The organism is Alkalihalobacterium sp. APHAB7, assembly GCF_048323755.1.
Lineage (GTDB): Bacteria > Bacillota > Bacilli > Bacillales > Bacillaceae_F > Alkalihalobacterium.
The window spans coordinates 230,686-288,356 of the sequence record NZ_JBLWFS010000003.1 but is presented as its reverse complement, the minus strand read 5'-3'; the positions used below and the strand labels follow the sequence as shown (position 1 = coordinate 288,356).

Genomic DNA, 57,671 nt, shown 5'->3' with positions numbered 1-57,671 from the left:
CGCATGTAACCCATGCTTACGAGCAATTGTTTTTACAACAAGCTTAAATGTTTGGATATCATCACACGCTTTAATTGCATCAGCATATTTGAAATCAATTTCGTGTTGTCCTGGAGCTACTTCATGGTGAGATGCTTCAATTTCAAAGCCCATTTCTTCTAACTCAAGTACGATATCGCGACGGCAATTCTCTCCTAAGTCTGTAGGAGCTAAATCGAAATATCCACCTTTATCATTTAATTCTAATGTTGGCTCACCTTTTTCATCATTTTTGAAAAGGAAGAACTCTGGTTCAGGTCCGATGTTAAATGATGTATAACCTAACTCTTCTGCTTCTTTTAATACACGTTTTAAAATACCACGAGGGTCTCCTGCAAATGGAGTTGGTGCCTCACCTGGCTTACCTGGTTGATAAACATCACAAATTAAACGTGCTACTTTACCTTTTTCTGAAGTCCAAGGGAAGATTACCCAAGTATCAAGATCAGGATATAAATACATATCAGACTCTTCAATACGAACAAACCCCTCGATTGATGATCCATCAAACATCATTTGGTTGCTTAACGCTTTTGGAAGTTGATTTACAGGAATTTCTACGTTTTTAATAATCCCCATTAAATCAGTAAATTGTAAACGAATAAAGCGTACATTTTCTTCTTTTGCTGCTTTTAGAATATCTTCTTTAGTATACTTAGCCATATTATGTATTCCCCTTTCAAGAATATATTAAAAGAATTGATCTTAGTGGAAGAAGCGAGATAACTGCCCTTGTATAATAGAAGCCTTCCCGTTTCGACCTGCCATTATCAGTTCATTCTTCAAATGTTTACGCAGTTCTTTATCAGAGATTTCAGCTGGTTCTCCTTGAGCTAATGTCGTCATTTCAGTCGCTTTTTCATTTAACTCAAGGATTCTCTTAATTCCCGAAATGTTAATACCCTGTTCGATTAATGTCTTAATTTCTAAGAGCTTATCCACATCATTGAATGAAAATAAACGTTGATTACCATTTGTTCTCACTGGATGAATTAGTTCATGTTCTTCATAATAACGAATCTGTCTTGCTGATAAGTCTGTTAACTGTTTTACAATACTTATTGGAAACAGTGGCATATTACGACGAATTTGATCGCTCATAACCCAACCTCCTTCTCTAGAACTTATTATTAGAATAATAGATGTTAGCTATCGTGTCAATAGATGTAAGGAAAGTTAACATCGATTTTTTTCAAATTATTACTCTATTCGATCTTTTTCTAACTTTAGCATCTTTTCACGATGAGCTTTAAATCAACGGAGATCAACAGTATAGTTAACACTGCTTTTTTTATATTCCAGAAAAAAAAGCACTCCTCTGAGTGCTTTACCTTTAAAGTATCAAATGTTTTTTTTCTATAAGATGATTTACTGCCTTTACAACTGCAATTTTTACATGCGAATAGGTTAATCCCCCTTGTACATAAGCAACATAAGGTGGACGCAAAGGACCATCTGCTGACAGCTCGATACTTGCTCCCTGGATAAAGGTCCCAGCTGCCATAATGACGTCATCCTCATAACCTGGCATTGGACTTGGGTGTGGAACAACATGAGAATTAATGGGTGATGCCTGTTGGATCGCCTGACAGAATGCAACCATTATATCACGGTCATCAAATTGTACAGATTGTATGAGGTCCGTTCTTTTTTGGTGCCACGCCGGCTGTGTATTCATTCCTAATTCTTCAAGAAATGCAGCTGTAAAGTGAGCACCCTTCAACGCCTGTGCCACGGTATGAGGCGCTAAAAAGAAACCTTGGTACATTTCAAGCAAGCTGTATAAAGAGGCTCCGCCTTCCGCCCCAATACCCGGTGCTGCTAATCGATAGGAAGCTAACTCTACTAACTCTTTTTTCCCTACTAAATAGCCGCCTGTTTTTACTATACCGCCACCTGGATTTTTGATGAGAGAACCAGCTATTAAGTCGGCTCCGACATGGCACGGTTCTTTCAATTCTACAAACTCACCGTAACAATTATCCACGAAAACAATAACATCACTTTTTATTTCTTTTACAAATCGTATCATTTCTTCAATTTGATCAATTGTGAAAGAAGGACGGTTATCATAACCTTTAGAACGTTGGATTCCAATCACTTTCGTTTTTTCTGTAATGGCTAGTTGTACAGCTGTAAAATCGACTGTTCCTTCAGCTGTTAATGGTATCGCAGTATATGACACTTGAAAGTCTCTTAAAGAACCGTTTCCGTTTCCTCGAATACCTACCACTTCTTCTAATGTATCATATGGTTTACCTGTAATATAAACTAATTCATCTCCAGGACGAAGGACACCAAATAATGCCGTTGCGATCGCATGCGTACCTGAAATAATTTGCGGGCGGACTAACCCAGCTTCAGCCCCAAATACATCAGCATAAATCGCCTCTAATGTATCTCTTCCTGAATCGTCATAACCATAACCAGTCGAAGGTGTAAAATGAAAATCTCCGACCTGAAATTTTTGAAAGGCTTGTAAAACTCGAAGCTGGTTTGTTTCTGTTACTCGTTCAATTTCACGAAATTGTTCTGTTAGTTTCTGCTCTGTTCGTTCCACTATTGGTTGTAATTGTTGTCCATATAAAAACTGTTCGTACATACTATTCTCCCTACTATTTAACGCTCTGTTTGGTTTAATTGATGGGCCAGTGAGTGATTTGGATGAACAAACCCCTCACAATCATACGTTTCTGTTTCTTCATCCCAACTTTGATTTAAAAGAATTGTTTCCGTTTTAATTCTAGCTAGCAATTTCCCTTGATCGGAATGAACCTTTGCTTTATAAAAGACCATTTCTTGTTTGAGCATTTCTTCAATCTTATCTTGTAGCTTTCTTAGGTGCTTTTCATCTTTTGCTGAGATTAACAGTTCTGATGAATGAACAAAAATATCATCTTTATCCAGAATTAGATCCGCTTTATTATAGACGGTTAACATGGGTATTTCATTTACATCAAGATCCTCTAATAACTTTAAAACTGTCTTCTCGTGTTCACTAAAATTCTCATGTGAGGCATCAATAATATGTAAAATCAGATCTGCCTCTTGAACTTCCTCTAACGTCGAACGGAAGGCAGCAATTAATGTCGTTGGAAGGTCTTGAATAAACCCTACCGTATCGGACAATAAAACGTTCATTCCACTTGGTAACTTTAATTTTCTCGTCGTCGGATCTAAAGTCGCAAACAATAAATTTTGTTCAAATGTGTCTGCCGCAGTTAAACGATTAAGAATCGTAGATTTCCCTGCATTCGTATAACCTACTAAGGCGATTTGTAACACTTGGTTTTCTTTTCGGCGCTCTCGATACTGTTTTCGATGTTGAACAATCGTTGATAATTGCTGTTTTATTTCGTCCATACGTCGGCGGATATGCCTTCGATCGGTTTCCAACTGGGTTTCCCCGGGACCACGCGTTCCTATTCCACCACCTAAACGAGATAAAGCTAAACCTCGTCCCATAAGACGGGGTAGAAGATAATTCAATTGGGCAAGCTCTACTTGGAGCTTACCCTCCCTTGATTGCGCTCGTTGCGCGAATATATCTAAGATGAGTTGCGTACGATCTATTACACGTACACTATCTCCAAAAACAGAAGATATATTTCGAATTTGACCAGCAGATAACTCATCATTAAAAATCACTATATCTGGTTCTTTCTCTTCTATTAGTAAGGAAAGCTCTTCTATTTTTCCACGCCCTAAATAGGTCGCCGAATCAATTGAAACTTTCTTTTGATCAATCGTAGCAACAACTTCACCATTAGCCGTTGCCGTTAATGATTTAAGCTCTTCCATAGAATATAAGAAGTGGTCGTCAGTTCTATCTTTCGTTTGACAACCTGCTAAAATAACGCGTTCTTTTGATTCATTTCTAACTTCTTGCACTATGAACTCACAACCTTTGATTATCTAATTCCGTCTTGAAGATATTACACATACGTCCACTAAATGTCAAGAAAACGGTTGAACTCTAGACTTCTCAAAGTCGAAGTCCTCTGCTTGAAGAGTAGATAGAGATTGCCTGTCGTACTTTTCCTCAACAAGAAGACGAACAGCTTGAGTACGAATTGCTTGCTCAATTAAGTTTCTCACAAACCGGCCATTACTAAACGTTTTTCCTTGTTCTCCTTTAATTTTTCGTAAATACTCTCGAATTTTTTGTTCGCCTTGCCTCGATAGCTGATACTCTCTTTCTGCTAGCATGATTTCGCTAATTTCCATTAATTCATTGGTTGTATAATCTTCAAAAGGAATCGTTATTGGGAAACGCGATGGCAATCCAGGATTTAGGGATAGGAAATAATCCATTTCTCTACCGTATCCTGCTAAAATTAAAATAAAGTCATGTTGCTGATCTTCCATTGCTTTAACCAACGTATCAATGGCCTCTTTTCCAAAATCTTTTTCTCCACCGCGAGCCAATGAATATGCTTCATCTATAAACAGGACCCCGCCTAGCGCTTTCTTTAGTACTTCTCTCGTCTTCTGCGCGGTATGTCCAATATATTCACCTACTAAATCAGCTCTCTCAACTTCAATCAGATGCCCCTTTGAAAGTACTTCCATTTCATGAAACAATTTGGCGAGCAGGCGAGCTACTGTCGTCTTTCCCGTTCCCGGATTTCCTTTAAAAATCATGTGCAAGGACTGTTTTGAACTTTTTAATCCATTTTCTTTCCGACAATTATTGATGTAAAGCCATGCATATACTTCTTTTAACAATCGTTTTACATCGTTTAATCCAACTAATGAAGACAGTTCTTTTTCCATACGCTCTAGTACTTCATGTTTTTGGGCCAATGTATTTCCAAAAGGTTGTTCTATTCGATATAAACTATCCTTATCTCGCTTATTTTCACGGTTCAGGACAACATTAATTTGTCCTTTCGAGCGGGTAACTGTTGTATTTTTCATTGTTTCACCCCTCTGTTTACAATCGGTTACAATACTATACGCAAATGCCTAATTTTTGTGACAAATGCCTATTAAGATTTTTTAACAAATGAAATTAGAAAAGAGGAAGACAAGAAAAAGAGGGTCACTCCGAAGTGCGCAATACCTTTACTAAGATATGCATCTTAGTATCCCAAGGTCTTAACACTCACGAGTAACCCTCACCAATTCCAATCGTTACGATTGTTGTTCTGGATCAATATTCACTTGAACATTACGCTGTGGAGCAAAAGTAGAAATTGCATGTTTATAAACAAGTTGCTGTTTTCCTTCACTCTCTAGGATAATTGTGAAATTATCAAACGCTTTAATTAATCCACGTAACTGGAAACCATTTAACAAGAAAACAGTAACTGCGATATTATCCTTGCGTAGTTGATTTAGGAATTGGTCTTGAATGTTAACGGATTGCTTCATTTATAAGTCCCCCTTCTATGTACTGTTATTTTATTTCGCTATGATTATAAAGCTTTCCTTCTATAAAATGTTTAATTTCTATAATCTTTTTATTAAAGTTTGCATTTGTCATGTCAAACCAGTGAACATCTGCTTTATTTCGAAACCATGTGTATTGTCTTTTCGCATAACGTCTTGAGTTTCGTTTAAGGATTTCGATCGCTTCTTCCTTACTCACTCTTCCTTCTATGTATTCATAAATTTCTTTATACCCAATCGCTTGTACAGATTGACATTCTCGAACCCCAAGATCATACAATCGTTTCGCCTCTTCAATTAGACCATATTCAATCATCAGATCGACACGATCGTTTATACGCTCATATAATACATCCCGGTCCATCGTTAAGCCAATAAAGACATAGTCATATGGCGACTCTTGCGTTTGAGATTGTTGATATTCAGATAATGTTTTCCCTGTAAGCTTCAACACTTCTAACGCTCGAATAACTCTTCTATAATTATTCGGGTGAATGGAAGTATAACTGACAGAATCCACATCCTTTAATTGCTGATGAAGTTGTTCAACACCATGCTCTTCTACAAACTTCTCCATTTCTTCTCGAAACTGCAAATCAGTAGATGTATCAGCAAAATTAAAATCCTGTATGACTGAGTTTATATATAAACCGGTTCCACCAACGATAAATGGTAATTTCCCTTGCGCATTTAACGATTTTATCAGTGGCTGAACGAGATCTTTAAATTCAGCAACAGAAAAAGGTTCTGTCGGCTCCTTGATGTCTAGCAAGTGATGGGGTATTCCATCCATTTCTTCTATCTTTACTTTTGCTGTACCAATATCCATCTCTTTATAAATTTGCATGGAGTCACCACTAATAATCTCCCCATTGAAACGTTTGGCTAACTCTATGCCCATCTTGGTTTTACCAACCGCTGTAGGGCCAACTATAACAACAAGTTTCTCCTTCATGACAACACCCTTTTGTATCCTTATCAACTTTTCATTTGGTTGTTTAACTCGTAGTAACCGAAATGAAATCTTGAAGTTCGTCTTTTTATCACGTCAAAATCAAATTTAGCAAACCGATCACTTTTCCAATGATCTTTAAAAACAATCCGCTGTCTCGCTACCCGCTTCGCCTCTTCAATCGTTTCAATAGTTATTGGATGATACCAGGCTAAAGACTTTAACGGCGTTAACCCTTGCGATGTTTCTAGATCAGCTTCAAACATTGGATCAAAATAAATGACATCGTAGCTATTATCTTCCAAACTACGGAGATGATCCAAGTGATTTCCATGAATAACTTTTATCGACCGCATCGCTTGATTAAATAAGTTATTACCAGAATCCCAAAACTTCAAACCTTCATTAACAATATAAGCGATCGGACGACTTTCTTCAATCCCTACTACTTTTCCCGACGAACCAACAACAGATTGAGCAATAATCGCGTCCGAACCAAGACCTAACGTACAATCTAATAAAGTCATCCCTTCTTTTAACTGGGAAACTTCTATAAATGGATCATACCCATCTTTTTGCAATCTTTTAAAACGGAACATTGCCGAGTTCGGGTGAAAAAAGAAAGGTTCGGTTGAATGAATGGAGTAATAGAAGAGCTTTTCCTTTCCAACAACTAAAATGTCATCTCCAAGCTCTTCTACCAAAGCCTCTATGGGTTTGTCTTCTCGGTTAATAAATGAAGCATTCATGTCTATACTTATTTTTTTAGCTTTTTCTACTAATTTTTCATTATGCTTTAAGGCTGTTGTTATATACACATTATCTCTCCACATCACTATAGTGCTTCCATATTATAGACCCTTTCACACCTGACTCGCAACTTATTAGTAGATAAGCCATCTATCATTATATCCACATTGAAAGAGTGATAATCATTCCATAATTACTTTTTACATTATCCTTTTAAACATTTTTTCCATTTCATATGTCGAATAATGAATAAGGATTGGACGCCCATGCGGACAAGTGAAGGGATCCATACACTTTCGTAAACTTTCTAATAGGGCAAACTGTTCATCTGTTCTTAAATGACGATTAGCTTTGATCGCTGCCTTACAAGACATTAGAATCGCAGCTTCTTCACGAAGTTTTTTTATGTCTATTTTTTTCTTGGACACGACTTGATCAATCATTTCTCGTAATGTTTCATCTTCAAGGCCTTTAGGTAGCCAAGTAGGATATGAACGGATGATATAGGTTTGATTACCGAATGGTTCTAAAAATAAGCCGACTTGTTTTAACTCTTCTGAGTAGTCCTTTAAGGTTATAAACTCACTTTGAGTGCATTCAAGTGTAATTGGCACAAGAAGGTCTTGAAGTTCTGAAGTAACTTGTCCAACTTTTTCTTTAAAATACTCATATTTAATTCTCTCTTGTGCCGCGTGTTGGTCAATAATATAGAGACCTTGTTCATTCTGGGCAAGTATATACGTTCCGTGCATTTGACCGATCGGGTAAAGGGTCGGTACACGATCATTTTGTGCAAACTCGTAGAATGATTGTTCCTTAACTGTATTTTCTACTGAAGTATCTTCTTCCACTTCAGCTTTCTCTACTTTTTCAGTAGAGATGCTTTTTTCTTCTTTAAAAACATCGTCAAGTTCAATTGGTTGTTCTTCATCGCTTTTAGTTGGTTTAGGTGCATTATATGTTGCAAATGTAGAATTAGTCGGTTGATATTCGACCGTCCTTACCTGTCGTTCTTCATGATTGAGTTGAAAAGCGATTTGTTCTGATTTCGGTTTTTCCTTTTTTTCCCGAACCACTTCAGGAATGAGCTGTGTTTTTTTAAAGACACTTTGAATTCCCTCTTTTATGAGCGTCGTTAGTTCCTCTTCTTTACTTAATCGAACTTCCAATTTAGAAGGATGAACATTTACGTCAATCAATAAAGGATCCATCTTTATATTTAGTACAACAATCGGATATCGACCAATCGGAAGAAGCGTATGATAACCTTCTTGGATCGCTCTCGCTAATGAATAATTTTTAATATACCTTCCATTTACAAAGGTAGACATGTATTGCCGGGATGCTCTAGTTATTTCAGGCTTCACAATAAAACCGGTAACTTGAAAGTCTATCGTTTCTAACTCGATTGGCAACATTTGTTTTGCAACAGCCGCACCATAGATCGAATGCAAGACCTGCAGTTGACTCCCATTCCCATTTGTCTGCAGCATCTGCTTTCCGTTATGGTAGAGTTCAAATGCAATCTCAGGATGTGCTAATGCAATACGGTTCACAATATCACTTATATTACCTAATTCCGTATGAACCGTCTTCAAATACTTTAACCTGGCCGGAGTGTTATAAAAAAGGTTCGTTATTGTAACTTCAGTTCCTTTTCTACTGTTAGCCGACTGTTTTGCAGTAATTTTTCCACCTTCTAATTGTATACATGTTCCTGCACCATCGCCGGTACTCGTATTCAATTCAAGATATGAAACTGAAGCAATACTTGGCAGGGCTTCACCACGGAATCCTAAAGTAATGATATGGAAAAGGTCTTTATCCGTTTTAATCTTACTTGTTGCATGACGATAAAAAGCCGTCTCAACATCATCAGGTAAAATACCATCACCATTATCTAGTATTCTAATTTTGGAGAGTCCGCCTTCTTCAACTTCAATAACGATTTGTGTGCTATTTGCATCAATTGCATTCTCGACTAACTCTTTAACGATTGAAGCGGGGCGTTCCACCACTTCCCCAGCTGCAATTTTATTTGATAACTGTTCATCTAACTTTACAATCTTCCCCATGGCTTCACGCACCTCCTTAGCTTTTTCTTAATTTTCGCTGAATGTCATTTAACATTTGTAACGCTTCAAACGGTGTCATATTTAGAATATCTAACATTTTAAGGTCTTTAATAATTCCTGTTTCTGCAGAACTGATTTGAGTTTTTTTTGGTTGATGTTCATTTTCACCAAATAAAGATAATTGAATAGGTTGTCCCTCTTTTACTTCACGTCCTTCGATTTCCACTTTTGGGTTAAAAGGAAGTACCGCTTGTTTGTCCACACCCTCTAATTGGTGTAAAATTTCATCCGCTCGAACGATAACATGTTCTGGAAGTTCTGCTAGTTGCGCAACATAAATCCCATAGCTTCTGTCAGCTTGTCCGTCAACAACTTTGTGTAAAAATACAACTTTACCATTCTCCTCTATAGCTGAAACATGAACGTTCTTGAGTCGTTCTAATTGTTGTTCTAACGCGGTAAGTTCATGATAGTGAGTAGAGAATAAAGTCTTGGCTCCAATTTGCTCATGAATATATTCAACAATTGCTTGGGCGAGTGCCATCCCATCATAGGTGGATGTTCCTCTACCGATCTCATCTAATAAAATTAAACTATTTTCCGTTGCATTTGTTAACGCATGTTTTGTCTCTAACATCTCTACCATAAATGTACTTTGTCCACTTGCCAAATCATCTGCCGCACCAATTCTCGTAAAGATCTGATCAAAAATTGGAAGAACTGCAGTTGTTGCAGGAACAAAACACCCGACTTGTGCCATAATAGACGTTAATGCTAACTGTCTCATATACGTACTTTTACCGGCCATATTTGGTCCCGTAATTAATAATATTTCACGTTCGCGATCCATGACAACATCATTTGAAACATATTGCCCGCGGTCGATCATTTTTTCAACAACCGGGTGCCGTCCATTTTCAATATGAATTTGCCGATCTTCTGTAAACTTTGGTCTCACAAAGTGTTGCTCATTACTGATTGTCGCAAAGCTCTGTAACACATCCAATGTACTTATGGTTTTAGCCAGCTCTTGAAGTTGGCGTATATAACTTTTTACTTGTTCACGGATCAGTTGAAATAAATCATATTCAAGCAACTCAATTTTTTCTTCTGCTTCTAGAATAAGCGTTTCTTTTTCTTTAAGTTCTGGCGTTATATAACGTTCAGCATTAGCTAACGTTTGCTTTCGTTCGTAACGTCCTTCTGGAAGGTTTGGGATATTGGACTTAGTTACCTCAATATAGTAGCCAAATACTTTGTTATAACCGATCTTAAGCGACTTGATCCCTGTTTCTTGCCGTTCTCTTTGTTCAAGTGCAGCAATCCACGTTTTCCCATTCAAACTTGCATCTCTATAAGTATCTAGTTCACTATTAAAACCAGTTTTAATCATCCCACCATCCTTAACAGATAATGGAGGATCATCAACAATACTCGTTTCTAATAAGTCTAATAATTCATCACAATGGTCGATCGTCGTAATTAATCGATCTGATAAAGGAACATGAAGCTGTTCTACGATCTGAACGATCTTCGGAACTTGTTGGAGGGATCTGCGTAGTTGAACAAGCTCTCGTGCATTCACATTACCGTAGGCTACTTTCCCCGCAAGGCGTTCTAGGTCATATACTTCAGTCAGAGCTTCTCGTAACTCTTCCCTGGTAAAGAATTGCTCCATAAACGTCTCAACAACCGTTAGACGCTCTTCAATTTCTCCTTGATTAATTAATGGACGTTCTAACCACTTTTTTAATAAGCGGGCACCCATAGCCGTTACAGTTGCATCAACAATCCATAGTAATGAGCCTTTTTTCTTTTTCTCTCGAATCGTTTCAATTAATTCTAAGTTTCGCTTTGAATGATAATCAATTTTCATATATTGATTAGCCGTATAATATTGAACTTGCTGTAAATGATCAAGCGAACGCCTTTGTGTTCGAACTAAATAATTACATAACCTTCCGATCGTTCCCACAAGATTGTCATGTTGAATCCCCTCACAAATCGATTGGAAGAACTCCGGTACACCCTCATCGGCTTCAAATGAAATAGTAATTGATAATCTTTGCTTTACCAACTTAAGATACGACTCGTTAAAGTTTGGTGAAACTATTACTTCTTTAGCCGCAATCGAAGCAAGCTCATAAACGACATCATCTATTCCACCTGTTAATACAGTGATAGAACTTTCACCAGTCGTTAAATCCGTACGAACAAAACCGAAACGCCCTTCATCTAAATCGGACACCGATGTTATAAAATTATTTTCTTTATCGGCAATGGTTTTACCATCCATTACTGTTCCAGGGGTGATTAACTTAACAACCTCTCGCTTAACGACCCCTTTCGCTTCTCTCGGATCCTCTACTTGCTCACAAAGAGCAACCTTATATCCCTTTTCTATTAATTGAGTAATGTATTGTTCAGCTGAGTGATAAGGGACTCCACACATTGGAATGCGATCCTCACCACCACCTCTTCCAGTTAACGTAATTTCTAATTCTTTTGCTGCGAGCTTCGCATCTTCAAAGAATAATTCATAAAAGTCTCCTAAACGAAAAAATAAAAAGGCATCTTTATATTGTGCCTTAATTCCTAAATATTGCTGTATCATAGGCGTATGCTGTGCCATTGTAATCCCCCAAAATTCTACATTTTACGCCTATTATTATATCATATTCAAGGATGAGGTGTCAGGCACCTTTAGTAGGTTAAAGGTGCCTGACACCTCAATATAAAAAAACTAGGAAGTAATTTCCTTCCTAGCTCATTTATCAACTATTCTTCTGTGTCCCCCATCATGAAGTTAGGGTCTAGGTCTTCGAACTCTTCATCCGTTACGTCTTCTTCAAACATGGAAGGATCTAGCTCAGCAATCGTTCCGTCAGGATGAACCGCGACATGAATTTTCGTTTCACCGATTACTTCAGTCAAGAATTCACGTTCTACTTGAACGACAACACTTGAGCCATTTGGTGAAATTGTTGCTTCAAGTGTGTTAGGCTGCTGAATTGCTTTTGCCATGACTTGAACGTCCTCAGATAAAATGTTGTCGTCCTTTACTTGTAATGGTACTACGTCTGTGTAAGTTACCGTTTCAGTAGCTACTTCTGTCTTCGTGTTGTTTTGGTGAGAATACCAACAGTTAATATCATAACTACCTTGTACTTCCACCGCATCACCTTTTTTAGCTGCTTCGTATCTATGGTTGATAATCCAGCAACCAAGGATACTCGTTGGCTTGTGGGAAGGGCTTACTGTATGACTAGCTTGAGTAAACTTTCTTCCCTTACCACAAACCGCCTTCGTAATAATTTCACGATAATTTAAGTTATCTGTTTGTGACATGAGTGAACCCTCCTCGATCAAATCGTTAGAAAAACTCGGCATGTCGCCGTAAGTACTTCGCTTCAACATCATGTCTAGGTGTCGAAGTTAAGTCATAGGAGAAAGCCTGACTTTGTAGCCCGATAAATTAGACCGGCGTCCATCTAATTCAAAATACGATGTCTTAGTCTTAGGTCAAACTAGCGTCGCCAATTCTTCACTTCCATCCTATGCAGGGCGAATAACCATTGTGCCAAAAAAATAAATTTCTTGTAAAAAGAGACGATAATTCCAATACATAATCTATAAAACGATATGAGGCAAACCTTGCAATTATGTTCCTTTTTCTAGATTTCATTAAATTATTTTTTGGGCAGTTTTTCATTGATTAATAATTAGTATTCACATGTACCAGAATACATGAAAGAATTATTTAACTTTCTTTTTAACTCTTTGAAGATAGTGTGACTGCTTTAAGGCCTAAAAAAAGAAACCTCTCTTAATCAGAGAAGGCTTCTATGTGTACTTAACTTTTGCATCCACCTGAACTAAATGGACTTTTCGTTGTTGTCCCTTTTAATAGATCCCCATCCATCGACTTAATAATTTCATCTGTCACAGTGTTAGAAATCGTTGATGAGACAAGTTGAAGAATATCATTAACTTCCATTTGACTACTTTTAAATTCTTGTACTAATGGAATTTGGTCTATCTCCTCTTGGTAAGCATCAATTTTAGCTTCTGCTTTTTTAAGAGCTTCTATTTTACCATAATGTTGTAGGTTAACAGCCTCTTTTTGCGTACGCTTAATTTTAGCCATCAATTCTTGAACTTTTACATTTTCGTTAATTTGCTTTTCTGCTTTCTTAAAGAAATCAACTTCTTCTGTTTCAGCAATCATTTTTGCTAGTTCTGTTGCTTTCTCAACAATCTCACGTTTTGTGTACACTTTTTCCATTATTCCTTCACCCCTGCTAATTCAACCATTTCTCCATCTAACGACCACGTTTTAGCATCTGTTACTTTAACATAGACAATGTTGCCGATAACTGACTTAGATGCTTTAAAGTTCACAAGACGATTTGTACGTGTGCGCCCTGATAAGATTTCCGGATTTTTTTTACTTTCGCCTTCAACCAAAACTTCGACAACTTTATCTTGATAGTCCAAGTTTTTCTTAGCCGACACTTCATTAATTAATACATTTAAGCGAGCTAGTCTTTCTTTTTTAACTTCCATGGGCACATTATCAACCATTTTAGCTGCAGGTGTCCCTTCACGTGGAGAGTAAATGTACGTAAAAGCACTGTCAAACTCAATCTCACGTACTAATGAAAGTGTATCTTCAAACTGCTCTTCGGTTTCATTAGGGAAACCAACAATTAAATCAGTCGTAAATGATGCATTTGGTATAGCTTCTTTTATTTTACCAGCTAATTTTAAATATTGCTCACGCGAATACTTACGTGCCATTAATTTTAGAATTTCAGAATTTCCATGCTGTACTGGTAAATGGATGTGCTCTACTAAGTTCCCGCCTTTAGCAAGAACTTCGATTAGATGATCATCAAAGTCTCTTGGGTGACTTGTCGTGAAACGAATTCTTGGAATGTTAATTTTACGAAGTTCGTCCATTAAATCTCCAAGACCATAATCAATTCCTTCAATATCCTTACCATATGCATTTACGTTCTGACCAAGTAGAGTCACTTCTTTATAGCCTAGGCGAGCTAAGTCACGTACTTCTGCAATAATATCTTCAGGAAGGCGGCTACGTTCCTTTCCGCGCGTATAAGGGACGATACAATACGTACAGAACTTATCACAACCATACATAATATTTACCCACGCTTGAGTATTCCCTTGACGCTTACGTGGCATATTTTCAACAATATCACCTTCTTTAGACCAAACTTCAACAACCATTTCTTTACCAAAGATTGCATCTTTTAATAAGTGTGGTAAGCGGTGAATATTGTGAGTTCCAAAAATTAAGTCAATGTGCTGATGCTTCTGCATAATACGGTTTACTACGCCTTCTTCTTGAGACATACAGCCACATACTGCTAAGATCAGTTCTGGTCTTTCCCTTTTTAGAGGCTTTAAATTTCCAATCTCACCAAACACTTTGTTTTCTGCATTTTCACGGATTGCACAAGTGTTAAGAATAATGATATCTGCTATGTTCGTATCTTCTGTTTCAGTGAATCCTAGCTCTACTAGCATCCCTGCCATGTTTTCTGTGTCATGGTAGTTCATTTGACAACCGTACGTGCGAATTAAGAAAGATTTCCCTTTACCGATTTCTTTCATATCTTCAGGAATGTTAAAGTCATAATGAACTTGAACATCTTCCTTACCGCGACGCTTACCTTTTGAATAGTCAGGTTGGTCGTTAATTAAAATATTACGACCACTAATTCTCATTACTTTTTTACCATCTTCTCGCTCTGTCACTTTCGCATTAGAGAAGTCAAAATATTTGCTATAGTCTTTAGTACTATTCCCACTAGAGGATTTTACGTCCTGTGTGGAAACCTCTTTGCTTTTGTTGTTAATGTTTTCATTCATGATTTATAAGCTCCTTTCTCGTATTTTAGAGAAATATAATGAGACGTACAAAATAATATTATATACGCTTCTATCATTCTACACAACATTCCATATGAATAACCATTGAAGAACTAATGAAACTTTTAATCTTATGATAGAATCTTAAAGTATCTACCTTCTTTCATCATATTTGAAAGCACTATGGTAAGATTGATACTTTACGGGAATAATAAAAAGATGCATCATAGTGATTCGACGCATCTTTTAAGATCCTATTTATTTAGCAACAAGTACTGGACAATGTGCATGTTGCACAACATTGTGACTTACACTTCCTAAAACAATTTCTTTGATAGTACTAAGCCCTCTGCTTCCAATAACAATTAGGTCAACATCTTTCTTTTTCGAATACTCAATGATCATTTCTGCAGGATTACCATTTAATACAACATAATCTTTAGGGTTTTTTAAGTCTTCCATTACTATTTTCGCATCGTCCAATGTTTTTTTAATCTTTTCCTTCTGGTTTTCTAAAAGCATTTCATAAACGCCAAACTCACTTCCTAAGTATTTTGGATTCAGTACATAAAGAACGTTAACTTCAATTCTGTCATCTTGTTTTGCTAATGCTTTTGCCATTTCTAATGCTTTTTTACCTAAAGTAGAACCATCATATGCAACAACTATTCGGGAATAAAAACTAAACATCTAACTCTCCCCCCAATACGTTTATTCTGTTACAATCCTAATTTTAACACTAAAGGAAGAAAATTCACCTAAAAGTTTTTACATTTTTCTGAAAATTATTTAATTCTTTTCACTCATATGATATATTAAAAAGACGCCCAATTCCATTGGACGTCTTTTCTTCTTCACAATTATATTACATGAATTCAGCCATTAACTGATTGAACTTCTCTTCATCAAGTTTTAAATCTTGTTTAGAAAGGCCGTTTTCGTCGTAACCAGCAACTAGTTCTTGGTACGATTTCTTTTCTTTATCTTGGTAGATAAGCCCTGTAACTAAACCTTTGTTTTCCATTAATGTTTGCATCGCTTGCATACGATTAGATGAATCGTAATCTTCAATTGCCGATAGGCTAGTTAGGTTATCTTTAAACCAGTCATACGTGTTTACTTTATTAAATGTAACACAAGGACTGAATACATTAATTAATGAGAAACCTTTATGGTTAATCCCTTGCTCAATTAAAGATGTCAGTTCTTTAAGGTCACTTGAGAAGCTTTGTGCAACAAATGTTGCTCCTGCAGTTAGAGCTGTTTCCATTACGTTTAAAGCAGACTCTATTGAACCACCTGGAGTACTCTTTGTTTTAAAGCCCATTTCACTACGAGGTGATGTTTGACCTTTTGTTAAACCGTAAATTTGGTTATCCATTACGATATACGTAATGTCGATGTTACGACGGATAGCATGAACTGTGTGACCCATTCCGATCGCAAATCCATCACCGTCACCACCTGAAGCGATAACTGTTAAATCACGATTTGCCATTTTTACACCTTGTGCAATTGGTAAAGCACGTCCATGAACACCATGGAAACCATATGAGTTAATGTAACCTGAGATACGACCAGAACATCCAATACCTGAAACAACAGCAAGATTATCTGGCTCTAATCCAGCATTCGCAGAGGCACGTTGAATAGCTGCTTGTACCGAGAAGTCACCACATCCTGGACACCAGTTAGGCTTTACTTTATTACGAAAGTCTTTAAATGTTGCCATTTAGACCAACTCCTTGCATTGTTTGTAGATGTCTGATGGCAGGAATGGGTTACCGTCATATTTAAGCATGCTTTCAACATTTGTTCCGCCAACATTCATTTTGATAATACTTGCTAATTGTGCAGTTGCATTATTCTCAACAACTACAACTTTCTTAGCACGATCCATTAATGGCTTTAACTGTTCTGTCGGGAATGGGTGCAGTAAACGAACATGTGCATGGTTCACTTTAATTCCGTCAGCTTCTAATCGTGGCATTGCTTCGTTAATTGTACCACGAGTCGAGTTAATACCAATGACTAATAGATCTGCTTCTTCGTGTGGGGCATTCGAATATATCGGTGTATCGAAACGGTCCGCTAGCGAGTTTAATTTACGTAATCGCTTGTCCATTTGTGCTACACGATTTTCAGGGCTCTCAGATGGTTTCCCTGTCTCATCATGCTCAACACCAGTTACGTGGTGAACCCCATTTTTCATTCCAGGAGCTACACGAGGTGACACTCCGTCTTCAGTTACTAGGAAGCGTTTGAAGTACTCTCCATCTAGACGCTCTGGTAACTCTTCATTTATATCAAACTTCCCTCGACGAATTTCAATTTTGTTGAAATCTAAAGGCTCAACTGTTTGCTTACCTAATGATAATGCAAGATCAGTTACAATAATTACAGGGCATTGATACTCTTCAGCAATATTAAATGCTTCAATTGTATCGTAGAATGCCTCTTCTACTGTACTTGGCGTAATAACAACTTTCGGGATATCACCGTGAGTGTTATATACCATTGCCATTAAGTCTGATTGCTCTTGCTTTGTTGGTAATCCAGTACTTGGACCACCACGTTGTGTGTCAACGAGTACTAGTGGTACTTCTGTAATACCTGAAAGACCAATTGCTTCAGCCATTAGTGATAAGCCAGGACCAGCTGAGGCAGTTAGCGTACGTACACCCGCATAGTTAGCACCAATAGCCATCGTAACAGCAGCAATCTCATCTTCTGTTTGAATAACTGTTCCACCGAATTCAGGAAGTTTTTTAATTAAGTACTCCATAATTTCTGATGCAGGAGTAATTGGGTATGCAGGCATGAAACGGCATCCACCAGCAACTGCACCCATCGCGATCGCATCGTTCCCAATCAAGAACATACGCTTTTTACCATCAGCTTTTTCTAATTGGAGAGATTCAATTTGACCACCAGCTTCTTTGTTGAAGAAGTCAGCACCAGCTTGAATAGCCTCCATGTTTTTTTCAACAACTGACATACCTTTTTTCTTGAAGATTTCTTCAACAACTTCACGGTATGACTCTACAGGTAAACCAAGGATAGCACTTGATGCACCAACTGCAACCATGTTCTTCATAAGTGAAGTTCCAAGATCGTTAGCAATTTCAGTAAATGGAACCGCATACAATGTCGCTTTGGATTCCTCTGCTAAAGTAGGTTTGAATTTTGCATCAGCAACAACTACTCCACCTTCACGAAGTTCATGGTAGTTAACATCGATTGTTTCTTGGTCAAATGCTACTAAAATATCTAGGTCATCTGAAATTGCATTAAGTTGCTTTGTGCTTACTCTGATTTTATTGTTCGTATGTCCACCTTTGATACGAGAAGAAAAGTGTCGATACCCGTACAAATAGTACCCTAAACGATTAAGTGCAATAGCAAAGATTTCTCCGGTACTTTCAATACCTTCCCCTTGCTGTCCTCCAACTTTCCAAGAAAGTTGATTGATCATTTTCTCCACCCCTTTGGCGTATTGAATGAGAATGACTGTTTCCACTATATGCATAGTAAATCCCTTTGTAAATTCACTAGGCTAACTGAGGGTAACTTACGTGCCATGCTCATGAATAATTATGTACTAAACGATTACAATAATAAATCTATCCATAAGAAAAAGCAAGACTTTAAAGGAAAATATTACGGAATAGTGAAAACGTATAAATTTTGTCAAAATGAATCGGAACATTTTTTGTTCACGATCTTGACATAATTCTAACAAATGTTGACTACCTACTTCAAAGGTTTTTATTATTTTTTTAAAATTTTTTTTTACAATCTTAATAAATCTACACAAATAAGGCTAACTTTAGCGTCTCGTTTCTCTTCTTCAAAGAGAGAAACTTCGCAAGTTAGCCCTTTTTGGATTGAGCCGTTATCTTGGCTCGATAATTAATTTTATCGCTGTTCTTTCTTCACCATCAATCTCAATATCTGTAAAAGCAGGAATGCAAACGAGATCAATACCACTTGGTGCAACAAACCCCCGAGCGATGGCAACTGCTTTAATTGATTGGTTTAGAGCTCCAGCGCCAATTGCTTGTATTTCTGCTGCGCCTCGTTCTCTTATGACACCTGCGAGTGCTCCTGCTACTGAGTTAGGTGTAGATTTTGCTGAAACTTTTAATATCTCCATTTCTTGTACCTCCCTTAATGATGAAAATTGCCGCTTATTAAATATATTCCCGAAATATTCTAATATTCCTGCTATTAAGGAGGTGTTTTCAAAATATTCTCTCAGTTATTATTCGAAGAATGGAGAATCCTGGTTAATTAGTACACGTTCGATCGATTTTGCTCGACCACTTTTTTCATCGACAATAATTACGACAGCATTTAATTGTTCTCTACCATCAGCAACTTCAAATCTCACAGGTAAATTAGTCAAGAATTTGTTTAAGACGGCTGATCGGTCCATCCCTAATATACCGTCATATGGACCAGTCATACCAACATCTGTTATGTAAGCAGTACCCTTTGGTAATACACGTTGGTCCGCCGTTTGTACATGCGTGTGCGTTCCGACAACAGCTGTTACTCTACCATCTAAGTACCAACCCATTGCTTGTTTCTCACTCGTTGCTTCTGCATGAAAATCAACAAATATATACGGCGTTCTATCTTTTACTAGCTCTAAAATCTCGTCTACTTTACGGAAAGGGCAGTCGTTTGGCGGAAGAAATGTTCTTCCCATTAAGTTAATTACTACGACTTCAATGCTATTAATCTTAACGATTGTATATCCTTGACCTGGTGTTCCTTCTGGATAATTGGCAGGACGTACTAACGTTTTTGCGTCATCAATAAATTCAAAAATTTCCCGATTATCCCATGAGTGGTTACCTAATGTCACTGCTTGAGCACCAGCATCCAGAAAACCTTTATATATTTTCTGGGTAATACCTTTTCCACCTGCTGCATTTTCACCGTTTACAATCGATATTTGGGGCCGGTATTTTTTTTTCAATTTTGGTAAGTACTCTTTGACCATTTCTCTACCTGGAGAACCTACTACATCTCCAACAAATAATATTTTCATTTTGTGCCTCTTTTCTACAAACTTACTTACAATGTATATGTACAATGATATATATAAATAGTTACCTATTACAAGTTATTTGGTTATTTCTTTGAAAAAAAATAAAGTGGTTTTCACCACTTTATTTTGCATACTCAACTGCCCTAGTTTCACGTATTACGGTAACACGAATATGACCTGGGTAATCGAGATCTTCTTCAATTTTTTTCGTAATATCACGAGCCAACTTATAGGCTTGTGCATCATCAACAATATCAGGTTTTACCATAATTCTAACTTCTCGTCCAGCTTGAATTGCATAAGTCTTTTCAACACCTTCAAAAGACTCGGATATCTCTTCAAGTTTCTCTAATCGACGTATATACGTTTCTAGAGTTTCTCGTCTAGCACCAGGTCGTGCTGCACTTAACGCATCAGCAGCAGCTACGAGTGTCGCTATAATTGAAGTTGGTTCGGTATCACCATGGTGTGATGCAATACTATTAATTACAACTGGATGTTCCTTGTATTTCGTAGCAAGCTCTACACCAATTTCAACGTGGCTTCCTTCCACTTCGTGATCAATTGCTTTTCCAATATCATGGAGTAAGCCAGCACGACGAGCAAGTTGAACATCTTCACCAAGTTCAGCAGCCATTAGTCCAGCCAAGTAAGCTACTTCCATAGAGTGCTTCAAGACGTTTTGACCATAACTGGTTCTAAACTTTAATCGACCTAATATTTTAATAAGGTCTGGATGTAAGCCATGAATTCCCATTTCAAAGGTTGCTTGTTCGCCGTATTCACGGATCGTTTCATCAACCTCTCGACGAGATTTATCTACCATTTCTTCAATACGAGCTGGATGAATTCGTCCATCTTGAACAAGCTTCTCTAGAGCTGTACGAGCTATTTCTCTTCGAATTGGATCAAAGCCTGATAAGATTACTGCCTCAGGAGTATCATCAATAATTAAATCAATTCCTGTAAGCGTCTCTAAAGCGCGAATGTTACGACCTTCCCTTCCAATGATGCGACCTTTCATTTCATCATTAGGAAGACTTACAACAGAAACCGTTGTTTCTGCAACATGGTCTGCTGAGCACCTTTGAATAGCTAACGATAGAATTTCCCTGGCTTTCTTATCAGCTTCTTCTTTCGCTTGTGTTAATCGATCTTTGACTAACACTGCCATTTCATGAGTAAGGTCCTGCTCAACTTCACGTCGAATAGCTTCTTTCGCTTCATCTCGAGATAGTCCAGAAATCCGTTCGAGCTCAGTTTTCTGCTTATTCAAGATTTCCTCCACTTTGCTATCCATCTCTTCAATATGTCGTTGTTTTTTGGCGAGAGACTCCTCTCTCTTTTCTAATGATTCCTCTTTCTTATCTAGAGTTTCACTTTTACGGTCAAGGATCTCTTCTTTTTGAACCAAACGATTCTCTTGTTTTTGAATCTCATTTCTACGTTCACGAATCTCACGCTCAGCTTCAATGCGAAGTTTATGAACCTCGTCCTTAGCTTCAAGAACAGCTTCCTTCTTACTAGCTTCAGCTTCTCGTTTACCATCTTCAACAATCTGTTTAGCTGCATGTTCCGCACTAGAAATTTTCGCTTCAGCAATGGATTTTCTAACAAGATATCCAACAACTGCACCAACACCTGCAGAGACAACAAGCAAAATGGAGATGATTAAGACGTTATCCATGTAGTCACCTCCTCTTGCTATCTAATTGTTGGTTCCAAAAGTCATATTATCATTCGTTAATTATCGTGCGTTAACTTACACACCTCATGAAGGAAACATGACATTTAAAATGCCGTATTCTCCTTAATTGTATAGTTGGATAATTTTGTTGTCAAGCATTGTCAGTTCGATTAACTTCACTAATACCATCACGAATATCTACATAATAAGCTCGGTCACCAGACTGTGCCAAATGTTGGTTGTGAGTAATCATAATAATTTGTCGATTAAACATCGTGCTAATCGATTTAAGAAATTCATAAAGGTACAAAACATAATCCCCTGAAACATGCTTACCTGGCTCGTCTAGAAGGATCGGGCCATCCATTTTTGGTTGTGTCGTTTCAATGAGAGCGACTCGTAATGCTAATGTAACAATATCTACTACACCACCGCCACGTGCCTCTTGTGGCTTTGTTTTAACTTTAATTCCCTCATAATCAGAAACGACGTAAAATTCGGCAACAGGCTTATTGCCTTGTTCTTCTATTTCAATTTGAAATTCAAAGAGGGGGCCAAAAATAAACTGTAATGCATTCGTTACTAAACTTTCAATTTGCTGCTTGGCCTGTTCCCGAGCATATTCTGCAGATTGTTGTAATAATACTCTTGCTTTTTCATACGTATCTTTTGTTTCATAAAACTGGTCCAATGCATTTAATTTCTCTTCTAATTGCACGGTTAATAATTTACGCTCAGCATCAAGACGAACCCACTCATTTTGAGACTGGTGTAAATCCTGCTCTAATTCGTTAAATGCTTTTTGGAATTTACTCATTTTTTCCCATCAATTCCCTTGGGATCATGGCTTTCGTTTCTGCTAATCCTCTTTCGATTTCCTCTTCAAGCCTTTTTATTTCTTCTTCTAAATTTTCCGGCTTGACACCAAGCTCTTCTAACTCATTTAATAATCGTTTTTGTTGATTTTCTAGTTCTTCTAATTTTGCCTCAGCTCTATATCGCATATCTTTTGCTTTATCTATTGCTTCTTTGATCTTTGTCAGTTCATGTTCAACATGTTTCACCTTTTTCACCCCGCCGTCATGATAATAATTGTTTAATTGTTGAACGATTTAATTGCCCGCCACAAGTAGGGCATTCCCCTTTATCTAGTAATCGTTTCTCATAATTTGTTCGTAACTGTACCTCTTCCTGCTTTTTCTCTGTAATAAAAGTTGCACCATCTTTTAGGCGTTTGTTTACATCTTGGAGCTTTTCTAATAAAAGTTTATAAGATTCCAGTCGTTGAATACTAGATTGTAATTCGTTATATTTTTCCACACTTGAAGTTGTTTCTTCTAAGCGCTCAATTGTTCGTTTCATAGTATTCGCTTGTTGGTTCATCGATTTATAGTTTTGCTCAACACGTTTGAGCTCGTTTGCTTTTTTTACTTTTTGGAGTAACCTCTGTACTTTTTGCTCTTCGGAAAGAGTTGCGAAAGCTGTTTTACTAATGGTCGTTTGCACATCTAGTAAACTACTTTTTAAACGCTTAGATGTTTCCTTCAACTGATTAAGTTGTTTTAAGCGATTATATTTTTGTATGATAGCTGTCACATTGTGGTTGGCAACATCTACACCATTTGTTTTCTGAATCCAAAGTTCACACGTGTCCATCGTTTTATTAATTTCAGCTATTTGACTTTGTTTCATTTGGAACGAGCGCTTCTTTTCGTTAATAAATTGTAGCCTTTCTAGGAACCGTTCCCATTCATCTATCCCTTTAAGAATAGAAAGATGTTTCTTTACAGTTTCTTCACCTATTGATAAATCTCGCAAGCTCCTCTGGAGATTTTCTAATTTGGTAAGTTTTTCATTTTTTTGTTTAAGCTCCCTGTACTTTTGCTCAGACTGGTCAAGCACTGTCCTCGCATGATCTAAAAAGTGATAGGGTTCTATTTTCTCCTTCAGTATATCGACTTCCGTTTCTACGTGCTTCGTCTGTTGGTGAAGCTTTGCAACATCTTTTGTAGTATCTCTTACTGCCATATCAATATAATGTGCACCACTAATTCTACCGATCGTCTTTGCTCTTACTGAAGCTGTCTGTTCGAGTAAAAACGGCCCGTCTAATTGTTGAGAAACATTCAGTAATAATTCCATATCCCGATCAATTCTTAATGGATAGATTTGATGAGCATCAAGGACTTCTTGGGGAACGTGTATACCAAACCCTTCTAATACGAGATCTTCTTTTCCAATTTCTTTTATAATGTAACGGTTTTTCGAGCTCGTTCTTTCTCTTATAATACTAGCTTCATTGGCAAACGTTAGAGTTACCCGAACAAAATCACCACTAACTCTCATAAAGTCAGTTCCTCTTGGTTGATTAAACAATACCCACCGGATACCACGCAAAATAGCTGTCTTTCCACTATCCGATTGACCGACAATCACATTAAGTCCTTTTGAAAATTCAATACTTGTATCAAGGTGGGACTGAAAGTTTTCTAAACGAACTTCTTTAATCCAATTCATGGTCTCCACCTTTCCATAATTCTTCAATCACTTCAATTCTTCTTAATGCTTCTGTCTTTACCTTATCATCTACGTTTGACATTGAAGCAATCTGCGTAATAATCTGTTTCATATTGACCGTTTGAAAATCAGATTGTTCTTTCACTTGTTGAATAAATGAGTTTAACTTTGCTTCTTGATGAACGGCCTTTTCTAAGAAACTACGATCTAATACTTCCTCACCTTTTAAGGCACACTCAAGAGGAATTTCAGTAAGTTTTATATTATCTTGAGATATTGTCCCAATAATTATTTTTGGAGTACGGTTCATTTCAGACCAGTGGTTATTTACTCGAGCAATTGCCCCAGGGTTGCAAATATATTTCCCATTTTTTTCTTTAATTCCAAAACCACCATGAAAATGCCCCGTAAGAATAATGTCTGCCGTTGTTCCCCAAATATGATCGATCATCGTATAGGGGATTCCATCCGGAAGTGCTTTTTCTACGAGCATACTGTGAACAAGATGGATCAGTACATTGGCTCCTGATTGATTATCAGGATAATAATCAAGCTTTGCGTCTCGCTGATCAATATCATAGTGATAAGGTTGGCCAGAAATTTGAACTTTCACACCGTTTTTTTCGAGCACTAAAGGCTCATCAGGGGAAATCACTGTTATGATACCAAACGCGTGTAACAATCCAAGCATCGTTCTTGATATCGTTTCCGGGTTATGTCCATACGTATCGTGATTTCCAGAAATCGCATATATCGGAGCGTTAGCTTGGCGGAAAATTTGTGCAAATTGCCCAACAACATTTGGTGATAAATCTGGTCGATCGAAGACATCCCCGCCATGAAGCAAGACATCCACCTGTTCTCGATTACTTATTTCCATAATCTCAACAAGCTTCATCTTTAACGTATCTACAAAAGAATCTAAACGATTTTTTGGCGTAGTTCCACGAATATGAGTATCAGTAAAGTATAAAAACTTCAATTGGTTTACCCCTTCCCTTCTTTAATTAGTACTTAAACAAAATAAGAGGATAACCCATTAGTGTCCGCACTATTCCAGTAAAAATATAATTGCCTATTAGTGTAAAGCAACTATATTTACCAGTTGAAGTGCCTGACACTTAGCTTTGAGTTATCCTCTACCTAAATGTTTGATTAATTCTTTTACTCGATGCTGAATACGCCTAATAAAAGAGTGATTTTATTAGGCGTATTCCTGCACCATTTCTTTTTTTTCAGTTATTTTAAATCTAACGGTAAGTCTTCGAGTTCATTCTCACTAGGTGCCTCAACAGTAATCTCACCATCAAGTCCATAGTGCGCTCGAATTAATTGTTCAATTTCAGCTGTCAAGTCTATATTCTCTTTTAAGAATTGCTTTGCATTTTCACGACCTTGGCCTAGTCGTTCTTCATTAAATGAGTACCATGCTCCACTCTTTTGCACAATATCTAACTCTGCCCCAATATCTAGAATAGAACCTTCTCTTGAAATTCCTTCACCATACATAATATCTACTTCCGCTACTTTGAATGGAGGAGCTACTTTATTTTTAACAACTTTAATTTTCGTCTTATTACCGACCATGTCGTTACCTTGCTTCAAAGTTTCAGCACGTCTAACCTCTAAACGAACAGACGAATAGAACTTTAATGCGCGTCCACCAGGGGTTGTCTCTGGGTTCCCGAACATAACACCAACTTTTTCACGAATTTGGTTAATAAAGATGGCAAGTGTCTTCGATTTATTGATCGCTCCACCTAACTTACGAAGAGCTTGAGACATAAGTCTTGCTTGTAAACCAACGTGGCTGTCCCCCATTTCTCCTTCAATCTCAGCCTTTGGTACAAGGGCTGCAACACTATCAATAACAATGATATCAACAGCGCCACTTCGAACTAGTGCTTCCGCTATTTCTAATGCTTGCTCTCCTGTATCTGGTTGTGAAAGTAATAATTCATCAATATTTACGCCTAACTTTTTAGCATATACAGGATCAAGTGCATGTTCAGCATCAATAAAAGCTGCTTGTCCACCTTGACGCTGTACTTCAGCAATTGCATGTAATGCAACCGTTGTTTTACCAGATGATTCAGGGCCGTACACTTCAATAATTCTTCCACGAGGATATCCACCTACACCAAGTGCGATATCTAATGCTAGTGCACCACTTGAAACCGTTGATACCCGCGTTTCAGTTTGCTCCCCCATCTTCATAATAGAACCTTTACCAAATTGCTTTTCAATTTGTCTTAACGCCATCTCTAATGCGGCTTTTCTATCACTCATTACGTCATCTCCTCAAATATATGAAAATATTTTTCTACAAATTATAGGTCTTAATTTTAATACGTACATATCGGTCGCAAAGAAACACAAAGAAGCAGTAGTACGTGTAACATATCTCATATGTCTTTACCTATGATAACTTTTTTTTTAGGTTTTGCCAATAGATTTTACGAACATTTATTCGTTTCTTTATAAGATATTTACAAATGGAAATTTCAAAGGAGAAGGGATTACTCTGGAGAGAGGATAGCGTAATTAAGAAGTGTCACGCACCTGAACGATGATCGGTGCTTCACCGATCATCTACACGCTATCATAAACGTGAGGTGCACAGACACTACTATTACATTTCTATATTATCACTTTAATGGTCGTTTTTCACGTTTTGGGCGTGGTTTGGCAGGTTCTAAATTAACTCTAGCTCCATTTATTCGTGAATAGCGAAGAGCTTCATAAACAAACGGGGCCACTTCTTCAGGAACTTCAACGAATGTGAATTTATCAAAGATATCGATACGCCCTACAGCTTTTCCAGGAATACCGACGAGTTCAGAAATCTCTTCAATTAAAATTTTTGGACTCATATTTACGTTTTTTCCAACATTAATAAAGAAGCGAACCATACCTTTAGCTCCACCTGTTTCACCGAAGTTATAGCCATCATCATCGAGCGTATTATCACTAAGGAAGTTTCGTTTCAGTAAAGCTGTGACGATCTTTTCTGCTGGATACGTGTTAAGGAGATCATGGACTAACGGAGCAAACCATTCACTATCTTTATCATCATTCATAGCTGTTTCTATTTGCTTCTTCCACGTCTCTTGCTGTTTCTCGATGACTTCAGCAAATGTTGGTACATTTTCAGATGGAATTGGCATCTTAATCTCATCTTCGATCGAACGCAGATGTTTCATTTCACGAGGAGTAACTAAAGTTAACGCTAATCCTTTTCTTCCTGCACGACCAGTTCTACCAATACGATGTACATAACTCTCAGGGTCTTGCGGAATATCGTAGTTAATAACATGGGTAACATTGTCAACATCAATTCCACGAGCAGCTACATCAGTTGCAATTAAAAATTCAATGGTTGAATCGCGGAACTTTTTCATTACATTGTCACGTTGTGATTGAGTTAAGTCTCCATGTAAGCCATCAGCAATATATCCTCTAGCTTGTAGCGCTTCCGTTAGCTCAGATACACCTTTTTTTGTTCGACAGAAGATGATCCCAAGATCAATTTCTTCACTATCAATAATTCGGCACAACGAATCTAATTTATTACGTTCTAGCACTTTATAGTATACTTGGTTAATTGAAGGAGCTGTCACTTCACCCTTACTAATTGCAACAAGCTGTGGCTTTTTCATGTACTTATATGACAGCTTCTTAATTGGAGGGGGCATAGTCGCTGAAAATAAAAGCGTTTGGCGCTCTCGGTTGACTTGTTTTAAAATGGCTTCAATATCTTCAATAAACCCCATATCTAGCATCTCATCAGCTTCATCTAGTACTACGGTATGTACTTTATCCAAGTTCAGTGTTTGTCTTCTAATATGGTCTGTAAGTCGTCCTGGTGTACCAATTACAACCTGAACTCCTTGTTTTAATGCTCTAATTTGATGGGAAATCGATTGACCACCGTAAATTGGCAATGTACGAATTTTTTTGTACTTCGTTAACTTTTGCAACTCTCCTGAAACTTGAATAGCTAATTCACGTGTTGGCGTTAAGATCAGCGCTTGAACATGGTTGTCTTCTGTTACTTTATCAACCACTGGAATACCAAAAGCAGCTGTCTTACCAGTTCCTGTTTGCGCTTGTCCAATGACATCGTCACCCGATAAAATGACAGGGATCGCTTTTTCTTGAATTGGAGATGGCTCTTCAAAACCCATATCATAAATTGCTTTTTTCACTTGTTCTGTAATATTAAAATCTTTGAAATAACTCATTTCTATAATTCCACCTTTATAATTCTTTCAGCAAGTAATAGCAGCCATATTTTACAGTTCTTTCTCTTATTTGCCCGCGAGTTCCGGACAGGTTTAATTCAAATGATTTGAACTCCCCGTTTGGTAGAGCAACACCAATAAAAACAGTACCAACATCCTTACCCTCGTGTCGATTTGGCCCTGCTACACCTGTAAAACTAATTCCTATATCAGCTTCACATAACTTCTTAACACCTTGCGCCATTTCAATTGCACATTCACTACTGACCGCACCATACTTTGCTAATGTATTTTTAGACACTGAGAGGATTTTTTCCTTCATTTCCGAAGAATAACTTACAATTCCACTCGAAAAGACTTCAGATATCCCCGAATAATCTGTAAGTTGCCGACTGAACAATCCACCCGTTATACTTTCAGCCGATGCTATTTTATAATTCTTTGCTCGTAAAGTATTTACCACCTCTTGCATAAGAGATGTATCACCATAACCATACAAATACTTACCCACTCTAGCTTGAATTTTAGCTTCTAATTCATCTAATAAATGAACAGCTTTTGTTTGATCTTCATGTTTAGCAGTTAAACGCAGTTTTACTTCACCTTCAGCTGCTAACGGTGCAATGGTAGGGTTACTTTGAGATTCAATTAAATCTAGTAAAACTTCTTCTAATTTTGCCTCCCCGATTCCAAAAAAACGAAGAACTCTAGAGTGAATAACGGATTGTTCGTTTGAATTAGCCAGTAAATAACTTTCTCCATATGTAGTAAACATCGGTTTTAATTCTTTTGGCGGTCCAGGCAACAACATATAATAGACACCGTCTTCAAAGGCGGCCATTCCTGGGGCCATACCATGATCATTGTTAAGGACTGTTGCTCCGTCAATTACTAAAGCTTGCTTTTTGTTATTCTCAGTCATGGTCCTCTTACTATTTTGAAAATATAATTCAATCTGCTGTAATGACGGTTGATGATAGACTAATTCACGATCTAACAGTTCTGCAACCGCTTCCTTTGTTAAATCATCCTTTGTAGGACCTAATCCCCCTGTAATGATAATTAGGTTAGCTCTTTTTTTTGCTTGAATGATGGCTTCTTGCAAACGCAACTTATTATCTCCTACCACAGTATGATAATAAACGTTAATCCCTAAAGGAGCTAATCGCTGCGATAGAAATTGACCATTTGTATTTGCGATTTGTCCGAGTAAGAGCTCCGAACCTACAGCAATTATTTCGCTGTTCATTCATGCACCTCAGTTCGAATAGATATAGTTGTCATAATAGTTGTCATACATGCTAAGTTCTAAGTTAAGCCTTCAAGAAAATATGTTTATTTTTCATAAAATAATCGATCCCTGAGACAATAGTTAAAATAGTTGCAACCCATAACATTAACATAGCAAATGGGAACCCTATTGGTTCAAACGGAAAGTTATGTAACATTAATGCAGAGATTGCAATAATTTGAAAGACTGTTTTAATTTTTCCTAATGGACTCGCAGCTATTACTGAACCGTCGGCTGCTGCGACGAGCCTAACACCAGTTACAGCAAATTCACGGCTTAAAATAACAATGACCATCCATGCAGGAGCCATCTGCAATTCAACCAACGAAATCAGTGCTGCTGTAATTAACAATTTATCTGCTAACGGATCTAAAAATTTACCTAAATTTGTAACAAGCTTATATTTTCTAGCGTAATAACCATCTAACCAATCTGTAGCTGCTGCAATAATAAAAATGATTGCCGCGATAAAGTGTGAAACTGGGACAACTGTACCAAGTAATGATAAATTTCCAAATTCCATTGGGACGATTAAAAAGATCATAAAAATGGGGATGAGACAAATTCTTGATATTGTAATTTGATTTGGTACGTTCACAGTGATCCTCCCTAACTTAAGCTTTTCATATAATTTAGCGCATATTGACGAATTGCACAGGGAACTCCAAATCTTTAGACTTTACTAATTGAATGACCTCCTGTAAATCATCTATGCTTTTAGCAGTCACTCGAATTTGCTCATTTTGGATTTGTGCTTTTACCTTTAACTTAGAGTCTCTAATTAATTTTGTAACATCCTTTGCACGTTCAGAACTGATTCCAGACACTAGTGTAATCACTTGGCGAACCGTTCCACCTGAAGCTTTTTCAATCTTTCCGAAATCCATAGACTTTTGCGAAAGACCACGTTTAATGAATTTTCCTTTTAAAACATCAATAACACTTTCTAATTTGTATTCATCATCCGAAATTAACGTTATTTTATCACTTTCTTTACGTTCGATTGAGCTTTTCGAACCTTTAAAGTCATAACGTGTTTGAATTTCTTTTAATGCTTGTTGTATTGCATTATCTACTTCTTGTATATCTATTTCAGAAACAATATCAAAAGAGTGCTCTTTAGCCATAATGAAACATCCTTTCTACCTTCGAAAAGTATACTCTCACGCCAACTTAACTCTTATTGTATCATAGGTTGTACCAAATTGAGAAATTGTTGTTAACATTGTTATATTCTTCAGAATTAACCAGAAGAAAGCGAAGAGTAAGCAATCCCTCTTCGCTAATGTCCTATTCGTTTGCTAGCGCAAAAGTAATCGTTACCTTTTGGTGAACAGCTTCTAGTGGAAGTTCAAAAGGCTCTCCGTTTATGAGTAATTGAACATTATTAGAAGCGCCCAGGTTGAATGTAATTTCCTCTTCAGCACTAAAGTCATAATCTAACTCATCGCCATCTTTTACTTCAGCAGCAAAGAAGGAATTTCCTTTCGCATTTGCGATCCCAACATAACTTCGCCCGGTAGCCAAAAGCTTAACTTCAAATGTATCAGTACCATCTAACGTATAATAGCTATGATTTCCTGAAACCTCAGTTTGTGAAAGTACTTGTGTTTGTTCTTCAACCTCTTCTTCATCAGCGGCGGTTTCTTCTTCCACTGTTGCTACTTCTTCCTCTTCTTCATCAGGAACCGTTGGGATTTCTTCACTAATCTCTCCTTCGAACCTATCATCTTGTTCCTCTGGAACAACCCCTTCAGCACTATCTTGTGAATTATATTGTGCAAACACCCATATGCCTGCAAATACAACAATAATAAGGAGTCCAGCAACTAACGCTGGGAAAATGGAATACCCTTTTGATTTCTTCTTAGGCGCAGTTGGTGTTTTTTGGGCTCGGGCGCTACGCCTTGAAGGTAATTCAGATCCTTCTTTGTGCGGATTAGGTAGTTCATTGCCAAATTCTTGAAAAATTTGTTCTGAGTCTAATCCGACTGCTTCTGCGTAGTTTTTAACAAAGGCACGAGCATAAAATTTACCTGGCAGCGCATCAAAATTACCTTCTTCAATAGCGAGAAGATAGCGTTTTTGAATCTTCGTTGTCTTCTGTAAATCATCTAGGTTAATTTGTTTTTGTTCTCTTGCTTCTCTTAATCTTTGGCCTAATTCAGACAATGAAAACACCTACCAACTTAACTAATATCGAAAGATGAAAAACCAGATTCGACGACATCATAAGAAATCTCCTCTGTTTCATCATTTCGCAACTCAATAATTGTATCAAAATCATCTAACGTAAATTCTGTCTCTCTCACAAAAATATCGGGATGCTCAATGACTTTGACGGCTGGCAGCCTCATTACATCATTGACTAAAATTCTGTGTTTTTCTGTAGCTCTCATAGTAGAGACAATTCCATCTATAATATAAATTTGATTTTCGCCTAATTCATCTTCTGCTAACTGACTTCTAACGGTTTGTCTAAGTAAAGTCGATGAGATGAATGACCAGCGTTTATTTGCACAAACACTTGCAGCTACAACAGACTCTGTCTTCCCGACACGCGGCATACCACGGATCCCAATTAATGAATGCTCGTTCTTTTTCATTAACTCAGCCATAAAGTCAACGAGCAAACCTAATTCATTTCGAACAAAGCGAAATGTCTTTTTATCATCTGCATCACGTTCAATATAACGCCCATGCCGAATAGCCATTCGGTCGCGTAAATGTGGTTCACGGAGTTTGATCACGGTAATATTGTCTATTGTATTAAGAATGGAATGAAACCTTTCAATTTGATCATCACATGTACTACGAATAAGCATCCCCCGTCGCTTATCTTCAACTCCATTAATCGTGACAATGTTTATAGATAACATTCCCAGCAATGATGCAATATCACCTAACAAACCTGGACGATTTTTATGTATTTGATATTCTAAATACCACTCTTTCATTTCAGTCCCCCCTCCTTCATATCCGTTGCTTAGTATCGATTAATATCTATACTACTTGTATTTATAAAAAAATCGATCAATATTTAAGAATAGTTCGACTAAATTTTCTATTCATTGAAAAGAAACATTTGCCAATTTAACCTATGTACTATTATTTTACGCTATTAGTTGTTGAATAAACAAGTGATTTCTATTGGTCTCATAGTTTTTCACACCGTAACAAAATATTATATATTTTTTTTTCGTATTTTTTCAAAGACTTTCTATTTTGTTGGTAAATAGTACCTAATGAAAAAGTGCTGCACATTAATGCAGCACTTTTATATTAATGATTGTTTTGAACAAGCTTAACCATCATATTAGCGATAGCATGTTGTTCTTGCTCATCTGCTACCTTCCATAAATCGGCTAAAATACGTTCTTGTTCGTTTTTAGGCTCAACTTGTTGTGCTAAGTATTCCCCAACTTGATAAGCAACATCAGAGATAACGGATTGGTTCATCCCTTCCTGTTGCGCTTGGTTGAGACGATCACCTAAAAAGTCTTTCCACTGATCCCAATTATCTAAAACTGACACATGAATCCCTCCTTAATATTAAGTTCAATCATAGTTTTTCATGAACGAAGGCAATTTATGCAAAAGGAATGTGTCAAAAAAAAGAAGTTAACAATACCAAGCGCCATTAACAGATAAAATTTGACCATTGATATAACTTGCCTCATTGGAACTTAAAAAAGAAACCGCATTCGCTACTTCTGCAGGTGTCCCTAATCTCCCCATCGGTATATCCTCTTCAAGCTGCTCCATTTCCTTTTCTGAAAATGATGAGAGCATATTCGTTTTGATAGCTCCCGGCGCCACAGCATTTACGCGAATAGTAGTGGGGCCTAATTCTTTTGCTAAAGCCTTTACAAAAGAATTTAACCCACCTTTTACTGCTGAATAAATGACCTCACAGGACGCTCCTGTTAAACCCCAAATCGAGGAAATAACGATAATAGCTCCGTTTTGTTTACGAATCATTGGAGGTAATAAAGCCTTCGTTAATTGAATAGGTGAAGTTAAATGCAGTTGAATACTTTTTTCTATTTCTTTGTCTGTCATATCCGTCAATAAACCATAATATGAAGATCCACTATTATGTATTAACACATCAATCGGTTCAGTTATTTGATTAACTAAATGGTTCACTGAGTTTTTTTCTGACAAATCAGCATTAACTATTTGAACGTTCACTCCAAAAGTACGGCAGATGTTGGCTGTCTTTTTAATACCTTTTTCATTTTTATAATAATGCAAGTAAAGAGAAAAACCACGAGCAGCCATTTTTTCTGCAATGGCTGCCCCAATGTCTCCACTTGCTCCTGTAATTAAGCAAGTTTGTTTCAATTAATTTTCCTCCGTATACCCTTCAGGTTTCACCTGACAAACAGTAAATCGATCCATGTTAAAATGTTCTTTCATGACGGCTGTTAATGTTTCTGCATCAATTTTTTCTAACGTTGAAACAACATCAAACAAATTCATATCGTTAAATTGATAACGAGTAAATTGATTAGCAATATATTCAGGTGAATTTAATGATCTTAAGAATGACCCTATTTTTTTCTTTTTTGCTCGTTCAACTTCTGAATCATTTAAAGGGCTGGAAATAAATGCTTCAACCATCTCTTTAATTTTATCAGCTAATTGATCCGGATACTTTGTGTCTCCACCAAGAATTGTAAATCCAAATCCATATTCCGCTGAATAGTCAAAAGAAAATGTATCATCGATTAATCCTGCATCATAAAGCTCTTGATAATTGGATGAACTTTGACCAAACATTAAATCCAATAAAATATTCATACCTAGTTCATGTTCAAGTAAATCCGTACCTTGTTTCGTCGGATTACCTTCCTTAAAACCAACAAGACATTTTGGTGTTTGAACACTCATTGTTATAACATTTTTCTTTTTAGCAACTTCCTCACCTTCTGCCGGGAAGAACCGCTGGATTTGTTCAGGTTCTTTAAACGTCTTTTTCTGTTGATTTTCTTTTATTAATTGTAATATTTCACTCGGCTCCACAGGTCCTACCACAAACATTAACATATTACTTGGATGGTAGAATGTCTCATAACATTGATATAATAAATCCTTCGTTATTTTTGATATTGAAGGAATCGTTCCAGCTATATCAATTTTTACAGGGTGATGCTCATACATATTTTCAATGACACCAAAATATACACGCCAGTCAGGGTTATCATCGTACATATTTATTTCTTGGCCGATAATTCCTTTTTCCTTCTCAACACTCTCTTCTGTAAAATAAGGATGTTGAACAAAGTTGAGTAGTGTTTCAAGATTTTGATTTACATTAGCAGTACTTGAGAACAAATAAGCCGTTCGAGTAAAACTTGTAAATGCATTTGCTTGTGCACCTTGTTTACTGAAATCTTGAAATACATCTCCATGTTCATCTTCAAACATTTTGTGCTCTAAAAAATGAGCAATCCCGTCTGGAACGACAATCGCTTCTTTCGCTCCAAGTGGAATAAAATGATTGTCAATTGAACCATATTTTGTAGTAAACGTAGCATATGTTTTGTTAAATCCTTTTTTCGGAAGAACATATACATCGAGACCATTATCTAATTTTTCATAGTAAAGCGTTTCTTTTAGTTGATTGAATTGGATTTCTTTCATGCTGTCGTCCCCTCCTTTCCTTTAAGGAAATAGATGGTATCTAACTTGATTTGATTCGCAATAGCTACAACATCTTCTTTCGTAACAGTATTAATTCCTGAAATCCAGTCTTCAAGTGACCGGTCCTGTTTAGCTATTACATTATGATATAGAAGTTCAGCATACCCTCTTGCTGTATCCGCCGTTTCTAACAACTGGTTATTAATCATTGCTTTTGTTTGATCCAACTCAGCGTCTGTAAATTCACCTTTTCTCATATTCTCCATTTGCTCATTAATAATGGAAACTGCTTGATCGTAGTTTTCAAACTCAATACCTGACATGACCATAATTATTCCTTTATGACTTTCATAACGTGATGCCGCATAATAAGCTAAGCTCGCTTTTTCACGAACATTAATAAATAATTTAGAGTGAGAAAATCCTCCAAATAAGCCATTGAAAACTTGAAGCGCATAGTAACCGTCATCTTTATAAGTCGTATAAGTGCGATAACCCATATGGAGCTTTCCTTGTTTCACATCTTGCTCATCAAATACAGTATTCACTTCTGTTACTTCTTTTTGAGTTGTTTCTACCTCAACTCCTGTATTAGTACGGCCTTCAGGTAACGTAAAATACTGTTGTACTTTATCCTTTACTTCGTCTGGATTAATATCACCGATAATATACAGGTCCATTTTGTCTTCTTTTAATAACTGTTGATAGTAAGCAAAAAGATCTTTTTCATTGATACCCTCAATTTGTTTTTCATCACCGTGTACCGATAATGCAAAAGGTTCACCTTTACACATTTCTTCAGTAATTCGCATATTCGCATAGCGCATCTTGTCATCATAGACAGACTTTATGCGCTGTTTAAGAGAGCGCTTTTCACTTTCTACAATCGATGATTTAAACTGACCATTTTCTTGAATCGGTTGCAATAAAACTTCTGCCAGTAATTGAACTGCATTTTCAAACAACGGTGTAGTGTCTTTTAAGAATTTTTCATTCGCAATATCCATTCGAATTCCGATGACGTGTTCTTCACCTTTCTTCTGGACATCGACAGAAAGACTAGCACCATAAAGTTCATCTAAGCGATTTCTTAGCTCTTTTCTTGTTGGTGATTGAGCTGTTCCACTTTGAAGGATATGCGGTATTAATGCTCTTTTTGTAACCGTTTCAGCGTGTAACGGAGCCTTTAATAATACAACGAGTGTCGTCGTTTTATACTTTGGTGTATTTACCATATGTAAATGCATACCATTCAATTCACTATGAATTTCCTGCAGTTGGTTCATTCTAATCACTCCCTGCTTCTAGAATATACTTCCTACTTAGCCATAGGTTATGCTTTTATTCGTTTTCTTACTACTTTAAACTTGAATTTATCAGCTCTAAAATAATTTAGTGAAAATAGTATCGGTTGATCAGACTCATCATAATGCATTTGTTTCAATAACAACAAAGAGGTTTCAGGCTCACAGTTTAAGGTCGGTGAGATTTTTTCATGATATCCAACAGGTGCTATCGTTGTAACTGCATATGAGATACTATGACCGATCGATTCTAGAAAGTTAAAAATGGAACTAATTTCATGGATAGAATGCTTTCCAAGTATCTCCTCTGGAATACGGTCTAGACAATACACTACGGGTTCATCATCCGCTGTTCGAACCCTTTCAATTACAACACAACTTTCAATTTTATCTTCATCAAAGCTTACTCGATCATCTTCTGTTGCTTCTTCAACATAAGATGATAAAAAGATGGTACCGGGCTCTTTATTCGCATTAACAATCATATCTGTTACACTATATAGCTCCTCAATTCCCGAAGAGAACAAAGGCTTTGAGTGAACAAACGTACCAACACCATGCCTTCTTAACACTACACCTTCATCTTCAAGTATTCGCAGAGCTTCCCTTAGAGTTGCTCTACTTACACCTAATTGCTTGGATAACTCAAATTCTGAGGGTAATTTCTCACCTTCTTTAAAAACTTGTTGATCTATATCCTCTTTTATTTTATCAATTACCTGTAAATACAATGGTCGACTATCAGCTTTAATCATTCTCCCCACTCCTTAACCCAACAATTATTGTGCTGATGCTTCTTCTGTAGATTTTGTAACTAACACTTCTCTTGGTTTACTTCCTTCATATGGCCCTACAATACCTCTAGCTTCCATCTCATCAATTAGTCTAGCTGCTCTTGTGTAACCGATCCTAAATCGGCGTTGCAGCATGGATACAGACGCTGTGTTCATTTCCAAGACTAACTCCACTGCTGGCTGATATAATTCATCAGCTACTTCTGCGACTATTTCTGGCACTTCGGAAGGTGTCATTTCTTCTTGGTATTGCGCCCGTTGTTGACTAATCACAAAATCAACTACCGTTTCAACTTCATCATCGGATAGGAAGGCTCCTTGTACACGTGTCGGTTTGGTAGCCCCTACTGGAAGGTATAGCATGTCCCCTCGGCCTAAAAGCTTTTCTGCTCCACCACTGTCAAGGATTGTCCTCGAGTCAGTTTGAGAGGATACTCCAAATGCAATCCTTGAAGGAATATTTGCTTTAATTACTCCAGTAATAACATCAACGGATGGACGTTGTGTTGCAATAATCATGTGAATACCTGCAGCACGCGCCATCTGGGCTAAGCGTGTAATTGAATCTTCGACATCCCCAGATGCAACCATCATTAAATCTGCTAATTCATCAACAATGACTACGATGTATGGCAATAATGGCTGTTTTGCGTCTTCCGTTTCATTTTGTTTCCTAATTAAATCATTATATCCTTCAATATTCCTCGTTCCGGAATGCGAGAATAAGTCATACCTGCGCTCCATTTCACTTACGACTTTCTTCAACGCTTGTGATGCTTTTTTCGGTTCAGTTACAACCGGTGTCAATAAGTGAGGGATGCCATTATACACATTTAACTCAACCATTTTAGGGTCAATCATCATGAGTTTAACTTCATGGGGCTTCGCTTTCATTAGTAAGCTTGTAATAATTCCGTTAATACATACACTCTTTCCGCTTCCTGTTGCCCCTGCGACTAATAAATGAGGCATTTTATTTAGTGGGGCTAATACCGGTTCACCTGAGATATCCCTACCTAAAGCAACTGAAAGCGCGTGTGCTTCTTGTCTATTTTTTGGTGAGTCTAGTACCTCTCTTAACGTAACAAGAGCAACTTCTTTGTTCGGTACTTCTATTCCTATTGCTGATTTTCCTGGAATTGGTGCTTCAATACGAATATCTTTTGCTGCTAAAGCTAGCGCTAAATCATCAGCTAAATTAACGATTTTGCTTACTTTCACACCTACACTTGGGTGTACTTCATATTTCGTTACTGCTGGTCCAAGATGAACTTCTGTTACTTTCGCTTTTACACCAAAACTTTCAAGTGTTTGTTCTAATTTCTTAGCATTTGCAGATATGTGGCGTTTTTCCATATGTTGTCCATTATTATTGGGTAAATGTAGTAATTCTAAACTTGGTAATAAATAATCTTCATTCGCAATTTCAGACATAATTAAAGACTGAGGTGACATTTGCTCATTTTGATCCTTAGTTTCCTTGTCCTTCAGATTTTCCTTTCCTTCAGTCCTCTCATCTGATAAAGGTAAAGTAAGATCTGGTGTTCCTTCTTCATAAGCTTGACTCGTGAAATCATGTATAACTGGTTCAGTGGGTACAGGCACTTGTTCCGGCGGTTCCTCTACTGCAAGCTCTTTCTTTTCTTTTTGTTTTTCTTTTCGTTCAGATAGTTTAGCTGATAATTCATCCACCCAACCACGAACTAACTTATGAAAGAAACTGAAAATCACTACAAAGATCTGTTTTGCTTTAGTAAGAACACGGTTAATGACATCAGATAAAGATTGATTTGTAATTAATAAAATGGATACGATCATGCCAAAAAAAGAGATTAAATAAGTTCCCGGTGCATCAAAAAGAAAATGAGTTGCAGCATATCCAAGTGCCCCAATCATTCCTCCACCCAGATCACTGACAGGCGCCGTTTGATGTACTTGCATCCAAAATAGTTCCCACGTATTTCGTAATACAGAAGGGTCTTCAAAACCTTCCTTTGTTGCTAATACTTCAAATAAACGGACATGGCTCAATAAAATAAAAGAAAACAATAGTAAATAAGTTCCTGCAAGACGACGCGTCCAAAAGGAAGGTATACTTCGTTTAATAATGATATACAGTGACGTTAAAAATAATGCTATCGTTAGTACTACGTGCCATTCTCCAATAAAGAATCGAAATAAATAAACAATAACTTCACCTACACTGCCTAATTTGGCAAATGTAATTATTGATAAAATAAATAAAGATAGTCCAACCAACTCAAACGTTAGTTGTGATTTCCATTCTGTTTTTTTCTTTTTTCTTTTCTTAGACATCAATCATTTCACCCTCAATTGCGACTTAATATACGAAATTACAATGGTGCTTGTCTCATAAAGTGAAAACTCTATGTTAGGGCCATTTAACTTTCGTTCAGCTATTATAAAAGTAAAGCATAGAACTTTTGCTATTTTTTTACTTCAATTAAGAAAAGCAGCCAAAATTGGCTGCTTCAACCAAGTTTTGTATTATGATTATAACATAATCCAAAACTTGTCTACATTATTAAAGTTGAGGTTTCCCCATAATAATTCGACCGGGGCTATAGTTTTCATTTAAGTAATTACTCGGGTCACTACTTATGAGGCGGATCACTTTATATTGTGACTCCCCAATATCTTCTACGACTAATAATCCACCTTCAACAGGAATCGTTTGTTGTTTTGCGTAGCTCGTTTCATCCTGTGGAAAAATCATCTCTTCAGGTAACATCGTATATAGGATCATTGTACAATATCACCGCCGCCTGCATGCTCTGCTCTACGTTCTTCAATTAAAGCATTAAGCTTCGTTAATGCATGGCTTAATCCGCCTACTTCATTAATAAGTCCATACTCTACAGCATCTCTTCCAATTACGTTTGTTCCGATGTCACGTGTTAAATTGCCTTTTGAAAACATTAACTCTTTAAACTTCTCTTCATCAATAGTAGAATGTTTCGTAACAAATCGAATAACTCTTTCTTGCATTTTATCTAAATATTCAAACGTTTGCGGCACACCTATAACTAGGCCAGTTAAGCGCACAGGGTGTATGGTCATAGTTGCTGTTTCAGCAATAAAACTGTAATTTGAAGCAGTTGCAATTGGTACACCTATAGAATGGCCGCCCCCTAATACAAGTGTTACAGTGGGTTTTGACATAGAAGCAATCATCTCAGAAATTGCCAATCCTGCTTCAACATCTCCACCAACTGTATTTAAAATAACTAACATTCCCTCTATCTTTGAATTTTGTTCAGTTGCTACAAGCTGTGGAATGATATGCTCATACTTCGTTGTTTTATTTTGAGGTGGTAACTGCATGTGACCTTCAATTTGGCCAACAATCGTCATGCAATGTAAGTTTGAAGCGTCCATATCAGGAACATTCGTTTGACCTAATTCTTGAATTTTATTTACAATGCTCGATTTAGGATCTAGTGCAGGCTTTTCATCACCTTGAGGTTGTTGTGGTTGATTAGACTCAGTCATTATAGGATCCTCCTTTATATATGTATCTAATGTTAGTATGTCGTGATAACGATGAATAATTCCCATAAGAAAATGAAAATGATATTGACATAAAATATAAGCACTACAAACTATCTTTACTAAGAGATTAAGCAATTATTCCTAATTAATAAGTATATTAATTTCTCCATAAAAAAAGAAGCGGACCACTCTCCGCTTCTTTTGTATTACACTTCCATAATAATTGGTAAAATCATTGGTCTACGTTTCGTTTTCTCGAATAAATACCGACTTAATACCTCTCTAATGCTACTTTTTAATGAAGACCATTCATTGACATTTTCAGTTACGCATTTTACTAAGGTTTGCTTTACCATTCCTGTTGCTTCATCAAGAAGCTTCTCTGATTCTCTTACATAGACAAAACCTCTTGAAATAATATCAGGCCCCGAGATAATTTCTCCGTTTGTTTTATTTAGTGTAACAACGACCACTAAGATACCATCTTTTGATAAGAGGCGACGGTCACGTAACACGATATTTCCAACGTCACCGATACCGAGTCCGTCAATTAGTACATTTCCAGATGGTACTTTACCAGCTTTTCTGCCAGCACCATCTTGAATTTCTACAACTTCCCCTTTTTCAACAAGGAAAATTTTCGAAGGGTTTATTCCTATTTCCGTAGCAAGATCCCGATGGGCGATTTGCATTCGATATTCACCGTGAATAGGAACAAAATATTTCGGCTTCATGAGATTTAACATTAGTTTTAGCTCTTCTGCACTACCGTGTCCTGACGCATGGACTTTCGTATGTCCATATACAACATCTGCGCCAATTCGATACAGTTGATCAATAATTTTAGAAACTGATTTCTCATTACCTGGAATTGGAGAGGCTGCAATAATGACAGTATCTTCACTCGATAGTGTAATTTGTCGGTGTGCTCCTCTAGCCATTCTTGTCAGAGCACTCATTGGCTCCCCTTGGCTACCTGTTGTAATGATCGCTACCTGATCCGGACGATAGTTTTTCACTTGATCAACATCTATAAATAGCTCGTCTGGAGCATTTAAATAACCTAAGTCATTTGCAATGGAGATGACTTTCTCCATACTTCGACCAACGATTGCAACTTTACGCTTTGCCTTTGCTGCAGCACTGATTACTTGTTGAATTCGATGTACATTGGAAGCAAATGTTGTAACTATAATTCTGTTCATTGTATTTTGAAATACGTCAGCGATACCTTGTCCTACAACAGTTTCAGAAAGAGTGTGTCCAGGTCGTTCTGCATTTGTGCTATCTGAAAGTAAGCACAGTACCCCTGCATCACCAATTGCAGCCATTTTTCCAATCTCTGCATGTTTCCCATCTACAGGAGTCTGATCAAACTTGAAATCCCCTGTATGTACAATTGATCCATGATTAGTTTTTATTACAACACCTACTGAATCTGGGATACTGTGATTAGTTCTAAAAAATGAAACTGGTGTTGAGCCGACCGTTATTTCTGAATTATTATCAATTAACCTTAATGTTGTTGATTTATATATTCCAGCTTCACGAAGTTTCGTCTCTACTAATCCAAGTGTTAATCTCGTTCCATAAACGGGTACTTTTAATTTTTGTAAAATATATGGCAAACCACCAATATGGTCTTCATGACCATGAGTTAGAATAATGGCACGGACACGGTCAGCGTTTTCAACTAGGTAAGATATATCTGGAATAACAATATCAACACCCAACATATCATCATCTGGAAACATTAAACCAGAGTCGATAACGATAATATCTTCCTCGACCTCTACCACATACATATTCTTGCCTATCTCGCCGACTCCCCCTAAGGCAAAAACCCTTATCTTTTCTGTATTTACTTTTGACAATTCATGTTCCTCCTAAATGCACAATAAAATAAATGCTTATTTCATAAAAGTATTTTTTGACTAACTATAAAAATATGGTGAAAAATCAATAGTATTCTACCGTACTGCAATGATAACTCGTCGTAGTTAAGGTAGAAGCTTCTCAAAAAAAACCATCAATTAAAACACACTTGGGATTAGCATAAGTTAATCTTTCGTGTTCATTCTGGAACTATTTAGTCCAATATTCATAGTTAGTCTGAGAAAAATTTGATTTGTATTACTAATGTTACTAATCGTTACAAGTTTATTTCTAGTGTCCTATAAATTACTGGGCGTGCCATCTGCCATAAACGTATTCTATTAGCCATTAAAATTTACCCGAACTAATCACTTGTTTGTAGTATAACTTAAATACGAATTAGAAAACAAGATGTATCTAGAAAAATTGGAACAATAAAACAGCTGAACCAAGTTCAGCTGTTCATAACCTGATATAAAATTTCTTTTTCGGCATTTGTTAAAGGAACAAGTGGTAGTCTAACACTACCTACATTAATTCCTTTTATTTGGAGTGCCATCTTTACACTAGTCGGATTTGGAGTTAAAAACAATGCTTTCATAAGTGGAAGGTGTTTGCGATGTAATTTTGCGGCCTCATTTACACTCCCTGCCTGAAACAATTGAACGATTTGTTGCATTTCATTCCCAATAATATGAGAAGCTACAGAAATAACACCGTTACCGCCGATTGCCATAGATGGCAATGTTAAGCTGTCGTCACCACTATACAACGTAAAATCAGTATCTGTTTTATCAATAATTGTGGCCATTTGTTCTAAATCACCGCTAGCTTCTTTAACACATACGATATTTTTTACTTTTGCTAGCTCAACAATTGTATCCACAGACATGTTTACTACTGATCGACCTGGAATATTGTACAGCATGACGGGTAAAGTTGTTGCATTAGCAATCGCTTTAAAATGTTCAATCATGCCTTGTTGAGATGGTTTATTATAGTAAGGTGCAACTGCCATTACTCCATTAATTCCAAGCAATGCAGCTTCCTGTGTTAGTTCAATTGAAGCTTGAGTATTATTCGTTCCTGTGCCAGCTATAACTGGTACTCTTCCATTAACAGTTTTTACGACAGTATCAAAAAGAGCTAACTTTTCATCTTTCGTTAAAGTCGGTGATTCACCTGTTGTACCTGCAACAACGAGTCCATCAGATCCATTGTTAATAAGGTGTTCAACAAGTAATTCAGTTTTGTGAAAATCTATAGCACCCTTCTCATCAAAAGGAGTCACCATCGCTGTTAAAACCCGACCAAAGTTCACTTTGTTCATCTCCTTAACTGTAGCTACAATACAGTATCATTCTTCCAATGAACGACTCGGTTCAAACATACTTTCTTTCTCAAGCTGAAACATATCATGTAAAGCATTAACTGCTTTAATCATATCATCACCTTTAACAAGTACCCAAATCGTCGTGTGTGAGTCTGCTGACTGTAAGATTTGTATGTTTTCTTTTGAAAGTGCAGCTACAATTTTTGCTGTAACCCCTGGAACTCCTGTCATTCCAGCCCCGACTGCTGAAATTTTGGCGCATTCTCGCGTAACTTGTGGCTCATATCCCATTTGTTCTAATACTTCTATAGCTCGATCTGCAACTTCTTCCATTACGGTATAAACGACACCTAATGGATTGATATTAATAAAGTCAACACTAATTTTTTCATTTGCCATTGCCTTAAATACTTTTTCTTGAAGATCATATTGACCTTCTTTAGCTAGGACCTTAATTTGTGTCACTTTAGCCAAGTTAGCAATTCCTGTAATTAGTCGATCTTGCACGTCTTGACCTTGTTGACCTCCTACGGTGGATGTTACAATCGTTCCTTTACTGTCTGAGTAAGTAGAACGAATGTGAATGGGTATTTTTGACTGCATCGCAATTTCTACTGCACGAGGGTGAATGACTTTGGCTCCTTGATAAGCCATATTACAAATTTCATTATACGTAACAACAGATAATGGTCTAGCTCCTTCAACAATACGAGGGTCTGCTGTCATTACACCTTCTACATCTGTAAATATATCAACCCACTCTGCTCCAATTGCTGCTCCAATTGCTGTTGCAGACGTGTCGCTACCGCCACGACCAAGAGTTGTGATATCACCCGTTTTCGATTGACCTTGAAACCCTGCTACAACTACTGCATCAACTTTTTCAAGTGTCTTTAATAACTTTTCACATTTCATTTCTAAGATTTTTGCATTTGAGAAATCATCGTTTGTTCTAAAGCCAGCTTGAGCACCGGTCATTGCTGTTGCCTGAACACCATAACTACTTAGTAAATCTGTAAAAACGACCGAAGAAATGACTTCTCCACATGAAAGAAGAAGATCTTGTTCTCTTTTCGGCACCGTTTTAGTGTTGATCAAATTCAGTAAGGTGTCGGTAGCATATGGATCGCCACTGCGACCCATCGCTGACACGACAACTATAACTTTATAACCATCATTTACTGATTTCTGAACATGACGTGCAGCTAATCGCCGCACCTCGTCATTTTTAACAGAAGTTCCACCAAACTTTTGAACAATTACCTTCATAGGACACCTACTCTTATTTCAATAATTGTAATTTCACTAAACTCTCTGCGATTTGAACTGAGTTCCATGCAGCACCCTTAAGAAGGTTATCTGAGACAATCCACATATGGAAGCCATTATCTCGATCTAAATCTTTTCGAATTCTACCCACAAATACATCATTTTTTCCAACACAATCAATTGCCATCGGATAAACTTGATTTGCTGGGTCATCTTGTAACGTCACACCTTGTGAAGAAGCTAGTAGTTGCTTAATTTCTTCAACTGTTGCTCCGCCCTTTTCCGTTTCAACGTATACCGATTCTGAATGACCTGTTTCAACTGGTAGACGAACGCAAGTAGCAGCTACTTCTAGTTCTGGCAGATGCATAATTTTTTTCGTCTCATTAATCATTTTCATTTCTTCAAAAGTGTATCCATTTTCTTGGAATTTATCGATTTGAGGAATCGCATTAAACGCAATTTGATAATGCTTTTTATCCCCACCTACTGGAAGAACTTCTGGAGTTACTTCTTTTCCTTCTAATAGGTCCTTCGTTTGTTCTTTCATTTCATTAATAGCATTTAACCCTGCACCAGATACAGCTTGGTACGTTGAAACAACAACTTTTTTAATACCATATTTTTCACGTAAAGGTTCAAGAGCAACTACCATTTGAATAGTTGAGCAATTAGGGTTTGCAATAATTCCGTTATGAAGTCTTAAATCTTCCTCATTTACTTCTGGTACAACTAGAGGTACATTTTCATCCATTCGGAACGCACTTGTATTATCAACACAAATCGCTCCACGCTTTGCTGCTTCTGGAGCTAACGCTTTAGAAACGGAACCTCCTGCACTGAATAATGCCAGTTGTACGCCTTCAAAACTTTCTGGAGTTGCTTCTTCAACAGTAATCTCTTCACCTTTAAAAATGATCTTCTTTCCTGCCGAACGCTTAGAAGAAAGTAGTTTAACTGATTGAATTGGAAAATCTCTTTCCTCTAATGTTTTTAACATTTGTTGACCTACCGCACCAGTTGCTCCAACGACCGCTATATGATATCCTTTTTCAACTGCCATGTTTCCTATCTCCCTTCAAGATTCATAGTTTAATAGTGGATGTTTTAAACACTCACCAAATAAGAAGTTCATATTGATGACATCTATTTTAACATACCAAAGCTTAAATGACAGTATATCACTTAAGCATCCTATTAAACTTTAAGGGAAATCTGTTTTTTTAGCAACAACGTTATAGGACTAGTCTTTGAATTTTTCCACTAAAACTGGTTGATATTGTTTACCAGCAATCGCAGACTCAATAGTTTCAGGTAATGCTTCCATTCTCGCTACAAGAGAGTTAGGTTTTACCTGTGGATTATCTTGACCAAATGGAACAAAATATATATTTTTAGTTGCCATTAAACGCATGATATTGACCCCATTTAACCCGAGTGCATCGTTAGTAGATATAGCTAGCACAACTGGCTTTCCATTTCGTAATGTGGCCTTAGCACCCATTAATACAGGTGAATCTGTCATTGCATTTGCAAATTTACTAGTTGAATTTCCTGTCATTGGTGCAATAACCATACAATCTAATGGCGTCTTTGGGCCAAATGGTTCAGCTTTTGGCATTGAATCTACAATATCCTCTTGTGTAATCTCTTTAATTTTTTGGATCCAATCTTCACTTTTTCCAAACTTAGTATCTGTTGATGCTACTGTATGAGTGACGAATGGAGTTACCTTAGCCCCCATTTCTACGAGCTTTTTCATTTCAGGTAACACTTCATCATACGTGCAATGAGAACCGGTTAATCCAAAGCCAATATGCTTCCCTTTTAATGACATGACCATGTCCTCCTTTTTATTTCTTGTCTTGATCTTTTAATAAAGTAGCTAACACGTTAGCTAATATTTGACCAGCTGTTTTGGGAGCTACTATTCCTGGTAAACCTGGAGCTAGCAAAGCTTTTATTCCCCTCTTTTCTGCATAACGGAAATCAGTACCACCTGGTTTAGATGCAAGGTCAATAATTAGTGAATTTGTAGGCATTTGTGCAATGACATCTGCCGAAACGATCAAGGTGGGGATCGTATTGATACAAATATCTACATTTGATACTTGATCAATTAACTTCGATGTGTGAAATGGTTGTAGACCCATTTCAGTAATTCGAGCAATATGACTGGAGTTTCTTGCTCCTACTTTCACATCTGCACCTAATGCTGCAAATGTTCTTGCTACTGACATACCGACACGACCGAAACCTATGACGACTACCTTTGAACTGTGAATCGTAATATCGGTATGTTGTATAGCCATCATAATAGTTCCTTCAACAGTAGGAATTGAATTATATATGGCAATGTCATCTCTTTCTAGTAACTTTACTAGTTTTCGATTTGCAGCTTTAACCGTTTGGTTTAGATAATCATTTGTGATCCCTGTATATACCACGCAATGGTCAGGTGTCTTTTTTAAAATCTCTTTTGTCAACTTGATCCCTTCATTTGAAAAAATCGTTTCTACTTCACCTTGTTGACCAGTTCCACTAACAGGCAAAAGAATGGCGTCTACTGTCTGAAAGTCGACCTCATCGATTTGCTTCTTCGTTGCACCGACAAATCCGTCATCCAGTTGTTCAAAGCCAACCATTGAGATTTTTCCATCAAGTGTCGAAAGCTTGCGGATAATTTCTAGTTGCCTTGCATCCCCGCCCATGATCACAATGTGTTTCCCAGTAAGCATTCTAGTCCTCCCCTTTCCTATTTAAATAACTTCTAAATAAGTAAATGTTATATCCTATACTTATTGATGTGGGGGTTGATTGGTGAGTCTATACCTAATATCTAAATCCTTAAGCGCTAGATGTTTAACCTTGTGCTAAGACTGGGGTACATCAGCTAAAACAGTAGTAATCTCTAATCCTTTTTGGCTATTTAAAATTCGTATTTGTTATTTCCTTAGCTATTTCACAACTAGCATATGTATTACATGCAAAATGGGTGAGTATTTAGTTCAATAATAAATACTGTTATACTTGAGACTTTCTTGACAGGTAAAGAAAACTCGCCGAATGGCGAGCTTTTAAGCGAAGACAGAGGTCCAGTTGCACCTAGACTTAAATTCCTAAAATTGTTTATTACATCGAATATATTCTTTTGCTAACAATTTATAAACTCTTCACATGGAAAAAAGACTGACAGATGTCAGCCTTTTTCCTTTGTTACTTATTAAAATTCTCCCATATCAATAATAATCATATCCGTTCCTATCTTTTTAATTTGATGCCAATATACTTTAACTTCTTTTTCCTTTTTTCCAAAGCCAAACCATTTCATCGTTGGAATAATAAACGCTTGAATTTGGCCGGTACTCTCATCAATCACAAGGTCAGTCTGTCCAAGAATACCTAATCGTTCTCCTTTTTGATAATCAATAATTTCTTTCCCGCTAATTTCACTTAACCTCACGTTTGTCCCCCCCAGTTGTCAAATCTTTTCCCCTTTATATTTCATATGAACAATTGGACAAAAAAATACCAGGTTCCGTTCAACCTGGTAATAAAAAGTGTGTTCTTATATTTTAATTATTGCAACCCTTTTGGTAATTCACCTTTTGGACTAATAAGTGAAATAGCAGGTGTACTTGTAAAAATTGTCTTGGCTAAATCATTAACAGACTCAATAGAGACATTGTTGATTTCCTCAATAATCTCATCTAGTGAGCGATGGCGTTTTAATAATAGTTCATTTTTACCATTTCGGCTCATTCGGCTGTTCGTACTCTCTAGACTTAACATTAAGTTTCCTTTGAGTTGTTCTTTTCCATTTTTAATTTCTTTTTCTTTTATACCTTCATTGCTTAGTTGTTCAACGGTTTCCATTACAGCATCGTACAATTCGTCTAATTGGTTAGGTGCAGTTCCTGAGTACAATGTTAATACCCCATCATCTTGGTAAGCGGTATGATAGGAAAACACAGAGTAAGCTAAGCCACGTTTTTCACGAATTTCTTGAAAGAGGCGACTGCTCATACTTCCACCTAAAATATTATTCAATAAAACAAGGCTATAAATATCTTCGTGTCCAATTTGTAAGCCTTGGTATCCAATACAAATATGGGCTTGTTCTGTTTCTTTCTTCCTAGCCATATGCTCCGCTAAAAATGCTGGCTTTTCAACCGTTCCTGCTCCAGTACTTTTCTCTACTGTTGAGAATGTTTCCTTAATTTTATCAATTAATTTCTCATCTACATTACCTGCTATTGACACGACTACATTTTCTGCGGTGTAATATCTCTTCATATAGTCACGCAGTAAATCCGCATCAAACGAAGTTAACGTTTCAACGGTACCGAGAATTGGTAATCCAAGTGGATGTTCACCGTAACTAGCCTTCGACAATAGATCATGAACAATGTCATCTGGCGTATCATCTACCATTTTAATTTCTTCGAAAACTACATTCTTTTCTTTTTCAAGCTCTTCAGGAGCAAAGACAGAGTTAAAGAACATATCAGCTAAAACGTCTAAAGCATAATCTGCATGCTCATCTAAAACTTTAGAATAATAGCACGTATATTCTTTAGAAGTAAATGCATTCACTTGACCACCGATGCAATCAAATGATTCCGCAATATCGGCAGCTGAACGCGTCGTTGTTCCTTTAAAAAACATATGCTCTAAAAAGTGAGAAACACCATTTTCACGTTTTTCTTCGAATCTAGAACCTGTTCCAATCCAAATACCAATTGAAACGGAACGAACATGAGGTATTTGTTCGACAAGTATACGTAATCCATTTGGCAATTCAACTTTTTGTATCAATATACATCCCCCTAACTTAGTCTAGGGTTACACCAAAATTTATTCTTGACTCATCCATTAAGTGTGATACGGTACCAATTTGATAGCCTTTGTTTTTAATGCCGACAATCATTTGCTCCAGACCTGCTGCAGTAGATGAAGTCGGGTGCATTAATACCATAGCTCCAGGATGAACTTTACTCAAAACTCTTTGTGCCATTGATTGCGGATCTGGTCGTTTCCAATCCACCGTATCAACACTCCACATGATTGTTTTCATATTTAAGTTAGCAGCAATATCAACCACTTCCTGTCGAAAGCTACCACTAGGAGGAGCAAACCACTTTGGTGTAACTTCTAATGTTGCATAGATTACTTCATTTGTTTTCTTAAGTTCTTCACTAATTCGTGCAGCTGATAGTTGTTTCATATCTGGATGTGAATAGGCATGGTTACCAATCTCATGACCTTCTTCAAGTATCATTTTAGCCAATTTGGGATTATTTTTCACCCAAGAGCCATCCAAAAAGAAAGTCGACTTCACATCATGCTCATTCATAACCTTCAGCATATCAGGTAAATATTCATTTCCCCATGCTACATTTACAAGAAGGCTAACCATTGGCTTTTCTGGGTTACCTTTATAGATGGGCAGTGGAGGCAAGTCATCTAAATGAACTTTTGGCTCTATTTCACGAAATACAAGCTTATGCTTATCAAAGGCAGCTTCTTTTTTCATTTTTTGATATGAAGCTTCAACGTCTACTTGCACGCCATTATAACCTGGGACAGCTTTCCAAACTTTATCTGCAACTGCGTCAATAGGCTCCTTTTCATACTTTTTCGCCTCAGTCGCAATTTGTTCATATAGTGGGTCTTGCATCTTAGAAACCATGATTGACTCTTGCTTCAATTGGTCTATGTAATTCACTGAAAATGGGTTTTGGATCGTCCCATATGCAATAAGAATGATAAAGAGAAAGATAATTAAGTGAACACCATACTTGCTTTTCATCGCTCTACCCCCTTGTACTAAATCGTATGCACCGTTTGGACAGGGTAGAACAAGCTAGCTATGAAAAGTAGGACCTATTCTTTATGAGTGCTTAAAAAGAGACTGGTCACTGTCCAGCCTCTCCTTATTAACTTTCTTGCTTTTGTTCTTTGAGTAATACTTTACGCGATAAGTTTACACGTCCTTGTGGGTCAATTTCAGTAACTTTCACTAAAATTTCATCACCAATCTTTACAACATCTTCAACTTTATTGACACGTTCTTCCGCCAACTGTGAAATGTGAACGAGACCGTCTTTACCTTTGAAAAGCTCAACAAAAGCACCAAATTTTTCAATACGTTTAACTTTTCCTAAATAAGTTTGTCCAACTTCTACTTCACGAACGATGTCTTCTATGATTGATTTTGCTTTTAGGTTCATTTCATGATTAACAGAAGAGATATACACTGTTCCATCTTGTTCTATATCAATTTTAACTCCTGTATCTTCAATGATTTTATTAATCATTTTTCCACTTGGACCAATTACATCACGGATTTTATCCGGGTTAATTTTCATTGTTAAAATCTTAGGTGCATATTCTGACAGTTCAGTACGTGAATTACCAATTGCAGATAACATACTGTCTAAAATGATCATACGACCGCGTTTTGCTTGCTCTAGTGCTTCCTTTAAGATGTTACGATCAATTCCACTGATCTTAATATCCATTTGTAAGGCAGTTACACCATCTTTTGTTCCTGCTACTTTAAAGTCCATATCACCTAAGGCATCTTCCATTCCTTGAATATCTGTTAATACGGTAACATCATCGCCTGATTTAACAAGACCCATAGCAATACCAGCAACAGGCGCTTTAATTGGTACACCCGCATCCATCATCGCTAACGTACTTGCACAAATCGATGCTTGGGATGTCGAACCATTTGATTCAAGAACTTCTGACACTAAACGGATTGTATACGGGAAGTCGTTTTCATTTGGAATAACTGGCTCTAATGCACGCTCACCAAGTGCACCATGTCCAATTTCACGACGCCCTGGACCTCTAATTGGCCCTGTTTCCCCAACACTAAACTGTGGGAAGTTATAGTGGTGCATAAAACGTTTTGATTCTTCAATTCCTAAGCCATCAAGAATTTGAACATCACCTAATGGCCCTAATGTACAAATACTAAGCGCTTGAGTTTGTCCACGTGTGAATAAACCTGAACCATGCGTTCTTGGTAATAACTTAACTTGTGAAGCAAGAGAGCGAATTTCATCAATTGCTCTTCCATCTGGACGCACTTTTTCTTTTGTTATTAAACGTCGAACTTCTTCTTTTACAATTTTATGTAAAATTTCTTTTACTTGTGATAAATTAACTTCTTCATTATCTTCAGCTTCGAATTTTGCTAATGTTTCATTCATAACTGAATCAATTGCATCTTGACGAGCGTGTTTTTCAACAACTTGTACAGCTTGTTTTAAGTCTGACTCTGCGATTGTACGAACTTGTTGCTCTAACTCTGGATCAAGTTCTCTTAAAGCTACTTCCTTCTTCTCTTTACCAACTTTAGCAACAATCTCTTCTTGGAATGCAATAAGACGTTTAATTTCGTCATGACCAAACATAATAGCTTCTAACATGACTTCCTCGGAAACTTCGTCCGCACCGGCTTCAACCATGTTAATGGCTTCTTTTGTACCTGCTACTACTAAATTAATATCACTGTTCTCTAGTTGAGCTGGTGTCGGATTAATAACAAACTCATCATTAATTCGACCTACTGTAACACCAGCAATCGGACCATCGAACGGGATATCAGAAATACTTAGTGCTAAACTTGAACCAATCATTGCAGCCATTTCCGAAGAGCAATCTTGGTCCACACTCATAACAATACTAATAACTTGAACTTCGTTACGGAAACCATCAGCAAAAAGTGGACGAATCGGGCGGTCGATTAGTCGACTTGCGAGTATTGCTTTTTCACTAGGACGTCCCTCACGTTTGATAAAGCCTCCTGGAATTTTCCCTACAGCATAAAGGCGTTCTTCATAATTTACTGTAAGTGGGAAGAACGGTAAATCTTTTGGTTCTTTTGAAGCTGTTACAGTTGAAAGTACAGCAGTGTCACCGTACCGGACCATAACAGCACCATTTGCTTGCTTTGCTAATTGACCCGTTTCAACTGTCAATTGTCGCCCAGCCCATTCAAAAGAAAAAACTTGGTTTTCTTGTTTCATACAGGTATATACTCCTCTCGTTAAACAAAATCGTTCAATCTTTCTTTATTATTACCTATTTATACTTAAAATAAAAGAATAAATCAAATACACAACAAAATGGATAAAATAACCATTAATTTTCCCTAATAAAAAAGCGGGAATGCTCCCGCTTTTTATTAAGTGTTAACTTGTGATTAGCGACGTAATCCTAGCTTATCAACAAGGTTACGGTAACGAATTACATCTTTATTACGTAGGTACGTTAAAAGATTACGACGTTGCCCAACCATTTTCAAAAGACCACGACGTGAGTGGTGATCCTTCTTATGAGTACGTAAGTGCCCATTTAATGTGTTGATTTGCTCAGTAAGGATAGCGATTTGTACTTCTGGAGAACCAGTGTCACTCTCATGAGTTTTATACTCACTGATGATCTCGTTCTTACGTTCTTGTGTTAGTGCCATCCTATCCACCTCCTTCAAAATAATCACCAATTCCCTAGCAAAACGTCGGTGAAGCGATTTTGCCAAGCAAAGGTTTTTTGTACTTTTAGTACAAATACTAGAATACATTTTTTTTGGGGTAAATGCAAGTTATTTAGCTTTATTTAATTGAAAATACCTTTCAGCTGCATTTTTATCTAATTCGATTTGTGCAATAAGTTCATCCATTGATCCAAACTTTTTCTCTGTTCTAATATACTGATGGAAAGTAAGCGAAGTAGCTTCATCATAGATATCTTCTTTAAAATCAAATAAATGTACTTCAATTGTCGGCTGAGCTTCTTCATCTTTAAAGGTCGGCCGATATCCGATGTTACAAACACCTTCATGTTTTATTCCTTTTACATCCAACGTAACAGCATAGACACCTAGCTTAGGGATCATATATCGATTCGTTAAATTAATATTAGCAGTAGGAAAACCAATAGTTCGTCCACGTTTATCTCCGTGTACTACAACACCCTCGACAACATAATGACGCCCAAGAAGGTCAGTAAGCTCAGCAACTGCTCCATCTTCAATCTTACTTCTAATTAATGTTGAACTAATCTTTAGTTCGCCTAACTGAACTTTATTTACTGTTGTCTGGTCAAATAGGCCTCTAGAGTGGAAAGGCAACGTTTCCATTGTTCCTTTTCCTAGATGACCGTAACTGTAATCAAAACCTGCCACTACATGCTTTACATGCATATTGATCAAATAGTCATCCACGAATTGTTGAGGGGTTAGTTTAGAGAATGACTCATCAAACTGAACAACAAATAGTTGGTCCACACCTAATTCAGATAATACTTTAATTTTTTTATCTAACGGTGTGATATACATCATTGGTTCAGTTGGATTTCGTAAAACTTCTTTTGGATGCGGATTAAAAGTCATAACCGAAGTTAGTAAACCTTTTTCAATTGCAATCTTCTTTGCCGTCTCAATGACCTTTTGATGACCTATATGCACCCCGTCAAAGTAGCCAAGAGCCATAACTGTGGGTTTTTCGTTTCTAACCTTTAGCGGGTAGGTTAACTGGATAACGTCCAATGTCTTTCACCTTCTTTTTGTTGAGAGCAACTACAGTTAACTCAACATTTTCTCTGGTTTGATTAAACCTTGTTTAGTTGGATGTGGTTGGTAGATTGCTAAACATACTCCGTCTTCATTATATACAGAAAATCGATTTTCATCTAATGATTTAAACTGTGGTAATACGGATCCGTTTCTAATTTTTTCCTCAGTTACTTTATCAACGACAATTGTAGGAAAGTGTTTGATAGCATCTTCTATTGGTAATAGTACGTTTTGGACTTCATTTTTTTCTACCATGTCCTCTAGTTGTTCAAATGTAAAGCAATCTGATAATTGAAATGGACCAGAAGCGATACGTTGTAAATAAGACATATGTGCTGGGTAACCTAATTTTTTTCCGATATCCACCGCAAGTGTACGAACGTATGTACCTTTACTGCATTTCACTCGGAATGAAAATGACACGGTATTATCAATTCGTTTAATTTCTTCTTCTACTAATTGTATATCGTATATGTACACTCGTCTAATAGGTCGTTCAACTTCAATTCCCGCTCTAGCATATTCGTATAATTTCTTGCCTTTTACTTTCACAGCAGAATACATAGGCGGAACTTGATCAACCTCACCTATAAACGCTTGTAGAACTTGCTTCACCTGTTCTATTGTTGGTATCATATCTACGTTTCTTTGCTCGACGACCTCACCACTGCTGTCTTCAGTTGTTGTAGACGAACCAAGCGTAACTACTCCAACGTATTCTTTCGGGTAATCGGTCATATACTCGGCCACTTTTGTCGCTTTTCCTATACAAATAGGTAATACACCTGTTACATCGGGATCTAATGTACCTGTATGTCCAATTTTTTTCGTTTTTAATAATTTACGCAGACGGAAAACACAATCGTGGGACGTCATTCCTTTAGGTTTCAATAAAGGTAATATTCCGTTATATACCAAATCAGTCACCTCATTTATGTAAGTACAACTACCTTGAAAAAAAGAAGCTGACTCCAAAAGCAAAGAGTCATCTACCTCACTTCTAAACGAACCAGTACGGTCGTTCATTTTGTAAGGTATAAAGACACTTATGGGTCAGCCTCTTCTTAATTAATCATTTTTTTGTTTGTTAATTTCAGTCAATAACGTTTCAATTCGGTTACCATATTCAATGGACTCATCAAATTCAAACTCAATTTCTGGAGTTTTTCGTAGACGTATTCGTTTTCCAATCTCAGTTCGAATAAATCCTTTTGCTTTTGATAGCCCTTGGATCGTATCCTCTTTCTCTTTTTCATCACCGAGTACAGTGATGTAAACTTTTGCCTGCTGCAAGTCACCGGTTACATCAACACCTGTAACTGTTACAAATCGTACTCTCGGATCTTTAATTTCACGCATGATAATGTCGCTAAGTTCTTTCTTCATTTGCTCCCCAACACGGTTTGCTCTAACATTACTCATTTAAAGTCACCTCACTAATAGCTATTACAGCCATTCATAGTTTGTAACTGTTCGTTCCAATTCAGTCATACGATCAATAAAAGATAAAACTCGATCTATTTCCTGCTCTGCCACATTTTTATTTGCGGATACAGTTACAACTGCAATTTCTGATCGCTGCCAAACATTCTGATGTCCAATTTCTGCAACCGATACATTAAAACGTTGTTTTAACCTTGTTATTAAACTTTTTAAAACTGAGCGTTTGTCCTTTAAAGACTGGGCGTTATAAATTAATAGTTCACAGTAAACTGCACCTATTGTCATTTACGTTTAATTTCCTCCATGACGTAAGCTTCGATAATATCGCCTTCTTTGACATCATTAAAGTTCTCTAATGTAATTCCACATTCATAACCAGCTGAAACTTCTTTAGCGTCATCTTTAAAGCGTTTAAGAGCATTAATTGCACCTTCATAAATAACAATTCCATCACGGATTAAACGTACTGTAGAATCACGTGTAATCTTACCGTCTGTAACATATGAACCAGCAATCATACCGATTTTTGAAACTTTAAACGTTTGACGAATTTCTACTTGACCAATAACTTTTTCTTCATATTCAGGGTCAAGCATTCCCTTCATCGCACTCTCAATTTCTTCAATTACATTATAAATAATTCGGTGGAGTCGAATATCAACGTTTTCTGAATCAGCTACTCTCTTCGTATTAGCATCTGGACGAACATTAAAACCAATAACGATAGCGTTGGATGCTGCAGCTAAAATGATATCCGATTCAGTGATTGCTCCTACACCTGTATGAATAATGTTAACCTTTACACCTGCAACGTCAATCTTTTCTAGTGAACCACGTAATGCCTCAACTGACCCTTGAACGTCACCTTTAATGATAACGTTAATTTCTTTAATCTCCCCTTGTTGGATTTGATTAAACAAATCATCAAGGCTTACTTTAGATGTTTCGTTTCGCTCTTCATCACGTTGACGAATCATACGAGTCTCACCAATT

At 37.0% G+C, this 57,671-nt stretch carries 54 protein-coding genes (2 of these 54 only partly in view); all 54 read right to left on the bottom strand.

Going from position 1 to position 57,671, the window contains the following annotated elements; genetic code table 11:
* Positions 1 to 702, bottom strand: the 5' portion of a protein-coding gene (gene glnA, locus ACNSTQ_RS05460) for a type I glutamate--ammonia ligase (protein WP_418198826.1). Its footprint begins 648 nt before the window's first position; only the first 702 of its 1,350 coding nucleotides appear in the window; it begins with the start codon at positions 700 to 702; its stop codon lies beyond the left edge, outside the window.
* A 42-nt stretch (positions 703 to 744) separates the two neighbouring features.
* The gene (locus tag ACNSTQ_RS05455) at positions 745 to 1,140 is read right to left on the bottom strand and encodes a MerR family transcriptional regulator (protein WP_418198825.1); all 396 of its coding nucleotides are present in this window, start codon (positions 1,138 to 1,140) and stop codon (positions 745 to 747) included.
* A 232-nt stretch (positions 1,141 to 1,372) separates the two neighbouring features.
* Positions 1,373 to 2,641, bottom strand: coding sequence for an aminotransferase class I/II-fold pyridoxal phosphate-dependent enzyme (locus ACNSTQ_RS05450; protein WP_418198824.1), 1,269 nt, complete (start codon positions 2,639 to 2,641; stop codon positions 1,373 to 1,375).
* A gap of 17 nt (positions 2,642 to 2,658) precedes the next feature.
* A complete protein-coding gene (hflX, locus tag ACNSTQ_RS05445; RefSeq protein ID WP_418198823.1) occupies positions 2,659 to 3,930 on the bottom strand; it encodes a GTPase HflX in 1,272 nt (423 codons plus the stop codon).
* 66 nt (positions 3,931 to 3,996) lie between these two features.
* Positions 3,997 to 4,959: a stage V sporulation protein K gene (spoVK, locus tag ACNSTQ_RS05440; protein WP_418198822.1), complete on the bottom strand. Its 963-nt coding sequence runs from the start codon at positions 4,957 to 4,959 to the stop codon at positions 3,997 to 3,999.
* A 216-nt stretch (positions 4,960 to 5,175) separates the two neighbouring features.
* The gene (gene hfq, locus ACNSTQ_RS05435) at positions 5,176 to 5,415 is read right to left on the bottom strand and encodes an RNA chaperone Hfq (RefSeq protein WP_075386030.1); all 240 of its coding nucleotides are present in this window, start codon (positions 5,413 to 5,415) and stop codon (positions 5,176 to 5,178) included.
* Between the two features lie 25 nt (positions 5,416 to 5,440).
* Entirely contained in the window at positions 5,441 to 6,388 is a 948-nt protein-coding gene (gene miaA, locus ACNSTQ_RS05430; RefSeq protein WP_418198821.1) for a tRNA (adenosine(37)-N6)-dimethylallyltransferase MiaA, read from the bottom strand.
* A 23-nt stretch (positions 6,389 to 6,411) separates the two neighbouring features.
* Positions 6,412 to 7,218: a class I SAM-dependent methyltransferase gene (locus tag ACNSTQ_RS05425; RefSeq protein ID WP_418198853.1), complete on the bottom strand. Its 807-nt coding sequence runs from the start codon at positions 7,216 to 7,218 to the stop codon at positions 6,412 to 6,414.
* Between the two features lie 117 nt (positions 7,219 to 7,335).
* The gene (gene mutL / locus ACNSTQ_RS05420) at positions 7,336 to 9,210 is read right to left on the bottom strand and encodes a DNA mismatch repair endonuclease MutL (protein ID WP_418198820.1); all 1,875 of its coding nucleotides are present in this window, start codon (positions 9,208 to 9,210) and stop codon (positions 7,336 to 7,338) included.
* 16 nt (positions 9,211 to 9,226) lie between these two features.
* Entirely contained in the window at positions 9,227 to 11,842 is a 2,616-nt protein-coding gene (mutS, locus tag ACNSTQ_RS05415; RefSeq protein ID WP_418198819.1) for a DNA mismatch repair protein MutS, read from the bottom strand.
* 146 nt (positions 11,843 to 11,988) lie between these two features.
* Entirely contained in the window at positions 11,989 to 12,558 is a 570-nt protein-coding gene (locus ACNSTQ_RS05410) for an outer spore coat protein CotE (protein ID WP_418198818.1), read from the bottom strand.
* Positions 12,559 to 13,063: 505 nt separating this feature from the next.
* Positions 13,064 to 13,495, bottom strand: coding sequence for a RicAFT regulatory complex protein RicA family protein (locus ACNSTQ_RS05405; RefSeq protein ID WP_418198817.1), 432 nt, complete (start codon positions 13,493 to 13,495; stop codon positions 13,064 to 13,066).
* A complete protein-coding gene (gene miaB, locus ACNSTQ_RS05400) occupies positions 13,495 to 15,108 on the bottom strand; it encodes a tRNA (N6-isopentenyl adenosine(37)-C2)-methylthiotransferase MiaB (RefSeq protein WP_418198816.1) in 1,614 nt (537 codons plus the stop codon). The genes ACNSTQ_RS05405 and miaB overlap by 1 nt, the downstream gene beginning before the upstream one ends.
* A gap of 258 nt (positions 15,109 to 15,366) precedes the next feature.
* Entirely contained in the window at positions 15,367 to 15,798 is a 432-nt protein-coding gene (locus tag ACNSTQ_RS05395; protein WP_418198815.1) for a universal stress protein, read from the bottom strand.
* A gap of 175 nt (positions 15,799 to 15,973) precedes the next feature.
* Positions 15,974 to 16,840, bottom strand: coding sequence for a 2-oxoacid:ferredoxin oxidoreductase subunit beta (locus ACNSTQ_RS05390; RefSeq protein WP_418198814.1), 867 nt, complete (start codon positions 16,838 to 16,840; stop codon positions 15,974 to 15,976).
* Positions 16,841 to 18,583: a 2-oxoacid:acceptor oxidoreductase subunit alpha gene (locus ACNSTQ_RS05385; protein WP_418198852.1), complete on the bottom strand. Its 1,743-nt coding sequence runs from the start codon at positions 18,581 to 18,583 to the stop codon at positions 16,841 to 16,843.
* 420 nt (positions 18,584 to 19,003) lie between these two features.
* On the bottom strand, positions 19,004 to 19,264 hold the full coding sequence (locus tag ACNSTQ_RS05380) for a stage V sporulation protein S (protein ID WP_418198813.1): 261 nt from the start codon (positions 19,262 to 19,264) through the stop codon (positions 19,004 to 19,006).
* Positions 19,265 to 19,372: 108 nt separating this feature from the next.
* Positions 19,373 to 20,167, bottom strand: a complete 795-nt coding sequence (locus ACNSTQ_RS05375) for a TIGR00282 family metallophosphoesterase (RefSeq protein WP_418198812.1) — start codon at positions 20,165 to 20,167, stop codon at positions 19,373 to 19,375.
* A 121-nt stretch (positions 20,168 to 20,288) separates the two neighbouring features.
* Positions 20,289 to 21,854 (bottom strand): ribonuclease Y, encoded by a 1,566-nt coding sequence (gene rny, locus ACNSTQ_RS05370; RefSeq protein WP_418198811.1) that lies wholly within the window; start codon positions 21,852 to 21,854, stop codon positions 20,289 to 20,291.
* 151 nt (positions 21,855 to 22,005) lie between these two features.
* Positions 22,006 to 22,671 (bottom strand): ATP-binding protein, encoded by a 666-nt coding sequence (locus tag ACNSTQ_RS05365; RefSeq protein WP_418198810.1) that lies wholly within the window; start codon positions 22,669 to 22,671, stop codon positions 22,006 to 22,008.
* Positions 22,664 to 22,918: a hypothetical protein gene (locus tag ACNSTQ_RS05360; RefSeq protein ID WP_418198809.1), complete on the bottom strand. Its 255-nt coding sequence runs from the start codon at positions 22,916 to 22,918 to the stop codon at positions 22,664 to 22,666. Before ACNSTQ_RS05360 ends, ACNSTQ_RS05365 begins: the two co-directional genes overlap by 8 nt.
* A 16-nt stretch (positions 22,919 to 22,934) precedes the next feature.
* Positions 22,935 to 24,371 carry an AAA family ATPase gene (locus ACNSTQ_RS05355; protein WP_418198808.1) on the bottom strand — a complete coding sequence of 479 codons (1,437 nt, stop codon included), beginning with the start codon at positions 24,369 to 24,371 and terminating at the stop codon, positions 22,935 to 22,937.
* Positions 24,358 to 25,353: a metallophosphoesterase family protein gene (locus tag ACNSTQ_RS05350; RefSeq protein ID WP_418198807.1), complete on the bottom strand. Its 996-nt coding sequence runs from the start codon at positions 25,351 to 25,353 to the stop codon at positions 24,358 to 24,360. Before ACNSTQ_RS05350 ends, ACNSTQ_RS05355 begins: the two co-directional genes overlap by 14 nt.
* 257 nt (positions 25,354 to 25,610) lie before the next feature.
* Positions 25,611 to 26,660 carry a recombinase RecA gene (gene recA, locus ACNSTQ_RS05345; protein WP_418198806.1) on the bottom strand — a complete coding sequence of 350 codons (1,050 nt, stop codon included), beginning with the start codon at positions 26,658 to 26,660 and terminating at the stop codon, positions 25,611 to 25,613.
* Positions 26,661 to 27,019: 359 nt separating this feature from the next.
* Positions 27,020 to 28,615, bottom strand: a complete 1,596-nt coding sequence (locus ACNSTQ_RS05340) for a DEAD/DEAH box helicase (RefSeq protein WP_418198805.1) — start codon at positions 28,613 to 28,615, stop codon at positions 27,020 to 27,022.
* Positions 28,616 to 28,631: 16 nt separating this feature from the next.
* A complete protein-coding gene (locus ACNSTQ_RS05335; protein ID WP_418198804.1) occupies positions 28,632 to 29,864 on the bottom strand; it encodes a competence/damage-inducible protein A in 1,233 nt (410 codons plus the stop codon).
* A 64-nt stretch (positions 29,865 to 29,928) separates the two neighbouring features.
* Positions 29,929 to 30,504, bottom strand: coding sequence for a CDP-diacylglycerol--glycerol-3-phosphate 3-phosphatidyltransferase (pgsA, locus tag ACNSTQ_RS05330; protein WP_418198803.1), 576 nt, complete (start codon positions 30,502 to 30,504; stop codon positions 29,929 to 29,931).
* Positions 30,505 to 30,538: 34 nt separating this feature from the next.
* A complete protein-coding gene (locus ACNSTQ_RS05325) occupies positions 30,539 to 31,033 on the bottom strand; it encodes a YajQ family cyclic di-GMP-binding protein (protein WP_418198802.1) in 495 nt (164 codons plus the stop codon).
* 163 nt (positions 31,034 to 31,196) lie between these two features.
* A complete protein-coding gene (locus ACNSTQ_RS05320; protein WP_418198801.1) occupies positions 31,197 to 32,078 on the bottom strand; it encodes a helix-turn-helix domain-containing protein in 882 nt (293 codons plus the stop codon).
* A gap of 17 nt (positions 32,079 to 32,095) precedes the next feature.
* Positions 32,096 to 32,863, bottom strand: a complete 768-nt coding sequence (locus ACNSTQ_RS05315; protein ID WP_418198800.1) for a YmfK family protein — start codon at positions 32,861 to 32,863, stop codon at positions 32,096 to 32,098.
* Positions 32,864 to 33,188: 325 nt separating this feature from the next.
* Positions 33,189 to 33,440: a DUF3243 domain-containing protein gene (locus ACNSTQ_RS05310; RefSeq protein ID WP_275117531.1), complete on the bottom strand. Its 252-nt coding sequence runs from the start codon at positions 33,438 to 33,440 to the stop codon at positions 33,189 to 33,191.
* Between the two features lie 87 nt (positions 33,441 to 33,527).
* On the bottom strand, positions 33,528 to 34,253 hold the full coding sequence (gene ymfI / locus ACNSTQ_RS05305) for an elongation factor P 5-aminopentanone reductase (protein ID WP_418198799.1): 726 nt from the start codon (positions 34,251 to 34,253) through the stop codon (positions 33,528 to 33,530).
* Positions 34,254 to 35,555: an EF-P 5-aminopentanol modification-associated protein YfmH gene (gene yfmH, locus ACNSTQ_RS05300; RefSeq protein WP_418198798.1), complete on the bottom strand. Its 1,302-nt coding sequence runs from the start codon at positions 35,553 to 35,555 to the stop codon at positions 34,254 to 34,256. It lies immediately after the preceding gene.
* Positions 35,552 to 36,841: an EF-P 5-aminopentanol modification-associated protein YfmF gene (yfmF, locus tag ACNSTQ_RS05295; RefSeq protein WP_418198797.1), complete on the bottom strand. Its 1,290-nt coding sequence runs from the start codon at positions 36,839 to 36,841 to the stop codon at positions 35,552 to 35,554. The genes yfmH and yfmF overlap by 4 nt, the downstream gene beginning before the upstream one ends.
* 47 nt (positions 36,842 to 36,888) lie before the next feature.
* Positions 36,889 to 37,614 carry a GntR family transcriptional regulator gene (locus ACNSTQ_RS05290; protein WP_418198796.1) on the bottom strand — a complete coding sequence of 242 codons (726 nt, stop codon included), beginning with the start codon at positions 37,612 to 37,614 and terminating at the stop codon, positions 36,889 to 36,891.
* A gap of 24 nt (positions 37,615 to 37,638) precedes the next feature.
* A complete protein-coding gene (locus tag ACNSTQ_RS05285) occupies positions 37,639 to 39,969 on the bottom strand; it encodes a DNA translocase FtsK (RefSeq protein ID WP_418198795.1) in 2,331 nt (776 codons plus the stop codon).
* A gap of 229 nt (positions 39,970 to 40,198) precedes the next feature.
* Entirely contained in the window at positions 40,199 to 40,420 is a 222-nt protein-coding gene (locus ACNSTQ_RS05280; RefSeq protein ID WP_418198794.1) for a YlzJ-like family protein, read from the bottom strand.
* Positions 40,417 to 41,166, bottom strand: coding sequence for a ClpP family protease (locus ACNSTQ_RS05275; protein ID WP_418198793.1), 750 nt, complete (start codon positions 41,164 to 41,166; stop codon positions 40,417 to 40,419). The genes ACNSTQ_RS05280 and ACNSTQ_RS05275 overlap by 4 nt, the downstream gene beginning before the upstream one ends.
* 206 nt (positions 41,167 to 41,372) lie before the next feature.
* A complete protein-coding gene (locus ACNSTQ_RS05270; protein ID WP_418198792.1) occupies positions 41,373 to 43,040 on the bottom strand; it encodes a ribonuclease J in 1,668 nt (555 codons plus the stop codon).
* Between the two features lie 455 nt (positions 43,041 to 43,495).
* Positions 43,496 to 44,371 (bottom strand): 4-hydroxy-tetrahydrodipicolinate synthase, encoded by an 876-nt coding sequence (gene dapA / locus ACNSTQ_RS05265; protein ID WP_418198791.1) that lies wholly within the window; start codon positions 44,369 to 44,371, stop codon positions 43,496 to 43,498.
* 27 nt (positions 44,372 to 44,398) lie between these two features.
* On the bottom strand, positions 44,399 to 45,643 hold the full coding sequence (gene dapG, locus ACNSTQ_RS05260) for an aspartate kinase (RefSeq protein ID WP_418198790.1): 1,245 nt from the start codon (positions 45,641 to 45,643) through the stop codon (positions 44,399 to 44,401).
* A 13-nt stretch (positions 45,644 to 45,656) separates the two neighbouring features.
* Positions 45,657 to 46,706: an aspartate-semialdehyde dehydrogenase gene (gene asd / locus ACNSTQ_RS05255; RefSeq protein ID WP_418198789.1), complete on the bottom strand. Its 1,050-nt coding sequence runs from the start codon at positions 46,704 to 46,706 to the stop codon at positions 45,657 to 45,659.
* 180 nt (positions 46,707 to 46,886) lie between these two features.
* Positions 46,887 to 47,480 carry a dipicolinate synthase subunit B gene (locus ACNSTQ_RS05250; RefSeq protein ID WP_418198788.1) on the bottom strand — a complete coding sequence of 198 codons (594 nt, stop codon included), beginning with the start codon at positions 47,478 to 47,480 and terminating at the stop codon, positions 46,887 to 46,889.
* A gap of 16 nt (positions 47,481 to 47,496) precedes the next feature.
* The gene (gene dpaA / locus ACNSTQ_RS05245; protein WP_418198787.1) at positions 47,497 to 48,381 is read right to left on the bottom strand and encodes a dipicolinic acid synthetase subunit A; all 885 of its coding nucleotides are present in this window, start codon (positions 48,379 to 48,381) and stop codon (positions 47,497 to 47,499) included.
* A 485-nt stretch (positions 48,382 to 48,866) separates the two neighbouring features.
* Positions 48,867 to 49,106, bottom strand: coding sequence for a YlmC/YmxH family sporulation protein (locus tag ACNSTQ_RS05240; RefSeq protein WP_418198786.1), 240 nt, complete (start codon positions 49,104 to 49,106; stop codon positions 48,867 to 48,869).
* 116 nt (positions 49,107 to 49,222) lie between these two features.
* On the bottom strand, positions 49,223 to 50,461 hold the full coding sequence (locus ACNSTQ_RS05235) for a M16 family metallopeptidase (protein WP_418198785.1): 1,239 nt from the start codon (positions 50,459 to 50,461) through the stop codon (positions 49,223 to 49,225).
* 16 nt (positions 50,462 to 50,477) lie between these two features.
* Complete coding sequence (locus ACNSTQ_RS05230) at positions 50,478 to 51,455, bottom strand: polysaccharide deacetylase family protein (protein ID WP_418198784.1); 978 nt, start codon at positions 51,453 to 51,455, stop codon at positions 50,478 to 50,480.
* Positions 51,456 to 51,582: 127 nt separating this feature from the next.
* Positions 51,583 to 53,688: a polyribonucleotide nucleotidyltransferase gene (gene pnp, locus ACNSTQ_RS05225; protein WP_418198783.1), complete on the bottom strand. Its 2,106-nt coding sequence runs from the start codon at positions 53,686 to 53,688 to the stop codon at positions 51,583 to 51,585.
* 176 nt (positions 53,689 to 53,864) lie between these two features.
* Positions 53,865 to 54,134: a 30S ribosomal protein S15 gene (gene rpsO / locus ACNSTQ_RS05220; protein WP_418198782.1), complete on the bottom strand. Its 270-nt coding sequence runs from the start codon at positions 54,132 to 54,134 to the stop codon at positions 53,865 to 53,867.
* Positions 54,135 to 54,263: 129 nt separating this feature from the next.
* Positions 54,264 to 55,208, bottom strand: coding sequence for a bifunctional riboflavin kinase/FAD synthetase (gene ribF / locus ACNSTQ_RS05215; protein WP_418198781.1), 945 nt, complete (start codon positions 55,206 to 55,208; stop codon positions 54,264 to 54,266).
* A 36-nt stretch (positions 55,209 to 55,244) separates the two neighbouring features.
* Positions 55,245 to 56,153 carry a tRNA pseudouridine(55) synthase TruB gene (gene truB, locus ACNSTQ_RS05210; RefSeq protein WP_418198780.1) on the bottom strand — a complete coding sequence of 303 codons (909 nt, stop codon included), beginning with the start codon at positions 56,151 to 56,153 and terminating at the stop codon, positions 55,245 to 55,247.
* Positions 56,154 to 56,303: 150 nt separating this feature from the next.
* Complete coding sequence (rbfA, locus tag ACNSTQ_RS05205; RefSeq protein ID WP_418198779.1) at positions 56,304 to 56,657, bottom strand: 30S ribosome-binding factor RbfA; 354 nt, start codon at positions 56,655 to 56,657, stop codon at positions 56,304 to 56,306.
* Between the two features lie 24 nt (positions 56,658 to 56,681).
* On the bottom strand, positions 56,682 to 56,963 hold the full coding sequence (locus ACNSTQ_RS05200; RefSeq protein WP_418198778.1) for a DUF503 domain-containing protein: 282 nt from the start codon (positions 56,961 to 56,963) through the stop codon (positions 56,682 to 56,684).
* Positions 56,960 to 57,671, bottom strand: the 3' portion of a protein-coding gene (infB, locus tag ACNSTQ_RS05195; protein ID WP_418198777.1) for a translation initiation factor IF-2. 1,397 nt of this gene lie beyond the right edge of the window; only the last 712 of its 2,109 coding nucleotides appear in the window; the start codon falls outside the window, past its right edge — the gene reads right to left on this strand; it ends in the stop codon at positions 56,960 to 56,962. The genes ACNSTQ_RS05200 and infB overlap by 4 nt, the downstream gene beginning before the upstream one ends.

Coding starts and splice junctions, on each gene's coding strand:
- ACNSTQ_RS05375 (WP_418198812.1), bottom strand. CDS start 20,167: ATGAAAATATTATTTGTTGGAGATGTAGTAGGTTCTCCAGGTAGAGAA.
- ACNSTQ_RS05230 (WP_418198784.1), bottom strand. CDS start 51,455: ATGAAAAGCAAGTATGGTGTTCACTTAATTATCTTTCTCTTTATCATT.
- rbfA (WP_418198779.1), bottom strand. CDS start 56,657: ATGAGTAATGTTAGAGCAAACCGTGTTGGGGAGCAAATGAAGAAAGAA.
- ACNSTQ_RS05290 (WP_418198796.1), bottom strand. CDS start 37,614: ATGATTAAAGCTGATAGTCGACCATTGTATTTACAGGTAATTGATAAA.
- ACNSTQ_RS05340 (WP_418198805.1), bottom strand. CDS start 28,615: ATGAGTTATTTCAAAGATTTTAATATTACAGAACAAGTGAAAAAAGCA.
- ACNSTQ_RS05450 (WP_418198824.1), bottom strand. CDS start 2,641: ATGTACGAACAGTTTTTATATGGACAACAATTACAACCAATAGTGGAA.
- mutL (WP_418198820.1), bottom strand. CDS start 9,210: ATGGGGAAGATTGTAAAGTTAGATGAACAGTTATCAAATAAAATTGCA.
- dapG (WP_418198790.1), bottom strand. CDS start 45,643: ATGAAGGTAATTGTTCAAAAGTTTGGTGGAACTTCTGTTAAAAATGAC.
- ACNSTQ_RS05325 (WP_418198802.1), bottom strand. CDS start 31,033: ATGGCTAAAGAGCACTCTTTTGATATTGTTTCTGAAATAGATATACAA.
- ACNSTQ_RS05285 (WP_418198795.1), bottom strand. CDS start 39,969: ATGTCTAAGAAAAGAAAAAAGAAAAAAACAGAATGGAAATCACAACTA.
- spoVK (WP_418198822.1), bottom strand. CDS start 4,959: ATGAAAAATACAACAGTTACCCGCTCGAAAGGACAAATTAATGTTGTC.
- ACNSTQ_RS05395 (WP_418198815.1), bottom strand. CDS start 15,798: ATGTTTAGTTTTTATTCCCGAATAGTTGTTGCATATGATGGTTCTACT.
- ACNSTQ_RS05335 (WP_418198804.1), bottom strand. CDS start 29,864: ATGAACAGCGAAATAATTGCTGTAGGTTCGGAGCTCTTACTCGGACAA.
- pnp (WP_418198783.1), bottom strand. CDS start 53,688: ATGAAACAAGAAAACCAAGTTTTTTCTTTTGAATGGGCTGGGCGACAA.
- ACNSTQ_RS05200 (WP_418198778.1), bottom strand. CDS start 56,963: ATGACAATAGGTGCAGTTTACTGTGAACTATTAATTTATAACGCCCAG.
- ACNSTQ_RS05385 (WP_418198852.1), bottom strand. CDS start 18,583: ATGATCAATCAACTTTCTTGGAAAGTTGGAGGACAGCAAGGGGAAGGT.
- ACNSTQ_RS05365 (WP_418198810.1), bottom strand. CDS start 22,671: ATGAGTAAATTCCAAAAAGCATTTAACGAATTAGAGCAGGATTTACAC.
- asd (WP_418198789.1), bottom strand. CDS start 46,706: ATGGCAGTTGAAAAAGGATATCATATAGCGGTCGTTGGAGCAACTGGT.
- rny (WP_418198811.1), bottom strand. CDS start 21,854: ATGGATAACGTCTTAATCATCTCCATTTTGCTTGTTGTCTCTGCAGGT.
- mutS (WP_418198819.1), bottom strand. CDS start 11,842: ATGGCACAGCATACGCCTATGATACAGCAATATTTAGGAATTAAGGCA.
- ACNSTQ_RS05280 (WP_418198794.1), bottom strand. CDS start 40,420: ATGATCCTATATACGATGTTACCTGAAGAGATGATTTTTCCACAGGAT.
- ACNSTQ_RS05250 (WP_418198788.1), bottom strand. CDS start 47,480: ATGTCATTAAAAGGGAAGCATATTGGCTTTGGATTAACCGGTTCTCAT.
- ACNSTQ_RS05405 (WP_418198817.1), bottom strand. CDS start 13,495: ATGGAAAAAGTGTACACAAAACGTGAGATTGTTGAGAAAGCAACAGAA.
- ACNSTQ_RS05380 (WP_418198813.1), bottom strand. CDS start 19,264: ATGGAGATATTAAAAGTTTCAGCAAAATCTACACCTAACTCAGTAGCA.
- ACNSTQ_RS05390 (WP_418198814.1), bottom strand. CDS start 16,840: ATGGCAACATTTAAAGACTTTCGTAATAAAGTAAAGCCTAACTGGTGT.
- ACNSTQ_RS05355 (WP_418198808.1), bottom strand. CDS start 24,371: ATGAATTGGATTAAAGAAGTTCGTTTAGAAAACTTTCAGTCCCACCTT.
- miaA (WP_418198821.1), bottom strand. CDS start 6,388: ATGAAGGAGAAACTTGTTGTTATAGTTGGCCCTACAGCGGTTGGTAAA.
- ACNSTQ_RS05410 (WP_418198818.1), bottom strand. CDS start 12,558: ATGTCACAAACAGATAACTTAAATTATCGTGAAATTATTACGAAGGCG.
- ACNSTQ_RS05315 (WP_418198800.1), bottom strand. CDS start 32,863: ATGAAAGAGTGGTATTTAGAATATCAAATACATAAAAATCGTCCAGGT.
- dpaA (WP_418198787.1), bottom strand. CDS start 48,381: ATGCTTACTGGGAAACACATTGTGATCATGGGCGGGGATGCAAGGCAA.
- ACNSTQ_RS05425 (WP_418198853.1), bottom strand. CDS start 7,218: ATGTGGAGAGATAATGTGTATATAACAACAGCCTTAAAGCATAATGAA.
- ACNSTQ_RS05275 (WP_418198793.1), bottom strand. CDS start 41,166: ATGACTGAGTCTAATCAACCACAACAACCTCAAGGTGATGAAAAGCCT.
- miaB (WP_418198816.1), bottom strand. CDS start 15,108: ATGAATGAAAACATTAACAACAAAAGCAAAGAGGTTTCCACACAGGAC.
- recA (WP_418198806.1), bottom strand. CDS start 26,660: ATGAGTGATAGAAAAGCCGCATTAGAGATGGCGTTAAGACAAATTGAA.
- rpsO (WP_418198782.1), bottom strand. CDS start 54,134: ATGGCACTAACACAAGAACGTAAGAACGAGATCATCAGTGAGTATAAA.
- ACNSTQ_RS05455 (WP_418198825.1), bottom strand. CDS start 1,140: ATGAGCGATCAAATTCGTCGTAATATGCCACTGTTTCCAATAAGTATT.
- dapA (WP_418198791.1), bottom strand. CDS start 44,371: ATGAACAAAGTGAACTTTGGTCGGGTTTTAACAGCGATGGTGACTCCT.
- yfmF (WP_418198797.1), bottom strand. CDS start 36,841: ATGAACCAACTGCAGGAAATTCATAGTGAATTGAATGGTATGCATTTA.
- yfmH (WP_418198798.1), bottom strand. CDS start 35,555: ATGAAAGAAATCCAATTCAATCAACTAAAAGAAACGCTTTACTATGAA.
- hfq (WP_075386030.1), bottom strand. CDS start 5,415: ATGAAGCAATCCGTTAACATTCAAGACCAATTCCTAAATCAACTACGC.